The organism is Aeromicrobium sp. (assembly GCF_047607065.1).
Taxonomy (GTDB): Bacteria; Actinomycetota; Actinomycetes; order Propionibacteriales; family Nocardioidaceae; genus Aeromicrobium.
Genome location: NZ_JASGDU010000049.1, coordinates 1 through 56,582 on the forward strand (window position 1 = coordinate 1; position 56,582 = coordinate 56,582).

Annotated in this window: 60 protein-coding genes (1 of these 60 running past the window's edge); 9 read left to right on the forward strand and 51 right to left on the reverse strand. The window is 68.4% G+C overall.

Annotation, left to right across the window (positions count from 1 at the left end):
* On the reverse strand, positions 1 to 471 hold a 471-nt coding region (locus QM597_RS07815; protein ID WP_415004311.1), incomplete at its 3' end, for a DAK2 domain-containing protein.
* Positions 472 to 724: 253 nt separating this feature from the next.
* On the opposite strand from QM597_RS07815, the gene rpmB reads away from it, so the two are divergent.
* The gene (gene rpmB / locus QM597_RS07820) at positions 725 to 910 is read left to right on the forward strand and encodes a 50S ribosomal protein L28 (protein WP_415004383.1); all 186 of its coding nucleotides are present in this window, start codon (positions 725 to 727) and stop codon (positions 908 to 910) included.
* Positions 911 to 932: 22 nt separating this feature from the next.
* Positions 933 to 2,372 (forward strand): amidase, encoded by a 1,440-nt coding sequence (locus QM597_RS07825; protein ID WP_415004312.1) that lies wholly within the window; start codon positions 933 to 935, stop codon positions 2,370 to 2,372.
* Between the two features lie 160 nt (positions 2,373 to 2,532).
* Here QM597_RS07825 and argH read toward each other — a convergent pair whose 3' ends face one another.
* From argH to QM597_RS07900, 15 genes are all read right to left on the reverse strand, one after another.
* Positions 2,533 to 3,975: an argininosuccinate lyase gene (argH, locus tag QM597_RS07830; RefSeq protein ID WP_415004313.1), complete on the reverse strand. Its 1,443-nt coding sequence runs from the start codon at positions 3,973 to 3,975 to the stop codon at positions 2,533 to 2,535.
* Complete coding sequence (locus QM597_RS07835; protein WP_415004314.1) at positions 3,972 to 4,496, reverse strand: arginine repressor; 525 nt, start codon at positions 4,494 to 4,496, stop codon at positions 3,972 to 3,974. Before QM597_RS07835 ends, argH begins: the two co-directional genes overlap by 4 nt.
* Positions 4,497 to 4,524: 28 nt before the next feature.
* Complete coding sequence (gene argF, locus QM597_RS07840; RefSeq protein ID WP_415004315.1) at positions 4,525 to 5,445, reverse strand: ornithine carbamoyltransferase; 921 nt, start codon at positions 5,443 to 5,445, stop codon at positions 4,525 to 4,527.
* Positions 5,446 to 5,566: 121 nt separating this feature from the next.
* A complete protein-coding gene (locus QM597_RS07845) occupies positions 5,567 to 6,781 on the reverse strand; it encodes an acetylornithine transaminase (protein WP_415004316.1) in 1,215 nt (404 codons plus the stop codon).
* On the reverse strand, positions 6,778 to 7,755 hold the full coding sequence (gene argB, locus QM597_RS07850; RefSeq protein WP_415004317.1) for an acetylglutamate kinase: 978 nt from the start codon (positions 7,753 to 7,755) through the stop codon (positions 6,778 to 6,780). Before argB ends, QM597_RS07845 begins: the two co-directional genes overlap by 4 nt.
* Positions 7,752 to 8,903 carry a bifunctional glutamate N-acetyltransferase/amino-acid acetyltransferase ArgJ gene (argJ, locus tag QM597_RS07855; protein ID WP_415004318.1) on the reverse strand — a complete coding sequence of 384 codons (1,152 nt, stop codon included), beginning with the start codon at positions 8,901 to 8,903 and terminating at the stop codon, positions 7,752 to 7,754. The genes argB and argJ overlap by 4 nt, the downstream gene beginning before the upstream one ends.
* Positions 8,900 to 9,943: an N-acetyl-gamma-glutamyl-phosphate reductase gene (gene argC / locus QM597_RS07860; RefSeq protein ID WP_415004319.1), complete on the reverse strand. Its 1,044-nt coding sequence runs from the start codon at positions 9,941 to 9,943 to the stop codon at positions 8,900 to 8,902. The genes argJ and argC overlap by 4 nt, the downstream gene beginning before the upstream one ends.
* Entirely contained in the window at positions 9,943 to 11,373 is a 1,431-nt protein-coding gene (gene argG, locus QM597_RS07865; protein ID WP_415004320.1) for an argininosuccinate synthase, read from the reverse strand. Before argG ends, argC begins: the two co-directional genes overlap by 1 nt.
* Before the next feature lie 45 nt (positions 11,374 to 11,418).
* Entirely contained in the window at positions 11,419 to 12,369 is a 951-nt protein-coding gene (locus QM597_RS07870) for a hypothetical protein (RefSeq protein ID WP_415004321.1), read from the reverse strand.
* Positions 12,366 to 13,340, reverse strand: coding sequence for a hypothetical protein (locus QM597_RS07875; RefSeq protein ID WP_415004322.1), 975 nt, complete (start codon positions 13,338 to 13,340; stop codon positions 12,366 to 12,368). Before QM597_RS07875 ends, QM597_RS07870 begins: the two co-directional genes overlap by 4 nt.
* A 104-nt stretch (positions 13,341 to 13,444) precedes the next feature.
* Positions 13,445 to 14,356 carry a tetratricopeptide repeat protein gene (locus QM597_RS07880; RefSeq protein ID WP_415004323.1) on the reverse strand — a complete coding sequence of 304 codons (912 nt, stop codon included), beginning with the start codon at positions 14,354 to 14,356 and terminating at the stop codon, positions 13,445 to 13,447.
* A 262-nt stretch (positions 14,357 to 14,618) separates the two neighbouring features.
* On the reverse strand, positions 14,619 to 15,155 hold the full coding sequence (locus tag QM597_RS07885; RefSeq protein WP_415004324.1) for a PH domain-containing protein: 537 nt from the start codon (positions 15,153 to 15,155) through the stop codon (positions 14,619 to 14,621).
* A 9-nt stretch (positions 15,156 to 15,164) separates the two neighbouring features.
* On the reverse strand, positions 15,165 to 15,323 hold the full coding sequence (locus QM597_RS07890) for a hypothetical protein (protein WP_415004325.1): 159 nt from the start codon (positions 15,321 to 15,323) through the stop codon (positions 15,165 to 15,167).
* 56 nt (positions 15,324 to 15,379) lie between these two features.
* Positions 15,380 to 16,375 carry a methylmalonyl Co-A mutase-associated GTPase MeaB gene (gene meaB / locus QM597_RS07895; RefSeq protein WP_415004326.1) on the reverse strand — a complete coding sequence of 332 codons (996 nt, stop codon included), beginning with the start codon at positions 16,373 to 16,375 and terminating at the stop codon, positions 15,380 to 15,382.
* 19 nt (positions 16,376 to 16,394) lie between these two features.
* A complete protein-coding gene (locus QM597_RS07900) occupies positions 16,395 to 17,585 on the reverse strand; it encodes an acetyl-CoA C-acetyltransferase (RefSeq protein WP_415004327.1) in 1,191 nt (396 codons plus the stop codon).
* 82 nt (positions 17,586 to 17,667) lie between these two features.
* Here QM597_RS07900 and mce point away from each other — a divergent pair, with 82 nt between their 5' ends.
* The 3 genes from mce (at position 17,668) to QM597_RS07915 (ending at position 20,964) form a co-directional block, all read left to right on the forward strand.
* The gene (mce, locus tag QM597_RS07905) at positions 17,668 to 18,129 is read left to right on the forward strand and encodes a methylmalonyl-CoA epimerase (protein ID WP_415004328.1); all 462 of its coding nucleotides are present in this window, start codon (positions 17,668 to 17,670) and stop codon (positions 18,127 to 18,129) included.
* Positions 18,130 to 18,223: 94 nt separating this feature from the next.
* Positions 18,224 to 19,564, forward strand: coding sequence for a crotonyl-CoA carboxylase/reductase (gene ccrA, locus QM597_RS07910; RefSeq protein ID WP_415004329.1), 1,341 nt, complete (start codon positions 18,224 to 18,226; stop codon positions 19,562 to 19,564).
* A gap of 239 nt (positions 19,565 to 19,803) precedes the next feature.
* Positions 19,804 to 20,964, forward strand: coding sequence for a DivIVA domain-containing protein (locus QM597_RS07915; protein ID WP_415004330.1), 1,161 nt, complete (start codon positions 19,804 to 19,806; stop codon positions 20,962 to 20,964).
* A gap of 220 nt (positions 20,965 to 21,184) precedes the next feature.
* Here QM597_RS07915 and QM597_RS07920 read toward each other — a convergent pair whose 3' ends face one another.
* Both QM597_RS07920 and QM597_RS07925 read right to left on the reverse strand, forming a co-directional pair.
* Positions 21,185 to 21,394: a hypothetical protein gene (locus QM597_RS07920; RefSeq protein ID WP_415004331.1), complete on the reverse strand. Its 210-nt coding sequence runs from the start codon at positions 21,392 to 21,394 to the stop codon at positions 21,185 to 21,187.
* A 227-nt stretch (positions 21,395 to 21,621) separates the two neighbouring features.
* A complete protein-coding gene (locus QM597_RS07925) occupies positions 21,622 to 22,794 on the reverse strand; it encodes a 3-hydroxyacyl-CoA dehydrogenase NAD-binding domain-containing protein (protein ID WP_415004332.1) in 1,173 nt (390 codons plus the stop codon).
* 75 nt (positions 22,795 to 22,869) lie between these two features.
* On the opposite strand from QM597_RS07925, the gene QM597_RS07930 reads away from it, so the two are divergent.
* Together QM597_RS07930 and nucS are read left to right on the forward strand one after the other, a co-directional pair.
* A complete protein-coding gene (locus tag QM597_RS07930; RefSeq protein ID WP_415004333.1) occupies positions 22,870 to 23,265 on the forward strand; it encodes a hypothetical protein in 396 nt (131 codons plus the stop codon).
* On the forward strand, positions 23,265 to 23,942 hold the full coding sequence (gene nucS, locus QM597_RS07935; RefSeq protein WP_415004334.1) for an endonuclease NucS: 678 nt from the start codon (positions 23,265 to 23,267) through the stop codon (positions 23,940 to 23,942). Before QM597_RS07930 ends, nucS begins: the two co-directional genes overlap by 1 nt.
* Before the next feature lie 39 nt (positions 23,943 to 23,981).
* Here the strand turns inward: nucS and QM597_RS07940 are convergent, their stop codons facing one another.
* On the reverse strand, positions 23,982 to 24,506 hold the full coding sequence (locus QM597_RS07940) for a ferritin (protein ID WP_415004335.1): 525 nt from the start codon (positions 24,504 to 24,506) through the stop codon (positions 23,982 to 23,984).
* A gap of 53 nt (positions 24,507 to 24,559) precedes the next feature.
* On the opposite strand from QM597_RS07940, the gene QM597_RS07945 reads away from it, so the two are divergent.
* Complete coding sequence (locus QM597_RS07945) at positions 24,560 to 24,742, forward strand: hypothetical protein (RefSeq protein ID WP_415004336.1); 183 nt, start codon at positions 24,560 to 24,562, stop codon at positions 24,740 to 24,742.
* Between the two features lie 109 nt (positions 24,743 to 24,851).
* Here the strand turns inward: QM597_RS07945 and QM597_RS07950 are convergent, their stop codons facing one another.
* On the reverse strand, positions 24,852 to 26,834 hold the full coding sequence (locus QM597_RS07950; protein ID WP_415004384.1) for a protein meaA: 1,983 nt from the start codon (positions 26,832 to 26,834) through the stop codon (positions 24,852 to 24,854).
* 66 nt (positions 26,835 to 26,900) lie between these two features.
* Here QM597_RS07950 and QM597_RS07955 point away from each other — a divergent pair, with 66 nt between their 5' ends.
* The gene (locus QM597_RS07955) at positions 26,901 to 27,479 is read left to right on the forward strand and encodes a cob(I)yrinic acid a,c-diamide adenosyltransferase (RefSeq protein WP_415004337.1); all 579 of its coding nucleotides are present in this window, start codon (positions 26,901 to 26,903) and stop codon (positions 27,477 to 27,479) included.
* Positions 27,480 to 27,566: 87 nt separating this feature from the next.
* Here the strand turns inward: QM597_RS07955 and QM597_RS07960 are convergent, their stop codons facing one another.
* The 31 genes from QM597_RS07960 to thrB form a co-directional block, all read right to left on the reverse strand.
* Positions 27,567 to 28,013 (reverse strand): DUF2550 domain-containing protein, encoded by a 447-nt coding sequence (locus QM597_RS07960; protein ID WP_415004338.1) that lies wholly within the window; start codon positions 28,011 to 28,013, stop codon positions 27,567 to 27,569.
* A gap of 24 nt (positions 28,014 to 28,037) precedes the next feature.
* Positions 28,038 to 28,412 (reverse strand): F0F1 ATP synthase subunit epsilon, encoded by a 375-nt coding sequence (locus QM597_RS07965; protein WP_415004339.1) that lies wholly within the window; start codon positions 28,410 to 28,412, stop codon positions 28,038 to 28,040.
* On the reverse strand, positions 28,412 to 29,863 hold the full coding sequence (gene atpD, locus QM597_RS07970; RefSeq protein WP_415004340.1) for a F0F1 ATP synthase subunit beta: 1,452 nt from the start codon (positions 29,861 to 29,863) through the stop codon (positions 28,412 to 28,414). Before atpD ends, QM597_RS07965 begins: the two co-directional genes overlap by 1 nt.
* Positions 29,864 to 30,763 carry a F0F1 ATP synthase subunit gamma gene (locus QM597_RS07975; RefSeq protein WP_415004341.1) on the reverse strand — a complete coding sequence of 300 codons (900 nt, stop codon included), beginning with the start codon at positions 30,761 to 30,763 and terminating at the stop codon, positions 29,864 to 29,866.
* A 3-nt stretch (positions 30,764 to 30,766) separates the two neighbouring features.
* Positions 30,767 to 32,407 (reverse strand): F0F1 ATP synthase subunit alpha, encoded by a 1,641-nt coding sequence (gene atpA, locus QM597_RS07980; RefSeq protein WP_415004342.1) that lies wholly within the window; start codon positions 32,405 to 32,407, stop codon positions 30,767 to 30,769.
* A gap of 36 nt (positions 32,408 to 32,443) precedes the next feature.
* Positions 32,444 to 33,271, reverse strand: a complete 828-nt coding sequence (locus tag QM597_RS07985; RefSeq protein ID WP_415004343.1) for a F0F1 ATP synthase subunit delta — start codon at positions 33,269 to 33,271, stop codon at positions 32,444 to 32,446.
* The gene (locus tag QM597_RS07990) at positions 33,271 to 33,816 is read right to left on the reverse strand and encodes a F0F1 ATP synthase subunit B (protein WP_415004344.1); all 546 of its coding nucleotides are present in this window, start codon (positions 33,814 to 33,816) and stop codon (positions 33,271 to 33,273) included. The genes QM597_RS07985 and QM597_RS07990 overlap by 1 nt, the downstream gene beginning before the upstream one ends.
* 39 nt (positions 33,817 to 33,855) lie before the next feature.
* Entirely contained in the window at positions 33,856 to 34,065 is a 210-nt protein-coding gene (locus QM597_RS07995) for a F0F1 ATP synthase subunit C (protein ID WP_415004345.1), read from the reverse strand.
* Between the two features lie 98 nt (positions 34,066 to 34,163).
* A complete protein-coding gene (atpB, locus tag QM597_RS08000; RefSeq protein ID WP_415004346.1) occupies positions 34,164 to 34,850 on the reverse strand; it encodes a F0F1 ATP synthase subunit A in 687 nt (228 codons plus the stop codon).
* A 301-nt stretch (positions 34,851 to 35,151) separates the two neighbouring features.
* Entirely contained in the window at positions 35,152 to 35,544 is a 393-nt protein-coding gene (locus QM597_RS08005; protein ID WP_415004347.1) for a hypothetical protein, read from the reverse strand.
* A gap of 262 nt (positions 35,545 to 35,806) precedes the next feature.
* Positions 35,807 to 36,928, reverse strand: coding sequence for an MraY family glycosyltransferase (locus QM597_RS08010; RefSeq protein WP_415004348.1), 1,122 nt, complete (start codon positions 36,926 to 36,928; stop codon positions 35,807 to 35,809).
* Complete coding sequence (locus QM597_RS08015) at positions 36,921 to 37,571, reverse strand: L-threonylcarbamoyladenylate synthase (RefSeq protein ID WP_415004349.1); 651 nt, start codon at positions 37,569 to 37,571, stop codon at positions 36,921 to 36,923. Before QM597_RS08015 ends, QM597_RS08010 begins: the two co-directional genes overlap by 8 nt.
* A gap of 195 nt (positions 37,572 to 37,766) precedes the next feature.
* Positions 37,767 to 38,249, reverse strand: coding sequence for a hypothetical protein (locus QM597_RS08020; RefSeq protein WP_415004350.1), 483 nt, complete (start codon positions 38,247 to 38,249; stop codon positions 37,767 to 37,769).
* A complete protein-coding gene (locus QM597_RS08025; protein ID WP_415004351.1) occupies positions 38,246 to 38,842 on the reverse strand; it encodes a CDP-alcohol phosphatidyltransferase family protein in 597 nt (198 codons plus the stop codon). The genes QM597_RS08020 and QM597_RS08025 overlap by 4 nt, the downstream gene beginning before the upstream one ends.
* Before the next feature lie 165 nt (positions 38,843 to 39,007).
* Positions 39,008 to 39,496 (reverse strand): hypothetical protein, encoded by a 489-nt coding sequence (locus tag QM597_RS08030; protein WP_415004352.1) that lies wholly within the window; start codon positions 39,494 to 39,496, stop codon positions 39,008 to 39,010.
* Positions 39,497 to 39,529: 33 nt separating this feature from the next.
* Entirely contained in the window at positions 39,530 to 40,075 is a 546-nt protein-coding gene (locus QM597_RS08035) for a hypothetical protein (protein WP_415004353.1), read from the reverse strand.
* The gene (locus QM597_RS08040) at positions 40,072 to 41,196 is read right to left on the reverse strand and encodes an MCE family protein (protein WP_415004354.1); all 1,125 of its coding nucleotides are present in this window, start codon (positions 41,194 to 41,196) and stop codon (positions 40,072 to 40,074) included. The genes QM597_RS08035 and QM597_RS08040 overlap by 4 nt, the downstream gene beginning before the upstream one ends.
* Positions 41,196 to 42,341: an MCE family protein gene (locus tag QM597_RS08045; protein ID WP_415004355.1), complete on the reverse strand. Its 1,146-nt coding sequence runs from the start codon at positions 42,339 to 42,341 to the stop codon at positions 41,196 to 41,198. The genes QM597_RS08040 and QM597_RS08045 overlap by 1 nt, the downstream gene beginning before the upstream one ends.
* Positions 42,338 to 43,390: an MCE family protein gene (locus QM597_RS08050; protein WP_415004385.1), complete on the reverse strand. Its 1,053-nt coding sequence runs from the start codon at positions 43,388 to 43,390 to the stop codon at positions 42,338 to 42,340. The genes QM597_RS08045 and QM597_RS08050 overlap by 4 nt, the downstream gene beginning before the upstream one ends.
* Entirely contained in the window at positions 43,390 to 44,373 is a 984-nt protein-coding gene (locus QM597_RS08055; protein WP_415004356.1) for an MCE family protein, read from the reverse strand. Before QM597_RS08055 ends, QM597_RS08050 begins: the two co-directional genes overlap by 1 nt.
* Positions 44,370 to 45,380, reverse strand: coding sequence for an MCE family protein (locus QM597_RS08060; protein WP_415004357.1), 1,011 nt, complete (start codon positions 45,378 to 45,380; stop codon positions 44,370 to 44,372). The genes QM597_RS08055 and QM597_RS08060 overlap by 4 nt, the downstream gene beginning before the upstream one ends.
* Positions 45,377 to 46,615 carry an MCE family protein gene (locus tag QM597_RS08065; RefSeq protein WP_415004358.1) on the reverse strand — a complete coding sequence of 413 codons (1,239 nt, stop codon included), beginning with the start codon at positions 46,613 to 46,615 and terminating at the stop codon, positions 45,377 to 45,379. Before QM597_RS08065 ends, QM597_RS08060 begins: the two co-directional genes overlap by 4 nt.
* Positions 46,616 to 46,625: 10 nt before the next feature.
* A complete protein-coding gene (locus QM597_RS08070) occupies positions 46,626 to 47,504 on the reverse strand; it encodes an ABC transporter permease (protein WP_415004359.1) in 879 nt (292 codons plus the stop codon).
* Positions 47,501 to 48,352 (reverse strand): MlaE family ABC transporter permease, encoded by an 852-nt coding sequence (locus QM597_RS08075; protein ID WP_415004360.1) that lies wholly within the window; start codon positions 48,350 to 48,352, stop codon positions 47,501 to 47,503. The genes QM597_RS08070 and QM597_RS08075 overlap by 4 nt, the downstream gene beginning before the upstream one ends.
* Positions 48,353 to 48,616: 264 nt before the next feature.
* Entirely contained in the window at positions 48,617 to 49,474 is an 858-nt protein-coding gene (gene prmC, locus QM597_RS08080; protein ID WP_415004361.1) for a peptide chain release factor N(5)-glutamine methyltransferase, read from the reverse strand.
* Complete coding sequence (gene prfA, locus QM597_RS08085; RefSeq protein WP_415004362.1) at positions 49,471 to 50,541, reverse strand: peptide chain release factor 1; 1,071 nt, start codon at positions 50,539 to 50,541, stop codon at positions 49,471 to 49,473. The genes prmC and prfA overlap by 4 nt, the downstream gene beginning before the upstream one ends.
* Positions 50,542 to 50,619: 78 nt before the next feature.
* On the reverse strand, positions 50,620 to 50,829 hold the full coding sequence (gene rpmE / locus QM597_RS08090) for a 50S ribosomal protein L31 (protein ID WP_415004363.1): 210 nt from the start codon (positions 50,827 to 50,829) through the stop codon (positions 50,620 to 50,622).
* A 275-nt stretch (positions 50,830 to 51,104) separates the two neighbouring features.
* Complete coding sequence (locus QM597_RS08095) at positions 51,105 to 52,970, reverse strand: CshA/CshB family fibrillar adhesin-related protein (RefSeq protein WP_415004364.1); 1,866 nt, start codon at positions 52,968 to 52,970, stop codon at positions 51,105 to 51,107.
* 169 nt (positions 52,971 to 53,139) lie between these two features.
* On the reverse strand, positions 53,140 to 53,622 hold the full coding sequence (locus QM597_RS08100; RefSeq protein ID WP_415004365.1) for a glutathione peroxidase: 483 nt from the start codon (positions 53,620 to 53,622) through the stop codon (positions 53,140 to 53,142).
* A gap of 255 nt (positions 53,623 to 53,877) precedes the next feature.
* Complete coding sequence (gene rho / locus QM597_RS08105; RefSeq protein ID WP_415004366.1) at positions 53,878 to 55,578, reverse strand: transcription termination factor Rho; 1,701 nt, start codon at positions 55,576 to 55,578, stop codon at positions 53,878 to 53,880.
* 435 nt (positions 55,579 to 56,013) lie between these two features.
* A protein-coding gene (gene thrB / locus QM597_RS08110) for a homoserine kinase (protein ID WP_415004367.1) crosses the window boundary here: on the reverse strand, positions 56,014 to 56,582 show its 3' portion. 307 nt of this gene lie beyond the right edge of the window; only the last 569 of its 876 coding nucleotides appear in the window; its start codon lies off the right edge, out of view; its stop codon occupies positions 56,014 to 56,016.

Consider the following 56,582-nt stretch of genomic DNA (forward strand, 5'->3'; position numbering starts at 1 on the left):
CTCGCGCGGCGCACGCCCGGCATCGGCCGCCTCACGCGCGCCCCGGCTCGCCGCCGCCGCGACCGATAGGATCGTGCCTTCCTTCGGGTCGCCGACGGCCTCGTAGGCCGCAGCCGTCGCCCGCTCGAAGGCCGCCGCCACCTGCTCGCCCGTGACATCGCCGTCGAGTGGCAGACCGGACAGGCACCCGCGAACCAGTTGCGACATGATGACGCCGGAGTTCCCGCGCGCCCGAGTCAGCAGACCGTCCCGGTAGGCCTTGACCTGCTCGGCCAGCGAGGCATCGGCACCCAGCGAGGCCACCGCCTCGGCTCCTGCGGCGAAGGTCACGAAGGCGTTGGTCCCGGTGTCGGCGTCGGGCACCGGGAAGACGTTGAGGGCGTCGATCTCGGCGCGCGCCGCAGCCAGGGCGTCGGCACACAGCCGGGTCCAGCGGGCGAAGGGCACCGCGTCCAGGCGCAGGCCGCTCACTGCCGCACCTCGATCCCCGCCGGCACCCCGGCAAGATCGGACATGAGGTGACGGTGACTGCTCCGGCCCGGCTGGCGCTCCCTCATGCCGCCGAGGGTATCGGGCCGTCACAGCGACCCGTGCCCGCGGCAGGACCTCTCCCGATTCGCCTCCCGCCCGGCGGGTCGGCTATTCTTGAGCGGTTGCCTGCGCGACTCGGCGTCCGCAGCGCCCCTAACTTCGTCCTTCCCGAGATTCTTCAGAGGTGATTACCGTGGCAGCGGTCTGTGACGTGTGCAGCAAGGGACCCGGCTTCGGTCACAACGTCTCCCACTCGCACCGACGCACCAAGCGTCGTTTCGATCCGAACATCCAGCGCGTGCGCGCGGTCGTCGACGGCACGCCCAAGCGGCTCAACGTCTGCACCTCCTGCCTGAAGGCCGGTAAGGTCTCGCGCTGACCCTGCGCTATAGGGTCTGCGCGTGAGCACCACACAACAGACCCCCCGCGTCCATGCCTTCGGCGACGACGCGCTCGGCGACCTCGACGCTGTCGGGGTCGCCGAAGCCATTTCCCGTGGCGATCTCAGTCCCGCCGAGGCCGTCGAGGCGGCCATCGTCCGGGCCGAAGCCGTCGATCCGGCGTTGAACGCCATCGTGAGCCGCGACTACGAGCGCGCCCGTGTGAACGCCGCAGCCTCGCGCGGCCGGCGCACCGAGGGCGTCTTCGCCGGCGTCCCGACCTTCATCAAGGACAACGTCGACGTCGTCGGGCTGCCGACCGGCCACGGTTCGGCGGCCGTCATCGCCGCCCAGCCGGCGCGCGCGAACGATCCGTTCACCGACCAGTTCCTCGCCACCGGCGCGATTCACCTCGGCAAGAGTTCACTGCCGGAGTTCGGCTTCAACGCGACGACCGAGTTCGAGGACGCCGAACCGACCCGCAACCCGTGGCACACCGGCTACTCCTGCGGAGCGTCCTCGGGCGGCTCGGCCGCGCTCGTCGCGGCCGGCGCGGTGCCCTTCGCCCACGCCAACGACGGCGGCGGCTCGATCCGCATTCCCGCTGCGGCCTGCGGCCTGGTCGGGCTGAAGTTCACCCGCGGGCGCGAGGCCATCGGTGCCCAGGCCAAGGCCATGCCGGTCAACATCATCTCCAACGGGATCGTCAGCCGGTCGGTGCGCGACACTGCGGTCTTCCTCGATGCCGTCGACCGGCATAGCCCCCATCGCTCGCTGCCGCGCACCGGCCTGGTGGCCGGTCCGTCGGATCGGCGTCTGCGCATCGGCTTGATCGTGGACTCCCTCCACGCCACGACCGACGACCAGACGCGCGCCGCCGTGCTGGACCTCGCCGCCCGGCTGGAGAAGGCCGGACACGAGGTCGTCGACGTGCCGCTGCCGGTCGCTTCCTCCTTCGAGGAGGACTTCCTGCACTACTGGGGGCTGCTCGCGTTCTCGATGCACCACTTCGGTGGCCGGCTCCTGCACGCGACCTACGACCGCAGCCGCAACGATGCCCTCGTCAAGGGCCTGGCCCGCGACTTCAAGCGTCGTGCCTGGCGCACGCCGGTGGCCGTCCTCGGCCTCAAGCGCGCCGAGGCGACCTATCGCGCCACCTTCCGCCGCGAGCGCGTCGATACGATCCTCTCCCCCGTGCTCGGGCACACCACCCCGGAGTTGGGCTACCTGTCACCGGCGAACGGCTACGAGACGCTGCTGCCGCGCCTGCTGCAGTACGCGGCCTTCACGCCGGCCAACAATGCCGCAGGCGGCCCGGCGATCAGCCTGCCGCTGGCGCAGACCGACGACGGCCGCCCGCTCGGCGTGCATTTCTCGGCCGACCACGGCAACGAGCGCACGCTCCTGGAGCTGGCCTTCGAGCTGGAGCAGAGCATCGGCTTCCCTCGCATCACCGCATAGGAGATCGCGGGGCGGTGGAATCCGATCCCTGAGGTGCTGCGACGAAGGAGCAGCCTCGAAGGGCGAAGGGGCCTGCATCACAGGCTTCGCCCTTCGAGGCTCGGCCGCAAGCGGCCTCGCACCTCAGGGCACGTTCCTCGCGCATCGGGAGCGGCCGGTCTCAGCGGTGCGGGAGTCGGGCGCGCAGTTCGGCGAGTTGTTCGGCAACGCGGGCCTGAGCGGTGCCGCCCCGTGCATCACGCGAGGCGATGGAGCCGTCGACGGTCAGCACGTCGCGCACGCTGCGCCCCTCCTGCGGGGCCAGATGCGGGGAGATCGCGGCGAAGTCGTCGTCGCTCAGGTCGTCGAGTTCGATCCCTCGCTGCTCGCACACCTGCACGCAGGCACCGGCGAGTTCGTGGGCCACACGGAACGGAACGCCGTTCTTGACCAGCCACTCGGCGATGTCAGTGGCCAGCGCGAATCCCTGCGGCGCCAACTCGGCCATACGGTCGGTGTGGAAGGTCAGGGTGGCGACCATGCCGGTAAACGCGGGCAGCAGCACCTCCACGGTGTCGACCGAATCGAAGACCGGCTCCTTGTCCTCCTGCAGATCGCGGTTGTAGGCCAGCGGCAGGCCCTTGAACGTCGCCAGGAGACCGCTCAGATTGCCGATCAGACGTCCCGACTTGCCGCGCGCGAGCTCGGCGATGTCGGGGTTCTTCTTCTGCGGCATGATGCTCGATCCGGTCGAGTAACCGTCGTGCAGCGTGACGAAGCCGAACTCACGGGTGTTCCAGACGATGATCTCCTCGGCCAGCCGCGATAGGTCGACGCCGATCTGCGCGAGCACGAAAGCGAACTCCGAGACGAAATCACGGGCCGCGGTGCCGTCGATGGAGTTCGGCGAGGACCCCCCGAATCCCAGGTCGGCCGCGACGGCCTCCGGGTCCAGGCCCAGCGACGAGCCGGCGAGTGCGCCCGAGCCGTACGGCGACTCCGCGCCGATCCGGTCCGCACACTGCCGCAACCGGTCCAGATCGCGCACCAGCGGCCAGGCGTGCGCCAGCAGGTGATGCGAGAGCAGCACCGGTTGGGCGTGCTGCAGGTGAGTGCGGCCCGGCATCGGCGCACCCAGATGGGTCTCGGCCTGGTCGGCCAGCGCGATGACGAGGTCGCGCACGAGATCGGTGATCGTCGCGGCATGGTCGATCAGATACATCCGGAACAGCGTCGCCACCTGGTCGTTGCGGGAGCGCCCCGCCCGCAGGCGGCCGCCCAGATCGGCACCGAGACGTTCCAGCAGTCCGCGTTCGAGCGCGGTGTGGACGTCCTCGTCGTCGGGGTCGGCCGCGAAAGCGCCCGCAGCGACGTCGGCGGCGAGCGCGTCGAGTCCGGCCAGCATCGCGGCCAGGTCGTCATCGGTCAGCAGGCCGGCCCGGTGGAGCACGCGGGCGTGGGCGCGGGAACCCTCGATGTCGTAGGGTGCCAGTCGCCAGTCGAAGTGGGTGGACCGCGACAACTCGGTCAGCTCCGGCGACGGGCCGGAGTCGAAACGCCCGCCCCACAGGCGGGTCTTGCCCTGCGGCTCGTCGGTCCCTGGGGCGTCGGCTTGCTCGGTCACGCGGATTCCTCTTCGTCGGGTCGGGCGGCTTTGGCCAAGGCGGTGAAGCGCGCCGCGACCTCGGCACCGCCGTCCGGGTCACGGCAGATCACCATGACAGTGTCGTCACCGGCAATCGTGCCCAATATCTCGGGCATGGCCACGTGGTCGACCGCCGAGGCGAAGTACTGGGCCGCGCCGGGCGGGGTACGCAGCACGACCAGGTTGGCCGAGGCCTCCGCGCCGACGAGGACTTCCCGCGCGATGCGGGCGAGCCGGGTGTGGGCCGCGGCGCTGTCGGTGGCCGGCTGCGGCGTGCGGTCGCCGCCCTCGGCGGGCACGGCGTAGACCAGTCCCCCGTCGGCCTGGCGGACCCGGACGGCGTCCAGGTCGACCAGATCACGCGAGATGGTCGAGGGCGTCGCCTGAACCCCGCGCTCGGTCAGCAGGGCGACCAGATCGCCCTGGGAGCGTACAGCGTGGCGCTGCAGCAGTTCCACGATGAGCTGCTGCCGGGCGGCCTTGGTGTCAGGAACGTTCATGTCACGCCTTGACCCGGACGAGTCTGCCTCACGCCCGCTCCAGCAGCCAGGTGAGCACGGCCTTCTGGGCGTGGAGACGGTTCTCGGCCTCGTCCCACACGACGCTCTGCGGCCCGTCGATGACCTCCGCAGCAATCTCCAGGCCGCGGTAGGCCGGTAGGCAGTGCAGCACGATCGCGTCCGGCTCGGCCAGCGCCACCGCATCGGGGGTCAGGGAGTACGGCCCGAACACCGTCAACCGCTCCTCTTTGGTGTCCTCCATGCCCATCGAGACCCAGGTGTCGGTGATGACGACATCGGCACCGGCGAGGGCCGCAGCCGGATCGTCGGTGACCATGACCGAACCGCCGGTCGCGTCCGCGATGCGCTCGGCGTCGGCCACCACCTGCGGATCGGGCTGGTAACCCTGCGGAGCGCCGATGCGCACGTGCATACCGGCCGTCGCCCCACCAAGCAGGTAGGAATGCCCCATGTTGCAGGCACCGTCGCCGACGAAAGCCGTGGTCAGGCCGGCCAGCGACCCCTTGTGCTCCAGCACGGTGAGCCAGTCCGCGAGGATCTGACACGGGTGGAAGTCGTCGCTGAGCGCATTGATGACCGGCACTCCGGCGTGGGCGGCCATCGTCTCCAGATCGTCCTGCGCGTAGGTGCGCCACACGACCGCGCTGACCATGCGACCGAGCACCCGTGCGGTGTCCGCGACCGGCTCGCCGCGGCCGGCCTGGGTGGCCCCGGCGTCCATGATGAGCGGCGATCCGCCGAGATCGGCGATGCCGACGGCGAACGACACCCGGGTCCGGGTCGAGGACTTGTCGAACAGCACCGCCACGGTCTGCGGGCCGGCCAGCGGCGTGCGCGAGTAGGGCGCGGCCTTCAGCTCAGCAGCCAGCGCCAGCACCTCGGCCTGCTCGGCGGGACTCAGATCGTCGTCGCGCAGGAAGTGCCTCATGCGTCAACCTCCTCTGAAGTCCCTTCGAGGCTCGCAAGCTCGCACCTCAGGGACCGACGCTCCCGGTCCCTGAGGTGCGACGAGGAACGAGGAGCCTCGAAGGGACACAGAATCTCGATCGTCATGCCAGTACCTCGTCCAGGAGCATCGACAGGGTCGAGACGGCGTGCCCCGCCTCGTCCTCGGTCACGATGAGCGGCGGCGCGAGCCGGAGCCGGTCGGGCCGGGGCGCGTTGACGATCAGCCCTGCGTCCAGCGCGGCGCTCTGCACGTCGGCAGCACGCGGCTCGGTCAAGGCGACGCCGCGCAACAAGCCCCGACCGGTGACCTCCGCGACCCGCAGATGACGCCTCAGACCGTCGGCGAGCTGGTCACCACGAGCGGACACATGCGCCAGCAGGCCCTCGGACTCGATGGTGTCGATCACCGCGAGCGCGGCCGCCGTGGCGACCGGATTTCCGCCGAAAGTCGTGCCATGCTGGCCCGGCCCCAGCAACACAGCCGCCTCGCCGAGGGCGATCATCGCTCCGATGGGCAGGCCGCCGCCGAGTCCCTTGGCCAGAGTGACGATGTCGGGGACGACCCCGGACGCGGTGTGCGCGAACCAGTCGCCGGTGCGGCCGATGCCGGTCTGCACCTCGTCCAGCCACAGCAGCGCACCGTGCCGCGAGGTGATCTCCCGCGCGGCGGCCAGGTAGCCCTCCGGCGGATCGACGACCCCCGCCTCACCCTGGATCGGCTCGACGACGAAGGCCGCCACGGTCTCGTCGACGACCGCCTCCAGCGCGGCAGCGTCGCCATAGGGCACGAACACGACCTCGCCCGGCAACGGCTCGAACGGCTCGCGGTACGCCGACTTGGAGGTCAGCGACAGCGCTCCCATCGTCCGGCCGTGAAAACTCCCCTCGGTGGCCACGACCCTCGTGCGGCCGGTGCGGCGGGTCGCCTTGAGCGCGGCCTCGTTGGCCTCCGTGCCGGAGTTGGCGAAGAAGACCCGGCTCTCCGGCGCGCCGAGCAGTCCGATGAGCCGCTCCGCGAGACGCACCTGGGGTTCGGAGATGAAGAAGTTCGAGACATGACCGAGCGTCCGCAACTGGGTCGTGACCGCCTCGGTGATCGCCGGATGGCCGTGACCGAGCGCGTTGACCGCGATCCCGCCGAGAAGGTCGAGGTAGGCGTTGCCGTCGGCGTCCCACACCGTCGATCCCTCACCGCGCACGAGCACCCGCGCGGGCGTACCGAAGGTGTTCATCACGCTCGCGGTGTACCGCTCGGTCCACTCCCGGCCGGTGACCGGCGTGCCCGCCCACCCGGCGGGGCGCTGCGGGGTACTCACGGCCGGCCCTTGTCGACGCTGGTGGCGTACAGGGCGGTGCGCAGCCGGGTCGGCACGCCGGGCACGACCTGCGTGCCCACGCCCTCGTCGGTGAAGATCTCCAGCAGCACCGCGTGCGGTTCGCGCCCGTCGATCACCGTGGCCCGCTTGACGCCGCCCTGCACGGCCTGGAGGCAGGCGGTCATCTTGGGGATCATGCCGCTGGCCAGGCTGGGCAGCATCTCCTCGAGCGATTCGGGGCTGATCTCACCGATGACGTCGGTGGAGTTCGGCCAGTCTGCGTACAGGCCCTCGACATCGGTCAGCACGAGCAGCTTCTCGGCACCGAGCGCGACCGCCAGCGCTGCGGCCGCAGTGTCGGCGTTGACGTTGTGGACCTGGCCGGCGGCATCCGGCGCGACGCTGGAGACGACCGGGATGCGACCGGCCTCGATGAGGTCGTGGACCGCCTCGGGACGCACACCGACGACCTCGCCCACCAGACCGATATCGACCGGCTCACCGTCGACGACCGGCATCGTCTTCTCTGCGGTGAACAGGCCGCCGTCCTCGCCGGACAGGCCGACCGCGAGGTCGCCGTGATGGTTGAGCAGGCCCACGAGTTCGCGGCCTACCTGGCCGGTCAGGACCATGCGGACGACCTCCATGGCCTCCGGCGTGGTGACCCGCAGGCCGCCACGGAACTCGCTCTCGATGCCGAGCCGGTCCAGCATCGCACTGATCTGCGGGCCGCCGCCGTGGACGACGACCGGCTTGAAGCCGGCCAGCCGCAGGAAGACGATGTCCTCGGCGAAGGCGCGCTTGAGCGTCTCGTCGGTCATGGCGTTGCCGCCGTACTTCACGACGAGGATCTTGTCGTGGTACTTCTTCAGCCAAGGCAGGGCATGCGCCAACGTGGCGGCCTTCGTCGTGGCCTTCTCCCAGTCGTCGGGATGCCACTCGTCGGGCGTGGTGGTCGTAGCGTCGTTCGTCATGTCGAGTAGGCGGAGTTCTCGTGGACGTACGCGTGCGTGAGGTCGTTCGTCCAGATCGTCGCCGCCTCCTTTCCGCTCTTGAGGTCGATCGTGACGCTCACCTGGCGAGGGCCGAGGTCGATCAGGGCCGGGTCCTCGGCCGGCGCGCTGGCCCGGCAGACCCACACGCCGTTGAGCGCGACGTCGAGATCGGCCGGGTCGAAGACGGCGTCGGTGGTGCCGACCGAGGCGAGCACGCGACCCCAGTTGGGGTCCTTGCCGAAGATCGCGCATTTGAACAGGTTGCTGCGGGCCACCGACCGGCCGACCGCGAGCGCATCGGCCTCGGTGGCGGCGTTGATCGTCTCGATGGCGATTTCGTGATCGGCGCCCTCGGCGTCGGCGAGCAGTTGCAGCGCGAGGTCGCGGCACACCTCGGTCAGCGCCGCAGTGAACTCGGCCGCACCGGGCCGCACGCCGCTCGCGCCGCTAGCCATGAGGAGGACGGTGTCGTTGGTGGACTGGCAGCCGTCGGAGTCGAGCCGGTCGAAGGACTGCGCGGTGGCGGCGCGCAGAGCCGTGTCGAGGTCGGCCGCGGGCAGGTCGGCGTCGGTGGTGACGACCACGAGCATCGTCGCCAGCGCCGGGGCCAGCATGCCGGCCCCCTTGGCCATGCCGCCGATGGAGTAGCCGGATCCTTCGCGCACGGCCTGCTTGCTGACGGTGTCGGTCGTCATCATCGCCGTCGCCGCGTCGGTTCCGCCCTGATCGCTCAGGGCTGCGGCCGCCGCACGCACGCCGCTCAGGAGGTCGTCGCGATCGTTGAGCAGGCCGATCAGGCCCGTCGAGCAGACCTGGACGTCGATGGCACCGACTTCCAGCAGGCCGGCGGCCAGTTCTGCGGTCGCGTGGACGATCTGGAAACCGTCCGCCCCGGTGTAGCAGTTGGCTCCACCGGAGTTGAGCACCACGGCGCGGGCGCTGCCGGTCTTGATCGCCTCCTCGCTCCACAGGACCGGATTGGCCTTGCAGCGATTGGAGGTGAAGACTGCGGCTGCGGCCGAGGACGGCCCGTCATTGACCACGAGGGCGACGTCGGGGTTGCCGCTGGCCTTGAGTCCTGCGGCGACGCCCGCCGCCCGGAACCCCTTCGGGGCGGTGACGCTCATGGGGCGACTCCTTCGGTGGGCAGGCCCGTAGTCTCGGGCAGGCCGAGCGCGAGGTTCATGGACTGGATCGCGCCGCCGGCCGTGCCCTTGACGAGGTTGTCGAGGGCGGTGACCGTCACGAGCCGGCCCGCCTTCTCGTCGACCGCCACTTGCACGTGGGCGGTGTTAGCACCCAGCGTGGCGGCCGTGGTGGGCCACTGACCCTCGGGCAGCAGACGGACGAACGGCTCGCCCGAGTAGGCCTGCTCGTAGGCGGCCCGGATCGCCGCGGGATCGGCACCGGGGCGCAGCCGCGCAGTGGCGGTGGCGAGGATGCCACGCGACATGGGGACGAGCGTCGGCGTGAAGCTGATCGAGACCTCGCTGGCACCCGCGTGGCGCAGGTTCTGGGCGATCTCGGGAATGTGCCGGTGGGTGCCGCCGACGGCATACGGACTCGCCGCACCCAGGGCCTCGGAGGCGAGCAGGTGCGGCTTGAGCGCCTTGCCCGCGCCGGAGTAGCCGTTGGCGAGCACCGCGACCAGATCGGCCGGCTCGACCAGGCCGGCGTGCACGGCCGGCTGCAGCCCGAGGGTGACCGCCGTGACGTTGCAGCCGGGCACGGCGATGCGCTTGACCCCCGCGAGTGCGGTGCGCTGCAAGCCGTCCGCGGTCAGCAACTCGGGCAGGCCGTACGGCCAGGTGCCGGCGTGGTCACCTCCGTAGTAGGCCTGCCAGTCGGCGGCGTTCTCGAGCCGGTGGTCGGCACCGCAGTCGATGACGAGCGTGTCCGGCCCGAGTTCGGCGGCCACCGCTGCGGACTGCCCGTGCGGCAGCCCGAGGAAGACCACGTCGTGCCCGGCGAGGGTCTGCGGCGTCGTCGGCTCGATGACCCGGTCGTGCAGGGCCGCCAGATGCGGCTGGTGCTCGACCATCGGGCTGCCCGCGCTGGAGGCCGCCGTGAGCGCGCCGATCCGGGCCTCCGGATGCCCGAGCAGCAGCCGCAGCACCTCGCCGCCGGCATACCCGCTGGCCCCCGCCACCGCAATGGAGTACGTCATCAGTCCGCCCCGAACTCCATCGCCGCCGCGTCCACGGCTGCTGTTTCGTCGCCCTCGACCTCCGGGTTGGCCTCGATCCGCAGGGCGCCACCTGCGGGCAGGTCACCGAACAGCGTGCCGTTCTCCACGAGCACTTGCCCCTGGTCGAGCGGCTGCGCGGCGTACATCTCCAGCTTGGCCCGCGAGTCGGCGATGTCGAGGTTGCGCATCGTCAGCTGGCCGATCCGGTCCGTCGGGCCGAAGGCGGCGTTCTCGGTGCGCTCCATCGACAGCTTCTCGGGGTGGTAGGAGAAGGCGGGTCCCTGCGTGTCGAGGATCGTGTAGTCCTCGCCCCGCCGCAGCCGCAGCGTGACGTCACCGGTGACGACCGAGGCGATCCAGCGCTGGACCGACTCGCGCAGCATCATCGCCTGCGGGTCGAGCCAGCGGCCCTCGTACATGAGCCGGCCGAGCCGCCGTCCGTGCTGGTGGTAGTTGGCGATGGTGTCCTCGTTGTGGATGGCGTTGACCAGCCGCTCGTAGGCGGCCCACAGCAGCGCCATGCCGGGTGCCTCGTAGATGCCCCGGCTCTTGGCCTCGATGATGCGGTTCTCGATCTGGTCCGACATGCCCAGGCCGTGCCGGCCGCCGATGGCGTTGGCCTCCTGGACGAGCGCGACCGCATCGTCGACACGAACCCCGTTGATGGCGACCGGCCGGCCGGCCTCGAAGGAGATCGTCACGTCCTCGGCATCGATGTCGACCGACGGGTCCCAGAACTTGACGCCCATGATCGGCTCGACGGCCTCCAGCGAGACGTCGAGGTATTCGAGCGTCTTGGCCTCGTGGGTGGCCCCCCAGATGTTGGCGTCGGTGGAGTACGCCTTCTCCTGGCTGTCGCGGTAGGGGAGGTCGTGCTCGGTGAGCCACTGGCTCATCTCGGCCCGGCCGCCCAGCTCAGCGACGAAATCGGCGTCCAGCCAGGGCTTGTAGATACGCAGATCGGGGTTGGCCAGCAGGCCGTAGCGGTAGAACCGCTCGATGTCGTTGCCCTTGAAGGTCGAGCCGTCGCCCCAGATGTTGACGTCGTCTTCGTGCATCGCGCGCACCAGCAGCGTGCCGGTGACGGCCCGGCCGAGCGGCGTGGTGTTGAAGTAGGCCTTGCCCGCCGAGCGGATGTGGAAGGCACCGCAGGCGAGGGCGGCCAGGCCTTCGTCGACGAGCGGCCGCTTGCAGTCGATGGCCCGCGCGAGTTCGGCACCGTACTCCATGGCCCGGCCGGGGACGCCGGAGATGTCCGGCTCGTCGTACTGGCCGAGGTCGGCGGTGTAGGTGCAGGGGATCGCCCCCTTGTCTCGCATCCAGGCCACCGCCACCGAGGTGTCGAGGCCGCCGGAGAACGCGATGCCGACCCGCTCGCCGACGGGAAGGGAAGTCAAGACCTTGGACATGTCTCATATTCTTGCATACTTGCGCAAGAACTTGCAGTGACCCCTCTACTCGACTGAGATGGCCCCGCCGAACTGGCCGATGACCTCGATGTCGCCCGAACCCGGCGGCACCCGCACGAGGACCTGATGGGCGAACCGGACCGTGCCGGCACCGGTGATGCCATCGGGGGCGAGCACCGCCTGCGCCGTGCCCGCCGGCCAGGTCACCGTGTGCCCCGAGGCGACCTGGAACACGTCGTTGCGATAAAGCGTGGCGAACACCAGAGCACCGCCGTCGGCGTTCCGCAGGACGTACTCGACCGGATCGGCGCTCCAGGTCTGGGAGAACTGCAGATCGGGCAGCATCGTGTTCTGCTGGTACGACTCGCGCATCTGTTGCACGAAGCCGTCGTCCCCGGCGATCTTCGTCTCCGCCGACGCCGCCGGCAGCGCGCCGAGGGCCGCAACATAGGCCGCCACGGCGTCGTCGGCCGACATCACCATGCCCCGGCCGTCGTCTGGCGCGACGGTCACCGCGCTCGCGTCGCGCGGCGTACGCAACTCCGGCAGGCCGACGCCCGAGGCGATCTGGGGACTGGCCACCAGCGTCCAGGTGTCGATGGAACTCGCACGGGCGAACACCTGGACGCGCCGCTCGCTGCTGGACGCATCAGAGGCGACGGCTACGAACCACAGCGGATAGGTCTCAAACCTCGGCACGGCCACCTGGTCGGCGCTCAGGTTCGAGACCTTCACGGTGCCGCCCTCGACACCGAAAGCGACCGTGTCGATGGCCAGGACGGCATCGCTCTCGACCACCGACAGGGGCTGCGCGGTGCCGATGTCGACGGCGGTGTTGTAGACCTCGCGGTAGCGGTCGTAGACGGCGTCGACCTCGGAGTCCTCGATGGCGGCCTTCGAGATCGAGGTGTCATCGCGCTGATGCGGCACGCTGCAGCCGACCAGCGCCAGGCTCACGAGCAGGGCGAGCGCCACCCGCGTCATCGGCCTGCTCATCGCGCCTCCTGCGGGGGTTGCTCGTCGTCGACGATCTCGTAGTCGGCCAGTTCGTCCTCGCCGATCTCGTGCTCCACGCCGTGCTCGTCCACGACGACGTAGACGACACGCTCCTCGACGCGCGGCGTCGCGGGAGCGGCTGGCTCCGGCTCCGGCTCCGGCTCCGGCTCCGGCTCCGGCTCCGGCTCCGGCTCCGGCTCCGGCGAGCCTTCCACGATCTCGAATTCGTCCAGCTCGTCCTCGCCGATCTCGTGCTCGACCCCGTGCTCATCGACCCAGACGAACACCTCGACCTCCTCGGTCTGGCCTGCGGCACCACGGCGCGCGAAAACCCCGTGCAGGCCGCCAGAACGACTGGTCTCGAGCACCGGCGTCAACAGGCGGTCGCGCAGTAGCAGCACCCCGAGCCAGGCCAGGCCGATGCCCAGCAGCACGACTCCGGCCGCCCGTCCGAAACCGCCCTTGATCCCGTAGGCGATGGTGACCTCGACGCCGGTCAGGTTGGTCGAGCCAACAGCCACGACCGCCACCGACACCGGCTCGTCGGGCAGCGTGACGGTGATGTCGGCACCGCCCAGGCCGGCCTGCGAGGCGATCCACCAGTCCAGCGCGGTCGGCGCCGACGGCACGTTCGGCTCGCCCGCAACGTCGCGCATACCGACCTTCCAGGGCGTCTCGAAGGAGGTGATCTCGACCCTACCGGTGTTCTCCAGGTAGTTCTCGACATCGACGGTGTTACCCACGCCGACGAACACCGGCTTCTCGATGGGCACCTCAACCAGCACGTCCAACTGCACGCCGGCGTATTTCACGACGCGAGGGGCGGTCACCACCGCAGCAGCATCGGTGTCGATGGGGTGCGGGCCGGTGGTAATGCGCCCGTCAGGGCCGAGCATCGCCATGACTGCGGCACCGCCGAGCACGGCCAGCGCGCCGACCGCGATCAGCAGCCAGGCCCCCATCTTGCGCATCGATTCCCTCTTCCACCATGGTCACCGGCCGCCGGGGGCCGCGACGACGACCCTACTACCCGAGCGGCGTCACCAGGTGCCGCGACGAGCCGCAAGCGCGTCGCTCAGAACAGCGCGGTCGCCAGGGCGCGGCGGGCCTGCGCCACCCGCAGGTCGTCGCCGCCCACGACGACGAACAACTCCAGCAGGCGCTCGCGCACCCGGTCGCGGTCGTCGCCGCTTGTGCGCCGCACCAGGGAGATCAGCCGGTCGAAGGCGTCGGCGACGTGCCCGCCGCTGATGTCGAGATCGGCGACGAGCAGGTGCGCGTCGAGATCGTCGGGGGCGTCGGCCGCGGCCGCCCGCGCCTGGTTCAGATCGGCACCCTGCGTGCGGGACAGGAGCTTGACGCCCGCGAGACGCTCGGCGACCTCGGCGTCGCCAGGATGCTGGGCGGCGAGCTTCTCGTAGGCGCTGATCGCCCCGGCCAGGTCGCCCACAGCGAAGGCCGCATCAGCCTCGGCGAAGCGCGGGTCGTCGGCCGGTTCCTCGTCCGGGGTGGCCGAGTGACCGACGGCCGGTGCCCGGCCGGTGACCCCGTGCTGGGCACCGAGGCGGATCAACTCCTCGAAGTAGCTGCGGATCTGTTCATCGGGCACGGTGCTCTGGAACAGCGGCACCGGCTGCCCCTTGACCAGCCCGACAACGAGCGGCACCGAACTCGCGCCGATGGCCTGGCCGATGGCCGGATTGGCGTCGACGTCGACCTGCACCAGCAAGATCTGACCGTCGTAGGAGTTCGCGGCGGCAGCGAGCCGGGCGTTGAAGTCGGCGCTCTGGGGGGCGCGCGGCGACCACAGGCTCAGCACGACCAGGTGCTGCAGGGAGGCTTCCAGCGCCACCTGCTGAAAGTCCTGTTCGGTGGCGTCGACCACCCAGGAAGCCCCTGGTGCGTCACCGGCCGCCGGTGAGTTCGGCGCGGACGAAGGACGAGCCAGCGCGGACAGATCAAGTGCTCCCGGACGCGAGAAGTTCATGACCCGATTCTAGGGACCCGCTGATTTATCGGTTGATGCCGCTCATTCTCCCCCGCAAGCGGGAGGTATCCCCCGTGCGCAGCGAGGAACGAGCGAGCCGGGTCCTGAGGTGCGAGGCCGCCTGCGGCCGAGCCTCGAAGGGCGAAGCCTGCCGTGGGAGGGTCATTTCGCCCTTCGAGGGCGCTCGTTCCTCGCGCCACCTCAGGACCCGGTGTGCTGCGCTCGCACTTCAATGACCGGCTCCGTCTATGCGCGCACGTGCTCAGATGGGGGCGCCGCCGCGGGGGCCGCGCAAGCCGGCGCGCTGCACGACCCGCTGGATCGTCAGATCGCGGGCATCGGGATCGCCGATGTAGCGGATGTCGCGCAAGCCCTGCGCCTGCGCCGCCGACTCGAAGACGAAGTGCCCGTACCCCAGCATGCGGCCCACCAGCGGCTTGTCGACGGTGATGTCCAGCAGGCGGGTGATCGGGATGGTCGCGATGCGCACGTTGAACACCCCCGAAGCCCGGAACACCCGCATATTCGTGATGACGAAGACGTCCCGCCGCTCCGAGGCCAATCGGTACCCGGCGTTCGCGCCCAGGCCCATCGAGGCCAGCAAGAAGAGCCAGCCGATCTGGATGGGCACGAACAACGCCAGCACGAACAACGCCAGAGACCCGATCACATACGCAATCGGCCGTATGTAGACCACCCAGTGATGGCGCACCAGGTCGACGATGTACTCGCCTTCATCATCGAGCAGGTGATTGCCGACCTTCTGCTCGGGGATGCGCTCGAACAGTCTGCGCAGCATGGCGAACCGCTAGCGGAAGAGTTCCTGGACGAAGACCCCCACGGCACCGAAGGCCTCCATCACGGCTTCGAACGCACCTTGCACCACGTCGGCTGCCTGAGCCGGCGCGGTGAGCAGGTAGTACAGGGCAAACGCCGCGACGAGCCCCACGATCGCCTTCTTCGCCACGACGTCAGTTGTAGTGCATCATCGCCGGAGAAAACGGCAGGCGCGCCGAGGCGCGATCAGATCTCGTCGGCCTGAGCTGCGGCGGCGATCTCGTCGAGCACCGCCTCGGCGGCCGTGTACGGGTCGGTGCCACCGCCGAGCACGTCGGCAGCGAGCACGTCCAGGCGCGCCCCGTGCGAGGTGACCGCGAAACGGCGGGTCACCTCGCCGAGCACGATGGCCTCGATCTCGCGCCGGGCACGGGCCAGACGCCGCCTACGGCCTTGACCGGACGACTCCAGATACGCCCGGTGCTCGTCGAGCCGCGCGACGACCTCATCGATTCCCGTGCCCGCCGTCGCCACCGTCAGCACGATGGGCGGCTTCCAGGCCCCGTCGGGGCGCTCGGTGAGCGAGAGCATCGCGCGCAGTTCGCGCCGCGTGGTCGCGGCACCGTCGCGGTCGGCCTTGTTGATGCAGAACAGGTCGCCGATCTCCAAGATGCCGGCCTTGGCGGCCTGGATCCCGTCGCCCATGCCCGGCGCGAGCAGCACCAGGCTGGTGTCGGCGAGACCGGCGACCTCGACCTCGGACTGCCCGACGCCGACGGTCTCGACGAGGATCACATCGCAGCCGGCGGCATCGAGCACACGCAGCGCCTGGGGCGCGGCGGCGGCCAAGCCACCGAGATGCCCGCGACTGGCCATCGACCGGATGATGACCCCTGGATCGGTGGCGTGCTCGGACATCCGCACCCGATCGCCGAGCAGGGCACCGCCGCTGAACGGCGAGGACGGGTCCACCGCCAGGACGCCGACCGTCTTGCCCGCCGCGCGCAGTGCGCGCACGAGCGCGGATGTCGAGGTGGACTTGCCGACCCCCGGCGAGCCGGTCAAGCCGACGATGTGAGCGCGGCCGGCGCGGCCCGCCAGCGCGCGGGCGACCTCACGCAGCGCCGGAGAATCGCTCTCCACCAGGGAGATGAGACGGGCGACGGCCCGGACCTTCCTCAGGCCCGGGCCGTCGCCGAGAACCGTCTCGACGAGCGCGTGGACATCGTCGTCTCGGCGCATCGTGTGAGCGAAGGCCTCGTCAGCCCTGCTTCGGCACGCGCACGATCAGCGCGTCGCCCTGGCCGCCGCCGCCGCACAGCGCCGCCGCACCGATGCCGCCGCCGCGGCGCTGCAGCTCCAGCGCCAGGTGCAGCACGACGCGGGTGCCGGACATGCCGACCGGGTGGCCGAGGGCGATGGCACCGCCGTTGACGTTGACCTTCTCCAGGTCGATGCCCAGCTCGGCGGCGGAGGCCATGCCGACGGCGGCGAACGCCTCGTTGAACTCCACCAGGTCCAGGTCGGCGGCGGTGATGCCCTCCTTCTCCAGCGCACGAGCGGTCGAGGCGGCCGGCTGCAACTGCAGCGAGGAGTCCGGGCCGGCGGTCTGGCCGTGGGCACCGATCTCGGCGAGCCAGGTCAGGCCCAACTCCTCGGCCTTGGCCTTGCTCATCACGACGACCGCAGCCGCGCCGTCGGAGATCTGCGAGGCCGAGCCGGCCGTGATCGTGCCCTCCTTGGCGACCGGGCGCAGGCGGCCCAGCGACTCGGCGGTGGTGTCGGCGCGGACGCCCTCGTCGGCCGAGACGATGATCGGGTCACCCTTGCGCTGCGGAATCTCGACCGGGACGATCTCGTCGTCGAACAGGCCGTTCTTCTGCGCGGCGGCAGCGCGCTGATGCGACTCGGCGGCGACCGCGTCCTGCTCCTCGCGCGTGTACTTCTGCGCGGCGGCGTTACAGGCGTCGGTGAGGTTGATCATGGCCTGCTTGGTGAACTGGTCGAACAGCGCGTCGTAGGCCATCGAGTCCACGAGGGTCGTGTCGCCGTACTTGAAGCCGTCGCGCGACTTCGGCAGCAGGTGGGGGGCGTTGGTCATCGACTCCATGCCGCCGGCCACCACGACCTCGAACTCACCGGCGCGGATCAGCTGATCTGCCGTAGCGATGGCGTTGAGGCCTGACAGGCACACCTTGTTGATGGTGATGGTCGGCACCGACATCGGGATGCCCGCGCCGGTGCTGGCCATGCGTGCCGGGTTCTGGCCCGAGCCGGCCTGGATGACCTGGCCCATGACGACGTATTCGACCTGTTCGGGGGCGACACCGGACTTCTCCAGCGCCCCCTTGATCGCGATGGCACCGAGGTCGGCGGCCGAGAACGACTTCAGCCCGCCGAGGAGGCGTCCGATGGGGGTACGCGCTCCGGCGACAATCACGGATGTGGTCATGGGGTCTCTCCTTATGGGTCTGCACGCGAGATGCCCTCACTGTACCGACGGGCCGCCGGGCCGATGGCCTACCCTGTCGTCCATGTCCGACCCGACTGACTCCCCCCTGGTTCCCGAGCACCTTCTGATCGCCATCGACCATGTCGGTATCGCGGTCCCTGATCTCGATGACGCCATCGCCTTCTACTCCTCGACCTTCGGCCTGCACTCGGTCCATGAGGAGACCAATACCGAGCAGGGCGTGCGCGAGGCCATGCTGGCCGTCGGCGACTCCGGCTCGTGCATCCAACTACTCGCCCCGCTGTCGCCCGAGACGACGATCGGCAAGTTCCTGGCCAAGAACGGCCAGGGCATACAGCAGCTCGCCTACCGCGTGCGCGACATCGACGCGGTTTCGCAGGCGCTGCGCGAGCGCGGGATGCGCCTGCTGTACGACGCCCCCAAAAAGGGCACCGGCGGGAGCCGGGTCAACTTCGTGCATCCCAAGGACGCCCGCGGCGTGCTGGTCGAACTCGTCGAGCCGGCCGCCGGCGCCGCCCACTGATTCACCGCCGGGAGACCCGAATCACCCGGTGCCGCGTGGCACCGGAAGTTTCTCGCGGGTAACATCGCCGCAACCCATCGACCCTGGAGGCCCCGTGCAGCACATCCTCGACGCGATCTTGGCCGGCGACACCGCCGCCGAGGACTTCGCCAACATCGACGTCCCCGACCATTACACCGCCGCTACCGTCCACAAGGACGAGGCCGACATGTTCGAGGGCGTCGCCAGCCGCGACAAGGACCCGCGTAAGTCGCTCCACGTCGAGGACGTCGCCTTGCCCGAGCTGGGTCCCGGCGAGGCCCTGGTCGCGGTCATGGCCAGCGCGATCAACTACAACACCGTCTGGACCTCGATCTTCGAGCCGGTCCCGACCTTCGGCTTCCTGGAGCGCTACGGCCGCCTCTCGCCGCTGACCAAGCGCCACGACCTGCCCTACCACGTCGTCGGCTCGGACCTGTCCGGCGTCGTCCTGCGCACCGGCCCCGGCGTCACCAAGTGGAAGCCCGGCCAGGAGGTCGTCGCGCACTGCCTCTCGGTCGAGCTGGAGAGTCCCGACGGCCACAACGACACGATGATGGACCCCGAGCAGCGCATCTGGGGCTTCGAGACCAACTTCGGCGGCCTCGCCCACATCGCCCTGGTCAAGTCCAACCAGCTGCTGCCCAAGCCCGCCCACCTCACCTGGGAGGAGGCCGCCAGCCCGGGCCTGGTCAACGCCACCGCCTACCGCCAGCTGGTCTCCAAGAACGGCGGCAACATGAAGCAGGGCGACAACGTCCTGATCTGGGGCGCCTCCGGCGGCCTCGGCGGCTTCGCCACGCAGTACGCGCTCAACGGCGGTGCCAACCCGATCTGTGTCGTCTCCAACGAGGAGAAAGCCAAGATCGTCCGCTCGATGGGTGCCGAGATGGTCATCAACCGTTCCGAGGAGAACTGGAAGTTCTGGAACGAGGACGGCACGAAGCAGAACCCGAAGGAGTGGCAGCGCCTCGGCAAGAAGATCCGTGAGCTGACCGGCGGCGAGGACATCGACATCGTCTTCGAGCACCCGGGCCGCGAGACCTTCGGCGCCTCGGTCTACGTGACCCGTAAGGGCGGCACGATCACCACCTGCGCGTCGACCACGGGCTACATGCACGAGTACGACAACCGCTACCTGTGGATGAACCTCAAGCGCATCGTGTCGAGCCACTTCGCGAACTACCGCGAGGCGTTCGAGGCGAACCGCCTGATCGACCAGGGCAAGATCCACCCGACCCTCTCGCGCACCTACAAACTCGAGGACGTCGGCCAGGCCGCGCTCGACGTGCACCACAACTTGCACCAGGGCAAGGTCGGCATCCTGGCGCTCGCGCCCGAGGAGGGCCTGGGCGTGCGCGACGAGGAGAAGCGCGCCAAGTACCTCGACAAGATCAACCTCTTCCGAGGCATCTGAGGTACGCCCTTCGAGGCTCGTCGCAAGCTCCTCGCGCCTCAGGGACCGGACCGCTCCCCGAGGTACGAGCGCAGCACACCTCGAAGGGACCCGCCATCGACGGCTTCGAGGTGGGAGTACAGGCCCGGACGGGCGGGCGATCCGAGAACGATGAACGGGGCGCGACCGTGTGGTCGCGCCCCGTTCGTCGTACAGTAGGCGTTGCCCAGTCCTGCGCCTCATCCTTCAAGGAAGCCTGCATGTCCGATCAGTCTGGATTGTCGATCTTCGATGCCAACGGCGCCAACGCCGCAGCATCCTTTCCTCCGGCTCGCCGAGGGGGGTACGACCCCGATGCGGTCGACGCCTGGGTGCGCTCACAGTCGGCTGAACTCGCCAAGGCGGCCAAAGCCGTGCAGGAGGAACGCCGCAAGAACGTCGAGTTGAGCAAGCAGATCGAGCAGCTCAAGGACCGCGTCGAGGCCGTCGAGCACCCCACCTACACAGGCCTCGGCACCCACGCCGCACAACTGCTCGGCCTGGCCGAGCAGGAAGCCGAGGACGTACGTGCCCGCGCCCGCCGCGAGGCCGAAGAGATCGTCACGAAGGCACGTGAGGACGCCACGCTCATGGTGGCGGCGGCGAAGGCCGAGACCGAGGAGTTGCGCTCGCGCACGACCAGTGAGATCGAGGTCAAGCGCAAGGCCCTGCTCGACGAGGCCGAGACCATGAAGGCCGAAGCTCAGGCCTACGCCATCGATCTGCGTGATCAGTCCGAGCGCGAGGCCGAACGGGTCAAGGTAGCCGCCGAGCAGGACGCCCAGTCGATGCGGCTGACCGCCACGCGGGAGGTCGAGAAGGCCCGTGCCGCCGCCGACCGTGAGGTCACCGAGGCACGCCGCGTGCTGGCCGTCGAGAAGGAACGTCTGGCCCGTGAAGCAGCCGAGAACCACGAGGCTGCGGTGGCCAAGACCAGCAAGCTCGTCGCCGATGCCGAGGCCCGCGCTCAAGCCGCCGATGACCGTTCACGCGAGGTGCTGGCCAACGCGACCAAGTCGCGCGACGACGCCGCCCGCGAGTCCGCGCAGCTGATCGAGAACGCCAAGACCGAGGCCGCCAACATCTTGGCCCAGGCCACCGCCGAGGCCGAGAACGTCCGAGTCACGACCACGACCGAGGTCGAGCGCCACACCCGTGCACTGCGCTTGGAGGTCGAGGACCTCGAGCGCAAGCGCAACGGCATCGTGTCGCAGATGGGTCAGTTGCGCGACATCGTCTCGACCTTCGCCCCCACGGCGGCCAAGCCGGAGGCCGAGGAGTCCCCGGCCAAGCCGGCAAAGAAGACCTCCGTGACCCCGGCGGATCCGCCGACCGACACCAGCGCGTCTGCGGCACCAGAGGAGCCGTCGACCGACGCCTGATCGACACCCCGGCCCACGAGGCCCCGCGACCGGTAACCGGTCGCGGGGCCTTGTCGCGTTTGAGCAGCTGGGCAACCCCGGTCATTGAGGTGCCGCGACGAAGGAGCGGCCTCGAAGGGTGAAATGACCCATAGGCAGAACCCGGCCCCTGAGGTGCGTAGGCCGCTCGCGGCCGGAGCCTCGAAGGGACCCTGCTCAGGGGGCCGCAGCCTTTGCCGGCTCAGGGGGCTGCGCAGTAGGAACGCACCCAGCCCTCGCCCGCCGAGGCACCACTGAGGGCCTGGTCGAAGGTCAGGACCCCCACCGAGCCATCGAGCCACTCGAAGACGATGCTCTGCGCCAGTGACGGCGTCGGGGAGCAGGTCAGACCCGCAGCCTCGACATCGGCCACCACCTGCGCGACGAGGTCGGAGCGAGAAGGGGGCACCACGAGCAGATCGTGCTCCGAGGAGCTGTACCGGCCTGCATTGAACAAGACAAGTGTCAACGCGGCCGCAACTCCGGCGATCAGGATCGACCAGGTAGCACACCTGACCCATCGCGCGATCCGCTCTACGGTCATCGCCTGCGCCAACTCCGTTGTCTCATGCAACGATAACGAGGCCGGTCCCCCTCGGGTTACCGGCCTCGTTGTGTGACGTGCGCGTCAGCGGCGACTCAGTAGGTGTGGAAGCCCGCCTTGGTCTTGCGGCCGAGCTTGCCCTCGGCGACCAGCTGTTCCAGGAGCGGTGCCGGCTTCCAGCCCTCGTGGCCGAAGGCACCGACGAGGGTCTGCTCAATGGCCAGCGAGACATCGTTGCCCACGACATCCAGCAACTCGAACGGCCCCATCGGCAGCTTGGCGTTCTCCTTGATGGCGGTGTCGATCTCCTCCAGGGAGCCTCCGCCGGCCTCGTGCAGCTTGATCGCGTCGTTGAGGTAGGGGAACAGCAGCGCGTTGACGATGAAGCCCGCGCGGTCACCGCAGGACACCGGATGCTTGCCGACCTTGAGGCTGATCGCCTTGGCGGTTTCGGCGACCTCGGCGCTGGTGGTCTCGGCCGAGACCACCTCGACGAGTTTCATAATCGGTGCCGGGTTGAAGAAGTGGATGCCCACGACATCGCCCGGTCGGCCGGTCTGCGAGGCCAGGTCGGCGATCGACAGCGAGGAGGTCGTGGTCGCCAGGATCGCGCCCGGCTTGGCGATGCGGTCCAGGTCGCGGTACAGCTCGCGCTTGATCTCCAGATCCTCGGCGATGGCCTCGACGACGAGGTCGACCGAGCCGAGCGCCTCGCGCTCGGTGGCACCGGTGAGCCGGCCCAGGACGGCGGCCTTGCCGTCTTCGTCGAGCTTGCCCTTGGCGACCGCACGGTCGAGGTTCTTGGTGATGTAGGCGACGACGCCGTCGAGCTTGTCCTGCGAGCGGCCGACGAAGGTCACGTCGTAGCCGGCCTGCGCGAAGACCTGGACGATGCCCGAGGCCATGGTGCCGGTGCCGACGACGCCGACCGAGGTCACGTCGTGGCGCAGCTGCGGCGCGGCTTCCTCAGCATCGGCGGCACCGGCCAACTCCGACAGGATCGGCGCGGGCACGTGCAGCGGGTCTCCGGTCTGCGCGTGCAGGGCCTCCAGGCCGTCGATGACCGTCTGGGCACCCAGGCCCTCGATCAGGGCGATGGGGCCGATCGGGTAGCCGCACCCGAAGCGCATGCCGGCGTCGATGTCGGCGCGAGTCGCGTAGCCGCTCTCCAGCATCGTCGCGGCGTGGTTGAGGTAGGGGAAGACGAGGGTCCGGGCGATTTCAGCGTCCCGGCCCTCTGCGGTGAGACGCTGCACGATCTCCTGCATGGATACTCCTGGGTAACGAAAGGGGTCGTGTCAGACTAGCGTGACGTTTCGCGCCTCGACTGACAGGGAGCAGAGTTGCGACATACACATGCCGGGATCGGCGGCCTGCTGCTGACGACTTCGCTCGCTTGGGGATCCTGCGGCAGCGGGGAGTCCGAACCGGCGTCCCCGCCGCCGAGCGAGGCGACGACGGCCCCCACTCCCTCCCCCGAACCGACCGCGGCCGGCATGCCGGCCACCGCCGCCGACCTCGTGGGCACATGGCGCGACGACGACGCCGACTGGACCGTCCACTTCCAAGGCGACGGCACCTTCACCTGGGATTATCAGGGTGTCACCGATTTCCTGAGCGGCACCTACGCGCTGGCCGACGGCGTGGTCACGATGGCCGGACTGGACGGCAACGATCTGGTCGGCCAGGTCACCGAAGCGGGCCTGGTGTTCACCCTCGGCACCCTGACACGCCGCTGATGCGCCTCGTCGTCGCACGCTGCCAGGTCGACTACGCCGGGCGGCTCACCGCACACCTGCCGATGGCCACGCGCGTCATCATGGTCAAGGCCGACGGTTCGGTGCTGATCCACTCCGACGGCGGCTCCTACAAGCCGCTCAACTGGATGAGTCCGCCGTGCCGCCTCACCGAGGGGCAGGCCGAGGACGGCGTGACCGAATGGACCGTCTCGGCGACGAAGTCCGACGACACACTGCGCATTCGCATCGAGGAGATCGTGCACGACAGCGCCCACGACCTCGGCGTCGATCCCGGGCTGCGCAAGGACGGCGTCGAGAAGCACCTGCAGGAGCTGCTGGCCGAGCACACCGCCGCGCTCGGCGACGGCATGAGCCTGGTGCGCCGCGAGTACATGACCGCCATCGGCCCCGTCGACCTGCTGTGCCGCGACGCGGCCGGGGCCGCAGTGGCCGTCGAAATCAAGCGTCGCGGCGAGATCGACGGGGTCGAGCAGCTGACCCGCTACCTGGAGCTGATGAACCGCGATCCGCAACTGCGTCCCGTGCGCGGCGTCTTCGCCGCGCAGGAGATCAAGCCGCAGGCGCGCACCCTGGCCACCGACCGGGGGATCGAATGCGTCGTCGTCGACTATGACGCCCTCCGCGGCATCGACGACGCCGAGTTCCGGTTGTTCTGACTCCGAAAACCTTGTTTTCCGGGTCAGAGCGGTGCCCGGTCAGGCACCGGCGATGGGTGGGGCGGTCGGGTCACTGCCCTCGCCCTTCTCCTCGCGGGCGACCCAGTCCTCGATGCGGTCGACGTTGTCCTTGGCGCGGGTCACGACGGCCAGCAGGTCGCTCATCTTGGCGACCTCCTCGACCTGCTCCTTGATGAACCACTGCATGAACTGCTCGGAGGCGAAATCGTTGGCATCGCGTGCCAGGCGGGTCAGCTCGTTGATCTGCGCGGTGACGCGCTTCTCCTGATCGAGCGCCAACTGCACCGGCTCGACCACGTTGGCGAAGTCCATGACCGGCGCTTCGAGCGCGGGGATCTTGATGTCGGCGTCGGCATCGAGCAGGTATTGAATCATCATCATCGCGTGGTCGCGCTCTTCGACCGCCTGGCCGTAGAACAGCGCCGCCATCTGCGGCATCGTCAGGCCGTCGAAGTAGGTGGCGATGGCAACGTACTGCTGGTGCGCGCCGAACTCGTATCCCAACTGCTCGTTGAGCTTCTCGACGAAAGCGGGTGCGGCCATGATGTGTCTCCTTGTCATAGAGGTCAGGCTAACCTCTCCGGTACCCTCGTGAGGTGCCGAAGAAGCCGAAGAAGAAGTGCTGCAGCAGCAAGCCGCGTTGCAAGCGCTGTCCCATCGCCATGTTGGCCAAGGGCACTCTTCCCGCCGGCTACACCGTCAAGAAGCGCAAACTCGTCAAGGTCAAGAGGGCCAAGAAGAACAAGGCCGGCTCGTCCAAGGCGAAGGCTGCTGCGTAGCATCTCCCTCCTCTCCACCTCGACAGTAGGCGCTCGGAGGCCGGGATTCCAGCAAGGAATGGCTGTACTCAGCAAGGCTCGGCTTGCCTGCGCCGAGTCCGAGGGCGGCTCAGTCGAGCTTGTTCGCCTTGCGGATCTCGTCGACGACGCGGTCCATGATGTCGGTGATGCCGAAGTCCTTCGGGGTAAACACCGCAGCGATGCCGGACTCCTCCAGCTTGCGGCCGTCCGAGTCGGGAATGATGCCTCCGACGATCACCGGCACGTTGTCCATGCCCGCCTCCAACATGAGCCGCTGCACCTCGGGCACCAGCTCCATGTGCGAGCCGGACAGGATCGACAGGCCCACGACATCGACGTCCTCGGCGACGGCAGCCGAGACGATCTGGCTCGGCGTCAGGCGGATGCCCTGGTAGATGACCTCAAAACCCGCATCACGCGCCCGAACGGCGACCTGCTCGGCACCGTTGGAGTGCCCGTCCAGGCCCGGCTTACCGACGAGGAAGCGCAGACGACCACCCAGGTCCTCTCCGGTCTTCGCGACTTTCTCGCGCACCGCCGTCAGTTCCGCGCCCGCCTCGGTCACGCCGACGACACCGGAGACGCCGGTAGGTGCCCGGTACTCGCCGAAGACTCCGCGGAGCGTGTGCGCCCACTCCCCCACCGTCGCGCCCGCACGCACCGCAGCGAGTGTGGCCTCCATGAGGTTCGTGCTGGTCTTGGCCTCGGCGGCGACCCGCTCCAGCGCAGCCTCGACGGCGGCGCGGTCCTGCTCGCTGCGCCACTGCCGGACGTCGGCGATGGCGTTGGCCTCCGCCTGGGGATCGGCGACCATGATCGCACCGTCGAGGTCGGCGGTCAGCGGCGACTGCTCGGTCTCGGTGTAGGAGTTGACGCCGACGACCTTGAGGTCACCGGCTTCGATCTTCGCCCGGCGCTCGGCATGCGAGGACACGAGCGCCTGCTTCATGTAGCCCGATTCGACTGCGGCAATCGCGCCGCCCATCGCCTGCACCCGGTCGATCTCGGCCTTGGCACCCTCGATCAACTCGGCGACCTTGGCCTCGATGACGTGGCTGCCGTCGAAAATGTCCTCGTACTCCAGCAGATCGGACTCGAAGGCCAGCACCTGCTGCAGGCGCAGCGACCACTGCTGATCCCAAGGGCGAGGCAGACCCAGCGCCTCGTTCCACGCCGGCAACTGCACGGCGCGGGCGCGGGCCTTCTTGCTCAGCGTGACGCCGAGCATCTCCAGCACGATGCGCTGGACGTTGTTCTCCGGCTGCGCCTCGGTCAGGCCGAGGGAGTTGACCTGCACGCCGTAGCGGAAACGGCGCATCTTCGGGTCGGTCACGCCGTACCGCTCGCGGGTGGTCTCCTCCCACAACTCACCGAAGGCGCGCATCTTGCACATCTCCTCGACGAAGCGCACACCGGCGTTGACGAAGAACGAGATACGCCCGACGACCTTCTCGAAGTCCGCCTCGGCGACCTGGCCGGAGTCCTTGACCGCGTCGAGCACGGCAATCGCGGTACACATCGCGAAGGCCAGCTCCTGCACGGGCGTGGCACCGGCCTCCTGCAGGTGGTAGCTGCAGATGTTGAGCGGATTCCACTTCGGGATGTTGTTGACCGTGTAGGCGATCATATCGGTGGTCAGCCGCAGCGAGGCCTCCGGCGGGAAGACGTACGTCCCGCGCGACAGGTACTCCTTGATGATGTCGTTCTGCGTAGTGCCGGCCAGGCTCGCGGGCGCGGCACCCTGCTCCTCGGCGGCCACCTGGTACATGGCGAGCAGCCACATGGCGGTGGCGTTGATCGTCATCGAGGTGTTCATCTCTTCCAGGGGGATGTCCTGGAAGAGGCGGCGCATGGCACCCACGTGCGGGATCGGCACGCCGACCTTGCCGACCTCACCACGGCTCAACTCGTGGTCGGGGTCGTAGCCCGTCTGGGTGGGCAGATCGAAGGCGACCGACAGACCAGTCTGTCCCTTCGCGAGGTTCTTGCGGTACAGCGCGTTCGACTCGGCGGCGGAGGAGTGTCCGGCGTAGGTGCGCATCACCCAGGGCTTGTCAGGCATAACGGTCAGATTACCGCGCGGCTGCCTCGGGGCGCACGCAGAGTGCCGGTACGGGCCATGACTACAGTCACCTTCATGGTCAACTTGACTCGCATCTACACGCGCACCGGTGACGACGGCACGACGGCGCTGGTCGACATGAGCCGCACCTCCAAGAACGACCTGCGGCTCGTGGCGTACGCCGACGTCGACGAGGCGAACAGCCACCTGGGAGTCGCGCTGGCACTGGGCGAACTCGGCGACGACATCGCTGCGGTGCTGACGCACGTGCAGAACGACCTGTTCGACGTGGGTGCCGACCTCGGTGCGCCGGTCGTGGACAACCCCGAGTACCCGCAGCTACGGGTCGAACCGGACTACATCGACCGGCTGGAAGGGTGGTGCGACGAATACAACGACCGGGTCGAGAAGCTGCGCTCCTTCATCCTCCCCGGCGGTACCTGCGCCGCCGCCCAGCTGCACGTGGCGCGGACCGTGACCCGTCGCGCCGAGCGCTCGGCCTGGGCGGCCATCGAGGAGCACGGCGAGTCCATGAACGTGCTGACCGCGAAATACCTGAACCGGCTCAGCGACCTGCTGTTCATCCTCGCGCGCGCGGCCAACGCTGCGGCCGGCGGCGGAGATGTCCTGTGGGTGCCCGGCGGCAACCGCTGAGCGCTTGTGAGGACTCACCCCCTGAAACTCGGCCGGCCCTTGACCTCTCCCCAGGCGGCGGTCCCGCTTCTCAGAGCACCGTATTTTTCACAGCACGGTCTTCATGCCCCGGCCCGGAGGTGACGATTCCAGCCACGCCAGCAGACCGGTCAGCGCCGGCGGCGTCAGCGCCAGACGCAGGTAATGCTCCTGCGGACCCACACAGTCGACCACGATCGACCCTGGTGCTAGTAGGTCGGCCTCGGCCCGGCTCGGTGCGCGCCGGCCAGTGACCTCCACCCCGCGGCGCGGCAGCACGAACGACGCCCGCCACGACAGCGAAAACGTTCGGAACCATTCCAGATGGTCATCGTGATAGACACCCGTGCCCAAGGTCCAGCCGGCCGCACCCTGCTCACGCCGGTTGACCGTCAACTCGAAGGCCCCCGTGCGCCGGCCGATGGCACGCCGCCGCACGACGATCAGTGCCAGCAGCACGATGACGAGCGCCACCATGCCCAGGAGGGAGTCGACGAACCACAGCCACAACGGCACGAGTCGCGCCTCCCTTCGTCCGGATCAGGCCTGGTTCAGAACACGCAGTTTCGCCTCGACGCGCCGCACCGCCGCGTCGTCCCCGTCAGCGACCGCTCGGTCTAACTCGGCCTTCAGCGTCGCCTCGTCCAACTCGTCGGCCAGATGGGTGTCCTCGCTGAGCACCGAGACCCGGTTGTCGGCCACCGACAGGAAGCCGTCACCGACCGCCGCCCGCAAACGCTCGCCACCGGTCGTCTCGATCTCCACGACGCCCGGTACCAGCACCGACAGCAGCGGCGCGTGGTTCGCGAGCACGCCGAGGTCACCCGAGGCTGTGCGGGCCAACACCCGCTCGGCCTCACCGGACCACACGACGCGGTCGGCCGCAACGAGCTCGACCTGCAGCGCGCCGGCCATCAGAGGTTCTTCTGGATCTCGGCCCACTTCGCGTCGACGTCGTCCAGACCGCCGCACATGAAGAAGGCCTGCTCGGCCACGTGGTCGTACTCGCCGTCGCAGATCTTGGTGAAGGCGTCGATCGTCTCGTCGAGCGGGACCGTCGAGCCCTCGATGCCGGTGAACTGCTTGGCGACGTAGGTGTTCTGGCTCAGAAAGCGCTGGATGCGACGGGCGCGCGAGACGATCGTCTTGTCCTCTTCGCTGAGCTCGTCGACACCGAGGATCGCGATGATGTCCTGCAGCTCCTTGTTGCGCTGCAAAATGCCCTTGACGCGGTTCGCCGTGGCGTAGTGGTCATCGGCGATGTAACGCGGGTCGAGGATGCGCGACGTCGAGGTCAGCGGGTCGACGGCCGGGTAGATGCCCATCGAGGCGATCTCACGGTTCAGCTCGGTCGTGGCGTCCAGGTGCGCGAACGTCGTGGCCGGGGCCGGGTCAGTGTAGTCGTCGGCGGGCACATAGATCGCCTGCATCGAGGTGATCGAGTGGCCGCGCGTCGAGGTGATGCGCTCCTGGAGCACGCCCATCTCATCGGCCAGCGTCGGCTGGTATCCGACGGCCGAGGGCACGCGACCGAGCAGCGTCGAGACCTCCGAACCCGCCTGCGTGAAGCGGAAGATGTTGTCGATGAACAGCAGCACGTCCTGCTTCTGCACGTCGCGGAAGTACTCGGCCATCGTCAGGGCCGACAGGGCCACACGCAGACGCGCTCCCGGCGGCTCGTCCATCTGGCCGAAGACCAGGGCGACCTTGTCGAGGACGCCGGCCTCCTCCATCTCGACGATGAGGTCGTTGCCCTCACGGGTGCGCTCTCCGACGCCGGCGAACACCGAAACGCCGTCGTGGTCCTTGGCGACACGGGCGATCATCTCCTGGATGAGCACCGTCTTGCCGACGCCGGCACCGCCGAACAGGCCGATCTTGCCGCCCTGCACGTACGGCGTCAGCAGGTCGATGACTTTGATGCCGGTCTGGAACATCTGCGTCTTGGACTCGAGCTGGTCGAAGGCCGGTGCCTTGCGGTGGATGCCCCAGGTCTCGCCGACCTCGAGCGTCTCGCCCTCGGCCAGGTTCATCACCTGACCGGTGGTGTTGAACACCTTGCCCAGCGTGGCGTCGCCGACGGGCACCGAAATCGGTCCGCCGGTGTCGGTGACGGTCGAGCCGCGCACGACGCCGTCAGTCGGGCGCAGGCTGATCGCACGGACCAGGCCGTCGCCGATGTGCTGGGCGACCTCGAGGGTCAGCGTCTCGGAGACACCCGCGACCTCGGTGTCGACCAAGAGCGCGTTGTAGATCTCCGGCATGGCATCGGACGGGAACTCGATGTCGAGAACCGGGCCGATGACCCGCGCGACACGACCCGTGGTGGTGGTCTTCTCTTCGGCAGTGGCAGTCATTTCTCTCACTCACTCCTGACCAGCGGCGGCGTCGGCGAGCGCGTTAGCGCCGCCCACGATCTCGCTGATCTCCTGGGTAATGCCGGCCTGGCGGGCCTGGTTGGCGATGCGGGTGTACTTCTGGATGAGGTCCTCGGCGTTGTCCGTCGCGGACTTCATGGCCTTCTGGCGGGCGGCGAGCTCGGAGGCGGCCGCCTGCAACAGGCAGTAGTAGATGCGGCTGTTGACGTACTTCGGCAGCAGCGCGTCGAGCACCTCGGCGGCCGACGGCTCGAACTCGTACAGCGGCAGCAGGGACTCACTTTTCTCGACGATCTCCAGGGGAAGCAGCCGGATGACCTCCGGCTCCTGGGTCAGCATCGACCTGAACTGCGTGAACACGACATACAGTTCGTCAACGGAACCCTCGGCACCCTCCTCGGCCGTGAAGGCGCTCACCAAGGTTTCGCCGATGGTGCGGGCGTCCTCATACTGCGGCTTGTCGGAGTACCCGGTCCACGAGGTGACGAACGCGCGCTGCCGGAAGTTGAAGTAGCCCTCAGCCTTACGGCCCGACAGGTAGAAGTCGATCTCCTTGCCCTCGCTGCGCAACTTCTCGGTGAGTCGCTCCGCCTCCTTGAGCACACTGGAGGCGTAGGAGCCGGCCAGACCACGGTCGCTCGTGATGACGAGCACCGCCGCGCGGGTCGGGTTCTCCTTCTCGGTCGTCAACGGATGGTCGACGTTCGAGAACGTCGCCACCGCCGAGACAGCACGGGTCAACTCGCGCGCATACGGTGCTGCCGCCGCCGCGTGCTGCTGCGCCTTGATGATGCGCGAGGCGGCAATGAGTTCCATCGCGCGCGTGATCTTCTTGGTCGCCTGAGTCGACCTGATCTTCGCGCGAAGTTCTCGTACCGACGCTGCCATAGGTCAGCCCCGCTTCTGCTTGACGATCTGCTCCTGCTCGACGTCCTCGTCGGCCAGAGCCTCGAACTCCTCGTGCCCGGCCTTGATCGAACGACCGTCACTGGTCTCGAACTGATCGAGGAAGACGTCATAGGCCGACTCGAGCGCCTGGGCGCTGTCGTCGTCGAACTTGCCGGACTCGCGGATCGCGTCGAGCACACCGGCGTGCGAGCGCTTGACGTAGTCGAGGAACTCCGACTCGAAGCGGCCGATGTCCTCCACCGGCACGGCGTCGAGCTTGCCGGCCTGAGCGGCCCACAAGCTCACGACCTGCTGCTCGACCGGGAACGGCTGGTACTGACCCTGCTTGAACAACTCCATGATCCGCTGACCGCGGGCCAGCTGCGCCTTGGAGGCCGCGTCGAGATCGGAGGCGAACATCGCGAAGGCCTCCATCGCGCGGTACTGCGCGAGTTCGACCTTGAGCGAGCCGGTGACGGCCTTCATCGACTTGGTCATCGCCGCGCCGCCGACGCGCGAGACCGAGATGCCGACGTCGACTGCGGGACGCTGGTTGGCGTTGAACAGGTCCGACTGCAAGAAGATCTGGCCGTCGGTGATCGAGATGACGTTGGTCGGGATGTACGCCGAGACGTCGTTGGCCTTGGTCTCGATGATCGGCAGGCCCGTCATCGAACCGGCACCGAGGTCGTCGCTCAGCTTGGCGCAGCGCTCCAGCAGCCGACTGTGCAGGTAGAACACGTCGCCGGGGTACGCCTCGCGGCCCGGCGGGCGGCGCAGCAGCAAGGAGACGGCGCGGTAGGCCTCGGCCTGCTTGGACAGGTCATCGAAGATGATGAGGACGTGCTTGCCCTGGTACATCCAGTGCTGGCCGATGGCCGAGCCGGTGTACGGGGCGAGGTACTTGAAGCCGGCCGAGTCCGACGCGGGTGCGGCGACGATGGTCGTGTACTCCAGCGCGCCGGCCTCTTCGAGGGCACCGCGCACCGAGGCGATGGTCGACCCCTTCTGACCAATGCCGACGTAGATGCAGCGGACCTGCTTGGCCGGATCGCCGCTCTCCCAGAAGGCCTTCTGGTTGATGATCGTGTCGATGGCGATGGCGGTCTTGCCGGTCTGCCGGTCGCCGATGATGAGCTGGCGCTGGCCGCGGCCGATGGGCGTCAGCGAGTCGATCGACTTGATGCCGGTCAGCAGCGGCTCGTGGACGCTCTTGCGCTGCACGACGGTCGGCGCCTGCAGTTCCAGGGCGCGGCGGCCGTCCGTGGCGATCTCGCCGAGACCGTCGATGGGGTTGCCGAGCGGGTCGACGACCCGGCCGAGGTAGCCCTCGCCGACGGGCACCGAGAGCACCTCACCGGTGCGGCGGACCTTCTGGCCCTCCTCGATGCCGGCGAAGTCGCCGAGGATGACGACGCCGATCTCGCGGACGTCGAGGTTGAGCGCGAGGCCGAGCGTGCCGTCCTCGAACTCCAGCAGTTCGTTGGCCATCGCCGAGGGCAGGCCCTCGACGTGCGCGATGCCGTCACCGGCGTCGGCGACGATGCCGACCTCCTCGGTGCTGGCCGCGCTGGGGGTGTAGTCGGCCACGAACTTCTGCAATGCGTCCCGAATCTCCTCGGGACGAATCGAGAGCTCCGTCATGGTGTGCCTGCCTTACTCTGCGGTGGAAATGCTGGTTCAGCCTGCGAGGCGCCGGCGGGCGGCCTCGAGGCGAGAGGACATGGTGCCGTCGATGACGTCGTCGGCCACGCTGACCGACAGGCCACCGATGACGGACGAATCGATGACGACGTTGAGCTGGACCGGACGGCCGTACCGCGCGGTGAGCGCGGCGGCGAGCCGGTCGTGATCGGCCTTCGCCAGGGGGTTCGCAGTCCGGACCTGCGCGAGCAGGCGTCCCCGGCGCGCGGCCACCAGATCGGCGAAGCCCTCCAGCGTGCGTTCGAAGGAGGCGCGCCGGGCGCGAGCCGCCTGACGGACGATGGCTGCGGTGACCGGCTGGGCTTTGCCGTCCAGGAGCGAGCCGATGAGGTCGGCCTTGGCTGCGGCCGGAGCCGCCGAATCGCTGAGGGCGCTGCGCAGTTGCGGCGTCTCGGCGACGACGCGGGCGACCTCGAACAGTTCGCCCTCGACAGCATCGAGCACACCGGCGGCGTCGGCCGCAGCGACCTGAGCCACGACTCCGGCGACCTCCAGGCCGTCGGCGAGGTCGCGGCCGGCACTCCACCGGCCAGCGACCGCCGCATCGACAACCGCGAGGGTCGCTGCCGAGAGCACCTGACCGAAGATCGACGACGCGAGGGAGGCCTTGGCGGCGGACTCGGTCGACGGATCGGTCAGGACCCGGCGCAGCGCCGGAGTGGCGTCGAGCGTGCCGACGACCCCGAACAACTGCTCACCGATCTCGGCGGCCGCGTCGGTGCTGCTCGCGTCGACGGCCGCCAGGACGGCCTCCAGCGAGGCAGCCGAGGCACCGCGAAGATGCCCAGTGACTGAAGCGGTCATCAGTTGGCCGACTCGCTCTCCAACTCGGCGATGAACCGCTCGACGGTCCGCTGGCTGCGCGCGTCATCGGTGAGCGACTCCCCGACGATGCGGCCGGCCAGCTCGGTCGCCAAAGAGCCGACCTCACCCTTGAGCTGGGCGACGACCTGCGCACGCTCGGCCTCGACCTGCGCGTGAGCCGCAGCCCGGATGCGCTCGGCATCCGCCTGGGCTTCGGCGCGCAGCTCCGCGCCGATCTGGGCGGCCTGCTCCTTGGCCTCCTCGCGGATCCGGGCCGCCTCGTGGCGGGCCTCTGCGAGCTGCGCCGTGTACTGCTCCAGCGCGGCCTGCGCCTCCTTCTGCGCCGACTCCGCCTTCTCGATTCCGCCTTCGATGGCGGCCGTACGCTCGGCGTAGGCCTTCTCGAAGCCCGGAACGACGAACTTCTTGACGAGGACGAGAATCAGCAGGAAGACGACAAGGCTGAGGACGATCTCCGCAGTGTGCGGGATCAGAGGGTTGAGATCCTCTCCCTCAGCTGAGGCGACGAGACGTGTCGAGATCATGCGTGTGCCTTCTGTTGTCGTGGACTACTGGTACCGGGTTCAGGCTTTGAGGACGAACGCCAACGCCAGCGCGATGATGAAGAACTGCTCGGCGAGAACGAAGCCGAGGATCGCGATCTGACGGAGCTTGCTGTCGGCCTCGGGCTGACGGGCCACACCGGTCACGTACGCGGCGAAGATCAAGCCGACGCCGATGGCCGGGCCGATCGCGGCAAGGCCGAGACCGATCATGTTTGCGGTGCCTCCCACGGCATTTCCTTTCGTTGGCGACACGGAGTGTGTCGTATTGGGGTGTGATGTGAAGTTGTGGAGCCGGTGCGCCCGACGCCGTCGAGCGATCCGGTGGATCAGTGCTCGTCGGCGAGGGCCTCACCGATGTACATGGCAGCCAGCAGGGTGAAGACGTACGCCTGGAGGAACATGATGAGGACTTCCAGGAAGCTGATGCCGATGAACAGGATCACCGAGGCGATGCCGGCGGGAATGGCCAGCGTGTTCTCGGAGTGCAGCAGCAGGTACTCCCCGCCGAGGGAGAACAGCGTCAGCAGCAGGTGGCCGGCGAACATCGTGGCGAACAGACGCAGGGTTAGCGTGATCGGCCGCAGCAAGATGTTGGACAAGAACTCCAGCGGCACCAGCAGCAGCAGGATCGGACCGGTCATGCCGGCCGGCACGGTCTCGTGCTTGAGGTAGCCGAAGAAGCCCTTCTTGGCGATGCCGGCACCGTTGTAGACCAGCCAGGTGATGACGGCGATGGCCAGCGGGAAACCGATGTGGCTCATCGTCGGGAACTGCAGGAACGGGATGAGGCCGTAGTAGTTGTTCACGAAGACGAACACGAAGATCGAGAACAGGAACGGCACGAATCGGCTGTAGTCCTTCGAGCCGAGGTTGTCGCGGGCGATGCCGTTGCGGACGAAGCCGTAGACCAGTTCGCCGGCGAACTGCAGGCGGCCGGGGACCACGGCGGCCGGGCGGGCCGCAGCGGCGAAGAGCACCACGACGATGAGCAGCGAGAAGACTGCCAGCAGCATCGGCTTATTGAGAAACAGACCGTCCGAGAGGCCGAAGTCCGAACCCCAACCGCGAACCGGCTCATCCCACGGGAGGATGGACGGCAGATTGAAGTCGTGCGGGCCGGGACTCGGAGGACTCGGGTGGTCGCCTGAGGCGGCAAGCGTGGAGGCGAGCGTCACTCGCATTCCCCTTCGTAATCATGGCGCGGTCGCGCGACCTAATGTCGCGATCCGGGCGTACGGCCAGCGTCATTGAGCGGTGTGATGGAGGTAACCATCACGGCGCTGCCCGAAGGTTATCAGGCCGCGCCGCGAACCCCTACCCCAGGTCGTATATCGGGGTTCGCACTCGGCGCAACGCCCGGAAATGCAGGGTGACCCAGGTCAGCGCGGTGATGATCATCGCCGCCGCGACGGCCCTCGAGGACAGCTGCGGACCCCGGCCGTCGTCGCCGAGCAGGAGCATCAGAACCGCCACCGCAGCGACGGCCTTGACCGTAAAGAAGCCGAGCGCCACCGGAAGCGAGGCAACGGGGCTGGCTTTAGCCACGGGGTCGAGCAGGCCGGGACTGGCACCGAGGAAGGCCAGCGTGAGACCTCCCCCCACAGCGGCACCGCCGAACGCCTCCCGGCCGCCGGCGATCCCGGAGCCGACGATCACCGCCACCACCACGACCAGAGTGGGCACGAACACCCGCCGCACGATCCGCATGACCCGAATCCTGTCACCCCGTCCCGCGCTCCTCTCAGGGACCGAGGCGGGAACTTCCGCAGTTTGAGGTCGCGCCCTTCGAGGCTCGGTCGCAGGCGGCCTCGCACCTCAGGGACCGCGAGGCACGAGTGAACCGAGTCCTGAGGTGCGACGAGGAACGAGGAGCCTCGAAGGGCGAAGCCTGCCGCGGGCGGGTTATTTCGAGGCTCCGGCCGCAGGCGGCCTACGCACCTCAATGACCGGATTCCACCTACCCGGCCCCTCACGAGCCGACGCGGGAGACGAACTTGGGTGCGAAGACGACGGCTGCTGCAGCGCCGGCGATCAGCAGCGCGACGGCGACGATGGACTCCCAGCCGCTCAACAGGCTCATCACCACGCTACCGAAGGCCACCAAGCCGGCAACGGCGTACATCGTCAGGACCGCCTGGGGGTGGGAGTGCCCCAACTCCAGCAGGCGGTGGTGTAGGTGCTCCTTGTCGGCGCTGAACGGCGAGCGTCCCTCGCGGGTCCGGCGGAACACCGCCAGGATCATGTCGACGAACGGGACCGCCAGCACCGTGAACGGCAAGATCAGCGGCAGCAGCGCCGGCAGGAAACTCGCGTCCGCGTCGCCGACGCCCTGCGCCAGGCTGCTCGGCGGGAACTGGCCGGTGAGGCTGATCGACGAGCACGCCATGACGAAGCCGATGAGCATCGATCCGGAGTCGCCGATGAACATCTTGGCGGGGAAGAAGTTGTGCGGCAGGATGCCGATGCACACCCCGGCCAGGGCCACCGTCAGCATGGCGGCGGCCATCGCGCGGGTCTCGCCGTTCTCGACGGCCAAGATGAAGGCGTACACGAAGAAGGCGACCGCGCCGATGGCGACAATGCCCGCAGCCAGCCCGTCGAGACCGTCGACGAAGTTGACCGCATTGGCGGTGCCGACGATCAGCACGATGGTCAGCAACATGGCCTGCGCCTGGTCCAGGCCGATGAACGTGCCCGGCAGCGGCAGGTAGACGAACTGCACCCCCATCGACACCACGACGACCCCGGCGAGCACCTGGCCGGCGAACTTCGTCAGGGCATCCAACTCGATGAGGTCGTCGATGATGCCGACGACGCAGATCAGCGCACCGCCGGCGACGATGGCACGGATGTCGTGCATGGCCGTCGGATCGGCCGTGCCGAGGAAGGGCATGCGGTCGGCCACGAGGGTCGCGGCGAGAAGGCCGCCGAGCATGGCCGGTCCGCCGAAGTAGGGCGTCGGCACGGCGTGGACATCGCGCTCGCGCACCCGCGCTTGAGCACCGAAACGCACCGCCACCAAGCGCGCGATGGACGCCAGGAGGTAGGTCACGCCGACCGCGATACCGAAGACCGCCAGATATTCACGCACGCGGCGACTCCGGCTCGATGGTGTTGTTGAACTCATGCAGCACGGCCAGGTCGATGGCACCCTGACGCAGGATGCGCGGGGTCGGGCCGGTGGCGTCGAGCATGGTCGACGCCACCGTGCCGCGCGACGGCCCGCCGTCGAGGTAGACCGCGACCGACTCCCCCAACTGTTCGCGGGCGTGCTCGACGGTGGTCGCTGCGGGCTGCCCGCTGAGGTTGGCGCTGCTGACCGCGAGCGGGCCGGTACGCCCGAGCAGGTCGCGGGCAATCTGGTCGTCGGGCACGCGGACCGCGACGGTGCTACGGGTGTCGCCGAGATCCCAGTCCAGGGAAGCCTGCTGGTGGCACACCACGGTCAGCGCGCCCGGCCACAGGGCGTCGGTCATCGCCTTGAGCCAGGCCGGCACCGCCGCCACCAGCGAGGGCAGCACCTCCGGCGCGCCGATGAGCACCGGCGGCGGCATCGAGCGGTCGCGCCCCTTCGCCGTGAGCAAACGTCGGACGGCGGCGGGGTTGAAGGCGTCGGCGGCGACCCCGTAGACCGTGTCGGTGGGGATCACCGCGAGTTCGCCCGCCCGCAGTGCCGTCTGGGCGGCGTTCAGGCCCTGGTCACGTTGCTCCGGTTCACGGCAGTCGAAGATCACGCCGTCATCGTAGGCGAGATCGACGACGTGAGTCCGTAGGTAGGTGAACTCGGCCACTGTCCCCCGCACGCGGGAGGTGCCCCCAGCGCGAGCGCGGCACACCTCGAAATGACCCCGACAACGGCCCGCTGTCTGGGTCATTTCGAGGCTCGTCGCAAGCTCCTCGCACCTCAATGACCGGGAACTGCGGGAGTCCTACGCGAGTCCGTAGGCGGCTCCAGCGATGACCGCGAAGCGGGCCGCCCGGCCCACGAAGACCGCGAGCGCGAAGACCCGCGTGCGCATCGCCGAAGCACCGGCGACCACCGCGACGGCCAACAGCGGCGGAATGCCCACGAAGGCCGACACCAATACCGTGAGCACCGCTCGCACCGGATCGTCGAGCCAGTCGATCAGCACCTCGCCGGCCTTGCGCACCGCCCGGCCGAACCGGCTCTTCGGCTCCTTCGCGGTCCGCGACGAGGACGCGGCCAGCTCACGGCCGGCGCGCGCCGCGCGGAACAGCACCACCTTGCCGACCACCGTCCCGATGGTGACCGCGACCACCATGAGCGCCGTGTCGCCGCGCCCCATCAGCACGGCCGCCCCTGCCACGTAGGCCTCGGCGTTGACCACCGGGATCAGCGCCGCGGCCACCCCATAGCCCAGCGCGGTGAGCACGAAGAAGTCGCCGATCACGGCTGCGTCTCGTGCTCGCGGATCCGTCGCAGCGTGCGGCGGGCGCTGGCCATCTTGACCCCCAACTGCACGAGCACGATGACGAGCGCCAGCGGCAGCGAGCCGACGAGCACCGCCACGACGATCCCGATGTTGTTGAGCGCCTTGGCCGGGTGCGACCAGTTGTACCGGTAGACCACGGGATCGACGACGAAGAAGTAGTTCGGGCTGACGATCGGCCACAGCAGGAACGACAGCGACAGCAGGCAATCGACCACCATGAAGTTCAGCAGGAAGACCGCAATGGGCACCGCGAGATCCGGCTGCAGGAGCATCAGGTTGGCCGCGCACAGCGCCGTGCAGAGCCGATCGCTCAAGATGTCGTGGACGGCCCCGGCACGGGTCTCCTGGCCCAGCAGGCGTGCGGCCAGGCCGTCGGCACTGTCGCCCAGGTAGTAGACGAGATACGCGGCCACAATCCACGGCAGCGGCTCGTCGGCCTGCAAGGCGATGACCGACAGGGCAACGCTGGCCACCGTCCGCACCACAGTGATCGCATTGGGAACGGTCCGGATCGGGCCGATGCCGGCTGCCGTCACGACGGGTCGTGTCACACATGCACAGTAGGCCCTGCCGCCCAAGGCCCGCCCCCGGTCCCACCGCCAGGTCCCTGAGGTGCGAGGAGCCGGTCCCCGAGGCGCGCCCTTCGAGGCTCGCTCGTTCCTCGCTCGCACCTCAGCCAGCGGACCTCTCAGCGGAATCCCTATGCCAGCCCCTCGTCAGGAGACGGCGGAGTGCAGGAGGAAGGCGATGGCGAGGTACTGCGCCGTGCGCCCGATGAAGACCATGAGCGAGAACAGCCACATCGGCTGGCGTGACGCCCCGGCGAGGATCGTGACGATGGCCAGCGGCGGCACCATGAAGGCCGACGATACGAACACCGTCGTCGCCCCCAGATACGGCCGGTCCAACAGCCCCAGCATCCCGTCACTGAACTCGCGGAGCTTCGCGGCGAACGCATTGCGCGGGGGTTTGCGCTCGCGCTGGCCGAGTTTCTGCCGCCCCTTGCGGGCCAGGTCGAAGACGAAGATCTTGCCGACCACCGTCCCGATGCTGAGCGACATGATGAGCCAGAACAGGAAGACCGGGCTGCTGGTCAGCGTGCCGAGGGCGATGACGTACGCCTCGGCGTTGAGAAACATCGGCAACACCGACGAGCCGACGCCGAAAGCGCAGGCCGTAGCGACCAGTGCGAGGTCCCCTCCCATGCGCCGAAGACTAATCCGCGCGACGGGCGGCACTCAGCACGGCACGGTGACGGGGGCACCGGGTGCCTCCAACGGGGCATCGACCAGCCAGTCCCCGTCTTCGTGGACCATCGTCAGCACGATGGACGACAAGACGCAGGTCGGCTGGATCGAGCCGCCCTGTCCAACCGTCTGCAGCGCGTAGAGCGTGACCGCGACCTTGTCCGACGAGGAAGCCTGCGGCGAGGAGGCCAGCACCGTGCCGCTGGAGGACGCCGACAGGGCCGCGTAGGTCTCCCGCGTGTTGTTGATGTACTCGTCATAGTCGGACTGAAACTTCTCGGTCGCGCCGTCCTTCGCCCATGCGGCGTCGTCATCGAGCGTTGCCGAGGTCCAGGTGAGCATCTGCACGGTGCGCTCCTCAGCGACCTTGCGGGCGTCCTTTTCGGCGTGGTACCGCGCCGAGGCAGCGTGCCACTTCCAGGAGACCACCAGCAGCGCGATGAGCGCCACCGCCAGCGCCACGGCCAGGGCCGTGACGAGCGGTGAACGCTCCTGCGCCTTGAGGCGGCGAGCAATGTCACTAGCGGTCGCGCTCACTGGAGAGCCACCTCGAGCGGCACCGGCCCCGGCGCATGCGCCGATCCGCGCTGCTGAATAGACGAGGACTCACTACTGCACGTCCGCGAAGTGTCAATGAGCGGATCGGAGTCACTGGCCACCTGGTGAGCATCCGGGCTGGTGTCGGCGACATACGCACACACTTCCGCATCGAAGTTCGGCTCCACGAACATGACCGCGTTGAGGTAACCGCCGTTGATCGTTCCGGCGAACTGTGAGAAGCCTCCCGGAACCTTGTCGAGGAACTCCCACAGGTGCGGGCGGTACGGCAACGTCATGTCGGTGAACTGACCCATCGAATTGAGCATGTCGGGCAACTTCAGCCCGACCTTCGACGTGAAGGTGCGCAACTCCTCGACCTGGGCCGGCGTCTGCGCCAGCAGTTCACGCGCCCGCGGGTCGTAGGCGACCAGCCACTCGGTCAGGCTCTTGGCCGCCGGCGCGAGCGTCTGCAACTGCGGCCCCAGGTCGACGCCCATCTGCAGCACGGTCTGCGAGTTGGTGATGACGCGCTCGGTCTGCGGCCAGTTCGCGTCGAGCGTATCGAGGATCTGCTGGCCCGAGTCGACGATGTTCGACAGGTCGTCAGGATCGGCGAAAGCCGTGCTCAACTCGTCGAGCGTGACCCTCAGATCCTCCGGTTCGACCTGTGCCATCAGAGTGTCGATAGCGCGCAGCGACTCGGCCACCGTGGTCGGCGTCGTGGTGTCGGCAAGTTTGATCTTGTCGCCGTCCTTGAACGACGGGCCACTGGAGTCCTTGGGCTGCAGGTCGATGAACTGCTCGCCGGCCGGCGACAGGTTACGGACCACGGCCTTCGACGAGGCCGGAACCTCAACCCCCGGGTCCAGAGCAAGGACCGCCTCGACGCCGTCCTCGGTGGTTCGGATCTCGGTAACCGAGCCGACCTTGACTCCCCGGTAGGTCACCGAGGAGCGCTCGAACAGACCACCGGTCTCGCTCAGTTCGGCCGTGACCTCTGTCGGGCGCTTGGCGATGGAACCGCCCAGGAAGCCCTGGTAGACGTAGACGCTGGTGATGACGAACACCGCAACGAGAGCGAGCGCCGCGACCACGAGCCGCAGAGGAAGCTTCTTCATCAGTTACCTCCACCGGTCAAACCACTGAGCAAAGGGGTAAGCGCCGTGTCGCTGCTAGAACTGCTGCCTTGTCCGGTCAGTGCGCTAATGAGGGGCACCTGAGTCAGGTCCGCCACCGCGTTGGAATCCTGCGACGTATCGGCAGTCGTGCTGGTGATCCCCAGAACCGAGGTATCACCCAGGCCGGTGTTCAGCGGACGGAACTTCAGGTGCGTGTTCAGGTAGACACCCGGAACCGCACTGTTGAGCGCCTCGACGAAAGTCATCACCTGAGCAACCCCGTCCGCGAGGCGCGGCTCGACCGCAGCCACCTCGGCGAAGACCGGGCCGGCCTGCGCGGCCATCTGCGAGATGTCGTCGCGGGTCTGCGCGATAGTCGGCACCACGACGTCGCCGAAGGTGTCGATAGAACTCAACAGGTCAACCAGGGCCGCAGTGTTTTGATTGAGCACCTCCGCAGCCGGGCCGATCTCGGTGAGCGCCCGGTCGATGGTGTCCTGGCGCGACGAGAGCACCTCCGAGGCGTTCGACAGCGCGGTGAGCGCCGAATCGATGTCACTGCTCATGGCGTTGACCGCCGTCGCAGTGCTGTTGACCCTCTGCAGCACGTCACGCAGCGTGTCTTCACGTCCGCCGACCGCAGCGTTCGTCTCGTTGACGATGGTCTGGATTTGGCCGAGGCCGCCACCGTTGATGAACAGCGAAGCAGCCGTCAGCGTGTCCTCCACCGTGGGGGCCGAGGAGGTCAGTTCCGCGCTGACCTTGGAGCCGTCCGTCAACTTCGCCTGACCAGCCGGATCGTCGACGACATCGACGAACAACTCGCCGAGGGCCGTGGTGGCACGCAGCCGGAAGTCCGATGTCGTGGCCAGCTTCGTGTCGGTGCTGATATCCATCGTGACGACGGCTTTGAGATCCTTCACAGTGATCTCGTCGACGCGCCCGATCGCGACGCCGTCCAGTTTGACCGGCGCGCCCGAGGCGAGATTCAGGGCGTCATCGAAGGTCGCGGTGATCTCGTAGGTGTCACCCGGCATCGACGTACCCGGAAGCGGCAGGTCGCTCGCGGTCGTGCCGCAGGCACCGAGGGTTCCGGCAGCGACAACGGTCGTAGCGGCGATGGCAGCCGCACGGAAGAGGTTCATCCTTGGATCCCTTGCAGAGCGGACAGGAGGTTCGTCAGCGGTTCCAGACCCTCGACCGGCACCAACTCGCACAGAGCAGGAGCAGCGACACACAACTCGTTGGTCGGGTTGACCAGGCTCAGCGGACGTGTGCGGAAGAGCAGCCGGCCCTCGTCATCGATGGCGTTCGGCAGGTTCTGCATGAGCAAGGGCGCGTTCTGCAGCAACTGGGTGATCTCCTGCTCGTGGGCCTGCAACTCGTTCGCCAGAGCCACGAAGTCGTCGATCTGACCGGAGATCTGGTCCGAGTGGGCCGCCGAGAAGTCGGCCACGCCCTGCAGCATGGCCGCGATGGAGTCGAAGGTGACCTGGATCTGGCCCGTCTGCTGGTCGAGCATGACCGCTGCGGAGGTGATCTGGGTCGTGAAGTCCTTCACCAGGGCCTCGTTGCTGGCCAGTGTCTGTGTCAGCGTGTCGAGGTTCGTCAGGTTCTCCTCGACCGCAGGCATCGTGCCGGTCAGCGCAGTGAGCACCTGCGATAGGTCGGACAATCCGTTGGCGATGGTCTGCCCTTGTCCGTCGAGGGCCATCGCCGAGGAGGCCAGGATGTCGTGCAGCGGACCGTCGGAGCCGTCCTCGGCACCGAGCGCGTTGGAGATGTCCTGCAACGAGCCGAGGAGTTCCTCGAACTCCACCGGCGTCTTGGTCTTATCAGCCGCGATGACCGCACCGTCTTCGATGACCGGCCCGGAGGTGTAGGCCGGCGTCAATTCGATGTAGCGGTCCGTGGCCACCGAGCGCGACACGATCACCGCGCCGACGTCCTTGGGCAATTTGATGTCGCCGTCGACCTCGATCTCGACGTTGACGTGGCTGCCGGACGGCTCAATGGAGATCACCTCGCCCACGGGCACACCACGGATGCCGACATCATTGCCGCGGAACAGGCCCGTGGCATCGGTGAACTGAACCGTCAGGTGCTTCTTGCCCGAACCCAGGACCCCGCAGCCTGCCACCAACGGCAGCGCGACGAGAAGGACCACCATGCCCTTGATCCACCAGTGCTTCATCACGGCAAGGCCTCCCCGGTCGGAAGAATCCCCGCAAGGTTGTCGGGGTTGATCGACGGCACGTTCAAGTCGACCCACGGGCCGTTGCCGGTCGCGTTGGCGAGATAGACCGTCATGGTCGACAAACTGGTCACGGTCTCCATGATCGAGTCGCGCACCTGATAGAGATGGTCGAGTGACTGCGACAGGTTCGCCATGAGCGGGTCCAGGTCGTCGGCGGTGTCGGCGAGGATCCCGTTGACCGCGTCGGCGAGCGCCTGGGCGTCGACCAGCAGCGAGTCGATGGCCTGCTGACGAGCGTTCAGTTCCTGCAGCACGACGCTCGACTGCTGCAGCAGCGTCATAATGTCGGCCGACTGCGAGTTCAGCAGGCCCGTGAAGGTCGCCGAGGCGTTCAACAGGGACTGCAACTGATCGGTGCGCTGCACGGCGACCGAGGACAGATTCGCCACCCCTTCGATCGCCGCGCGGGCTTCCTCGGGAGTCTGGCCGAGCACGTCGGAGACGACCGTCATGGCGTCGGCCACGGCCTTCTCGTCGATCTCGGTCAGTGCCGTATCGGCACCGTCGATGACGTCCTGCAGGTTGTACGGAACACTCGTGTTCTTGATCGGGATGGTGTCGTTCTTCAACGACCCTGTACCCGAGGGTGTGACCTCGAGGTAGTGAGTACCGAGCAGCGTCGCCACCTTGACCGCAGCCGTCGTGGTGGACCCGAGATCGATGTCGGAGTCGATGGTGAAGTCGACCTCGACGGCCTTGTCGGTCAGGCGGATCGCGGTGACCTCGCCGACGCCGACGCCGGCGACCTGCACCTCCTCCCCGACGCGCAGGCCCGCCGTGTGCTCTAGCACTGCGGTGACCCGCTGCTTGCCGAACTGCGCGGTACTCAAGCCGAACACCAGCAGCGCGAAGAGCAGGAGTCCGATGACGCCGAGCAGACCCACGAAGCGAGGTTCTTTCAGCCGTGCGGTGACGCTCATGAGCACACCTCCGAGAAGGGACCGTCCGCGCTGCCGACCGGGATCTCCGCCCCGGTGCTGAGTTCCAAGGAGATCGCGCAGATGTACATATTGAGGAAGGTTCCGGTGTTGGTCGGACGGGTGAAGGAGTCGAAGCCCGTCGGCGCGCTGGCAAACAGACTGTCGAGGGCGTCCTGATGACCGACCAGCGTCTCGACCGCGCCGCGCAGCGATGAGACCGCTGTGTCGACATCGGGCCGCAACTGCTGGGTCAGCGAGGCCGTGGCCTGCGCCAATTCCGACATGCCGTCGAGGGACCCGAAGATCGTGTCCTTCTCGGCGGCCAATCCGTTCATCAGGGCAGTCAACTGATCGACCGTGGTGGAAAACTCCGCACCCTTGGCCGAGAAGTCCTCCAGGACCGGGGTCAGGTTGGTCAGCACCTCGCCGATCACGGCATCCTTGGAGGCCAGGTCGTTGGTGAGGATCGCCGTCTGGTTGAGCAGCGATTCGACCGTGCCGCCCTCGCCCTGGAGCACCGCGACGAGGGAGGTAGCCAGCTGGTTGACCGCAGCCGGCTCCAAGGTGTCGAACAGCGGCTCGAAGCCGTTGAGCAGCGCGGTGAGGTCGAAGCCTTCCTTGGTCTGATCGTTGCTGATCTTCTTGTCGGCGTTGATCGCCTTACCGGCTGTCTCCCCAGGTGCCAGCGACAGATACCGCTGACCCAGCAGGTTCTGGTACTTGATGGTGATCGTCGTGGTGTCGGTGATCTTCTGCCCGGCTCCGAGGGTGAACTCCACCAGGGCAGTGTTGTCGTCGCTGAGTTCGATCTTCTCGACACGACCGACCCGCACGCCTGCGGCGCGCACGTCGTCGCCGGGACGCAGACCCGTGACCGAGTCGAACTCGGCCTGATAGTTCTGCGACTCGCCCGAGACCCGGTTGACCATCGTGTTGTAGATGATGACCATCAAGATCACCGCGATGATCGAGAACAGGATGAACTTGACGCGGACTCCGTAGTTCACTGTCCGTCACCTCCGACGAAGCCGCGAGTCAACAGGTCACCCATGCCGTTGGGGTCTGCTGCCGAGACCGATTCGAGTTGAGCCAGCAGGCTCTGGATCTGAGCCACGAGCGCGGCGTCGTCGGAGGATGTCGACGACGCCTCTGCGCCCGTTCCGCAGTTGTCGGCGACCGCCTGGTACTCGGCCGGACCGAACGTGGCGCAGTCCGCTCCCGTATAGGCCGTCCTCTCGCCGTCGTTGGCCACGATGTCGACGTTGGTCTCCAGGAAGCCGCCCGGCTGGTTCGGGTCCGGGTTGGTGACGGCCGCCGACCCCTGCGTGGCCAACTCCACGAGCGAGTCGAAGGTCTGCGAGAAGCCCGCGCGCTTGTCGTACATCGTCTCCACGATGGGTGCCGACTGCGTGATCGCCTTGATGAAACTCTGCTGGCTGTTGCTGAACAGGCTGTTGGCCTCGTCCACCAGGGCGTCACCGCCGGAGAGCACCGCCGCGAGATCGGACTTGCGCTCCACGATGGTCTGCGTCGTGACGAAGGAGTTCTCCAGTGCGTCGAGGAGGTCTGGTGCCACCTGCGAGACCGTGTTGAGGTTCGTGGTGAGCAAGCGCAGATCCTGCTGCACCTGCGGCAACTGCGGCTCCAAACGAGTCAGATAACTGTCGAGGGTGACCAGCGATTGGCCGAGGGAGTTGCCGCGGCCGTCGAGCGCTTCAGCGAAGGCACCGAGCGTAGCCGACAGACGCGACGGCTCGACCGCCGTGAGGATCTCGTAACTCGCATCCAGCGCGTCTTGCAACTCGCGGGTCTCGGTGGTCTCGTCCTGCGCGATCACCGCTCCCGCCTTGAACTTACCGTGCGGGTTCTCCGGCGGGACCAGGTCGACGAACGAGGTGCCGAAAACCGTGGCCGGGAGCACGCGCGCGGTGACACCGGCCGGCAGCCGGTCCGCCTCGTCCGGGTCGAGCGTCAGCCCGAGCCGCACGCCGCCGTCCTTGGCCTCGATCGAGGTGACCTTGCCGATGATCGCGCCGCGCATCTTGACGTCGTTGCCGGCAACGAGCGCGCCGCCGATGTCGTCGAGCTGGGCGTCGATCTCGACCTGCTTGCTGAACAGGCCGCCGCGCACCGCGAAGAAGGCCACCGCGAGCAACGCGAGGATGACGACGGCGGCGATGCCGCGCTGAATGAGTGTTCCGCGCTGGGTCTCCAGGTCGCGGGAGATGAATCCTGCAGTCATAGTGTCCTCGTCACCCCGAGATCCTGACACCGGGGTCGTTGCCCCAGAAGACCAAGGTCAGCGCCATGTTGAGCACGACCACCGTCACGATGCTGGCGCGGATCGCCTTACCGGTCGCCTCACCGACGCCCTCCGCGCCGCCGGTGGCCATGAAGCCGTACCAGCAGTGAATGATCGTTACCGCGAAGGCGAAGATGAGGATCTTGATGACCGCGAAGATGACATCGGAGACCGCGATGAAGGTGCCGAAGTAGTGCTCGTAGGTGCCCGGCGGCTGGCCGAACATCATCGTCACCGCCATCTGCGAGGCCAGGTAGGAACCGGCCAGGCCGATCATGAACAGCGGCAGGATCGCCATCATCGTGGCGATGACACGGGTCGTGACCAGGTAGGGGATCGACGGGACCGCCATGACGCTCAGCGCGTCGATCTCCTCGCTGGTGCGCATGGAGCCGAGCTGCGCGGTGTAGCGGCAGCCGACCTGCGCGGCCAGGGCCAGCGCTGCCACGAGAGGTGCCAGCTCGCGGGTGTTGACGACCGCCGAGACGAAGCCGGTCAGCGGCGACAGGCCGATGGTCTCCAGGCCGTTGAAGCCCTCGATACCCAGCGACGTACCCGCCGACAGGGCCAGCAGGACCATGACGCCGATGGTGCCGCCGCCGACGAGGATGGCACCGGTGCCCCAGCTGATGTCGAGCAGGATCCGGAAGGTCTCGGCGCGGTAGTTGCGCAGGGTGCCCGGAATCGCAGCGACCGTACGCAGCAGGAACGTGGCGAACGTGCCGGCCGAGACGAGCTTGTCACCACCGGACTTGACGGCCGATTGGGCACCGGACTGCAACCGGGTGCCGATGCCTGGGCGCGCTTCGCGCTCCACATCCGTACTCATGCGATCCTCTGCGGTACGAGCATGACGTAGCCCTGCGTGATCGCGACGTTGACGAGCGCGAGCACGATGACGGCGATGACGACACACTGGTTGACGGCGTCTGCGACGCCCTTCGGTCCGCCCTTGGCGTTGAGGCCCTTGTGGGCGGCGATGATCGTGGCGAGGAAGCCGAAGATGACGGCTTTGCCCTCGGCGAGCAGCAGGTCGGTCGGCTGCGCGAAGGACACGAACGAGGCGATGTAGGCACCCGAACTGACGTGGCCGCCGCCGACGTTGATGAAGTAGCCGGTCATCATCGCGGTCACCGCGACGACAATGTTGAGCACGAAGCCCACCGCCATGGCGGCCGCGACGCGCGGGGTGACGATGCGCTGCACGGGGTTGAGGCCCATGACCTTCATCGCGTCGACCTCTTCACGGACCGTCTGGGCGCCGAGCTGGGCGCAGATGGCCGAGCCGACCGCACCGGCCATGAGCAGCGAGGTGACCAGCGGCGCGGCCTGACGCAGGATGCCGATGCCGTTGACCGCGCCGGTGAAACTCACCGCGCCGATCTGCTGGGCGACCGAGCCGACCTGGATGGCGATGATGATGCCGAACGGGATGGCGACCAGCACCGTCGGCATGAAGGCGACGCGGATCATAAACCAGGCCTGGTCGAAGAACTCCCGCCAGGAGAACTTCCGGCCGATGATGTCGGTGGCCAGATAACGCAGCGACCCGAAGGCCAGAATCGTCATCGCACCGAAAGTGTCGACACCGTCGAAGAACTTGCCGCGCAGCGATGAGACTGCCGACCCTGCGCGCGCGGCCACACTCCGCGAGGGGGTGCCCTCCTTTACCGTCATGCGTCCCTTTCACCATCGCCTTGAAACCGTCCCGTATCCGAGGACGACAGTCACCGTAACGCTCCGTGACACCCGTCACAACGACCGGGGTCGTATTCCGTCACGCCTCATGTGTCGTCGGACACGAAAACTTCGCCGCCGCAGTCCCTGAGGTGCGCAGGCCGGCCTCGGAGGGAGAGCCGGCGGTAGGTCCCTTCGCCCTTCGAGGCCGCTCGTTCCTCGCGGCACCTCAGGACCCGGCTTCGCTCGCAAGTTCCTCGCGCCTCAGGGACCGAGGCGGCAGGCGGTGACGAAGCGGGGGCGGCCGGCGAGGTCGGGGTGGTCGCGTACCTGCGTCCACGCCGGCGGCTCGCCGCAGAACACCGCCGGGGCGCTCTGGCCCTGCGCGTCGGCGTGCTCGGCAGCCACGACGCCCCCCGGACGCAGCAGCCGGCGGGCCACGCGCTCGACCACACGCATCGCGTCGAGGCCGTCGCTGCCCGACCACAGCGCGAGGGCCGGGTCGTGGTCACGGGCCTCCGGTGCCACCGACTCCCAGGCGTCGATGGGGATGTAGGGCGGGTTGGCCACCACCGCGTCGACCGTGCCGTCGAGATCGGCGAAGGCCTCGGCCATGTCGCCCAGGCGCAGGTCGACGCCCGTCCCGGCCAGATTGCGCAGCGCCCACGAGTGCGCACCCTCGTCGAGTTCGACCGCGTGGACCCGTGCGCGAGGCACCTCGTGGACGAGGCTGAGGCTGATCGCACCGGACCCCGCGCACAGTTCCACGACGACCGGCTCGGGCAGGCCGGCGATCTGATCGATGATCCAGCCGGTCATCACCTCGGTCTCGGGACGCGGCACGAACACGCCCGGCCCGACCTCGACGTCGACGTAGCGGAACGCCGTGGTCCCGGTGAGATGCTGCAGCGGCACCCGGCGGGCGCGGGCGGCGATCATGTCGAGGAAGGTGCGCCGCTGCGGCTCTTGCACCGGGGCGCGGCGCACGAGGGCGCGCGGGGAGCCGGTGACATGGCTCAGCAGCGTCTCGGCGTCGAATCGCGGCGAGGGCACGCCGGCCTGTTCCAGCGCGGCCTCGGCCTGCTCCAGCAGCCGCTCGGCCTGCGGACGGACGCCGCTCACCGGTCCTGCCCTGCGGCCAGCGCATCGAGGCGCTCGGCGAGGTCGGCCTCGACCAGCGAAGCGATCACGTCACTCAGGGCACCGTCCATGACCGCGTCGAGGTTGTAGGCCTTGAACCCGGTGCGGTGGTCCGAGATGCGGTTCTCGGGGAAGTTATAAGTACGTACTCGCTCGGAACGGTCAACCGTGCGCACCTGGGAGCGGCGCGCCTGCGAGGCCTCGGCGTCGGCTGCGGCCTGGGCCGCCTCCAGCAACCGCGAGCGCAGGATGCGCATGGCCTGGTCCTTGTTCTGCAACTGGCTCTTCTCGTTCTGGCAGCTCACGACGATGCCGCTCGGCAGGTGAGTGATGCGCACCGCCGAATCGGTCGTGTTGACGCTCTGGCCGCCCGGGCCGGAGGACCGGAAAACGTCGATGCGCAGGTCGGCGTCATTCACGTGGACGTCGACCTCCTCGGCCTCGGGCAGCACCAGCACGCCGGCCGCCGAGGTGTGGATGCGGCCCTGCGACTCAGTGACGGGTACCCGCTGCACGCGGTGGACGCCGCCCTCGAACTTCAGCAGCGCGTACGGTGCTTCCCCAGGGTCGACCGCACGGGTGGCCTTCACCGCTGCGGTGACCGACTTGTAACCGCCGAGGGCCGTCTCGGTGGCGTCGAGGATCTCGACCTTCCAGCCGCGGGCCTCGGCGAAGCGCGTGTACATGCGCAGTAGGTCGCCGGCAAACAGGGCCGACTCCTCGCCGCCCTCACCGCCCTTGATTTCGACGATGACGTCTTTGCCGTCGGCCGGGTCGCGGGGCACGAGGAGGCGCTGCAGGCGCTCGGCGAGGTCGGCGATGCGCGGTTCCAGTTCAGCGGCCTCGTCGGCCAGGTCCAGCTCGCGCGCCGCGTCCAGGTCGCCGGCGGCCTGTTCCCACTCCCGATAGGTGCGCACGATGCCGCCGAGTTCGGCGTAGCGCTGGCCGACGCGCTTGGCGAGCGCAGGGGCGGCGTGTACCGCCGGATCGGCGAGCCGCCGCTCGAGGTCGGCGTACTCGGCCAGCAGCCCGGTCACGACCTCGAACACGGCATCTCCTCTGGGTCGGCGGATAAAGACGACAGCGCCGGCCAACTCCCTGAGGAGATGGCCGGCGCCGCAGGGCAGCTACTTCTTCTTGCCGTAGCGCTTCTCGAACTTGGCGACGCGCCCGCCGGTGTCGAGGATCTTCTGCTTGCCCGTGTAGAACGGGTGGCAGGCCGAGCACACGTCGGCGCGGATGACGCCGTCGCCGGCGGTGCTGCGCGTCGTGAACGTGTTGCCGCAGGTGCAGGTGACCTGGGTTTCGACGTAGGTGGGGTGGATATCGCTCTTCATGGTGTCCTCTCGTGGTCGCTGGGTCGCCGACCGGTGTCGCGCGTGAACCAGAACCGGCGCACCAGTCTGCCAGCCCCGGCAAGCGAACCCAAATCCGGTGCCGGTCAGGTCCCGTGGCGGCAGGTCCCTTCGAGGCTCGTCGCAAGCTCCTCGCACCTCAGGGACCGGAGGTGCGAAGCCGTCTGCGGCCGAGCCTCGAAGGGACCCCCGCCGGTCAACGACTGCGGGCCTTCGTCACCCGAAGGTGACGAAGGCCCGCAGCGTTCAGACCGGGATCAGGCCACGGATGCCCGGCGGCGCGTCAGACGCAGCGCCAAAGTGCCCATGACACCGGCGAGCAGGCCCGACAGCAGCAGGGCCTGCGACGTGCTCAGGCCCGTCGTCGGCAACGCTGCCGGAACGGTCGTCACCGTCGAAACCGTAGCCTCGGCACTGGTGACCGCATCGCCGTCGAGCGTGGTGCCCGTGGCAACCGCCACATTGGTCACCGCGCCCGCAGCCACATCCGCAGCCGTCACCGTGTACGGATCCGCCGTGAACTCCACCGGGCCGGCCACCGACTCGCTCGGCGGCTCCGGATCGCCCTCGGCCGACAACAACGCCACCGACTCCGGCGTCAAACCTGACACCTTCGCGTCAACCACCGTGACGTCCTGCAGCGTCAGATTGCCCGTGTTGCGCACCGTGAACGAGTACACGATCGTCTCACCCTCATCCGCAGTGCCGTTGCCGTTGGCATCGTTCAACTGCGCGCTCTTGACGATCTCCAACTGCGGATCCGGGTCGACGCCCAACTCAACCGCGTAATCCTCCACCTCGCCCGAGGTCGAAATGCCCGTCGGCGAGGAGACCGCGTCCTCATCGGCACCGATGCGCACCCGCAGGTAGCTGTCGGCGATGGCGTCGTCGAACAACTGCACGGCGTCATCCGGGATCGTCCACGTCAAGTCGACCGAAGAGGCATCCGCGCAGGAGACCGTTCCCGAACCTTCACCAGCGTCGAACGCCCCGCTGAGGTTCCAGTCGATCCAGCCTTGGACCACGCCGCCCGTGCAGGAGACGTCCGACAGCGTGTAGGAACCACCGCGAGCCGTGGGGATCGGGTCGGCGTCTAGCGTCACGCCGTCGTCACCGGCGGTGTCACCGTCTGCCGCAGCATTGCCCACGTACGAACTGTCGCCGGTGATCTCGTCACCGAGACGCACGTCAACAACCGGATCGGCGTAGTCCACGGCGTAATCACCATCGACGGTCGCCGGCATCAACTGCTGCGTGACGCCGTCGGTCAGCTCCGTGCCGCCCGAGAAGGTCGGCGAGAACACGGCACCGGCCACGTCATAGGACGTCGGCGCGTCCCCGAAGTCCACCGGCAGCACCACGCCCAGCGTGATCGCCGTCCGGCCATCGACACCATCGGGGTTGATGGTGAAGTCGAGCGAGGAAGCACCCTGCGCATACGCCACCAACGCCGGACCCGAGCCGCAGCGACCATCCGGCGCGATCACGCGAAGCGTGTCGTCCGTACGAGTCACGTCAAGCGGCTGGTCGTTGCAGTTCGCGTAGCCGTCGATCAGGCTCCACTCATACGAACCGCTACCCGTAGGGGTGACTTCGTAACCCTCGCCGGAGTTCGACGCCTCGCCCTCGCTCACCACCAGGCCCGTGATCGGGACCTGAACACGGTTCGAGGACGTGCTTCCCTCATCTGTCGGGAAGAGGTAAGACTCGCAGTCGAGCGACGCCGAGATAGCCCCCCCGTCGTCAACGTTGGACAGACCGGAAATCAACTCATTGTCTGTACCAGTGCCACCGATGTTGTACATATCGTCGAACCCGTCGCCGCCGTACTGGCCGGGAGCATAGGAGAGGAGATGATTGTCGGTGTTGTCCGTGGAGATATCACTGACCGTGCAGTAAGTGCCGAGCGTCTGGGTGCCGAGTTCCCGCTCACTGACTCCGACATAGCCCTCGTCCACCTGGACCGGGGTGGTGGTCTCGCCCCATTCGATCCAGTCGATCTCCCCCTTGTACTGACCCGCACCGCCATCGGCATAACGCGCCTCGGCGGGTGCCACTGCGGTCACCGCTAAGCCGACACCGACCAGAGCGGTCACGGCGGCCGTAGCAAGAGCCTTTTTCATGAATCCCTCATCCCTCCATGCTGATCCCCAGTGAGGACTCAGCGGCATCTCAGAAAAGTCGATAGAACCTATCACAGAGTCGAGGAACCTCCGCTCGAACCCACAGATCCTGAGGCGCGAGCGAGGACGAACGACACCTCGAAGACCGGCCCCGGCCCCCGGCTTCCGCTCAGGCAGCGAGCGCCTTCTCGATGTCGGCGGCGATGGCCTCGGGCTTCACGTTGGAGCCGTAGCGCTTCACCACCTGGCCGTCACGGCCGATGAGGAACTTGGTGAAGTTCCACTTGACCGTCCCGCCGAGCACGCCCTTCTTCTCCGACTTGAGCCACTGGTACAGCGGGTGTGCGCCGGAGCCGTTGACCTCGACGGTGCCGAACATCGGGAAGGTCACCCCGTAGTTGCGCTCGCAGAAGGCCGCAGTCTCCGCGTCGTCGCCCGGGTTCTGGTGCAGGAACTGGTCGCACGGGAAGCCCAGCACGACGAGGCCCTGGTCGGCGTACGTCGCGTACAACTCCTCCAGGCCCGCGAGCTGGGGGGTGAAGCCGCACTTGGTGGCGGTGTTGACGACGAGCAGCACCTGGCCGCGGTAATCGGCCAGGTGCCGCTCGGCCCCGTCGATAGCGGTGGCCGTGAAGTCGTAAGCAGTGGTCATGCCGTCAGACTAAGGGCGTGCGCGCGTAGGCGCACCTCGGTCCCTGAGGCGCGAGCTTGCGAGCCTCGAAGGGCGAAGGGACCCCACCTCCGCTGGCTTCGAGGCTCCTCGTTCCTCGTCGCGCCTCAGCCAGCGGGTGCGCGCCGGTCCCTGAGGCGCGAGGAGCTTGCGACGAGCCTCGAAGGGACCCGCCATTGCAGGCTTCGAGGCTCGCTCGTTCCTCGCTCGCACCTCAGCCAGCGGGCACGCACACGATCAGGCGGTGATGCCGGCGAGGATCGTCGCCTCGTCCTCGGCGCTCTCGGCGTCGGCGACGGCCCGGCGCACCTGGGTGGCACGGGCGATCTCGTCGGCGGACTGCAACAGGTCGTCGCGACGGGTGCCCGAATCGGAGACGTCGACGGCCGGGAAGGCACGGCGCGCGGCCAGCGCACGGTCCAGGCGCACCTGCGTCGTCGCGGTCGGGGCGATCTCGGAATAGATCGACTCGTCAACGCCGGACCACGTCTCGACCTGAGCCGTGGCAAGGATCGTCAGCGAACCGCCGTCCTCGATGTTGCGCGCGGCACCGAAGATCCGCTTCGGACCCGACAGCGCTGAGGCGTCGGCACCGTCGACCAGCACACGGTTCTGGCCCGCAGCGACCTGGTGGTAGGCCCGGCCCAGGCGCGTCAGACCGTCGAAGAGCACGACGACGTCATGGCCCAGCTCGACCAGGCGCTTGGCCCGCTCGACGGCTAACTCGGCGACCGTCGTGTGGTCGCCGGGTGCCCGGTCGAAAGCCGAGGCGATGACCTCGCCGCGCACCGACCGCTGGAACTCGGTGATCTCCTCGGGACGCTCGTCGACGAGCACGACCATGAGGTGACATTCGCTGTGGTTGGTCGTGACGGCCTCGGCGAACTCGCGCAGCGCCGTCGTGGCACCGGAGGCCGGCGGCGCGACGAGCAGGCCGCGCTGGCCCTTGCCGACGGGCGCGACCAGGTCGACCACGGTGCCGGTGCCGGCCGCGCCGCCGGCCGCCAGTCGCAGCCGCTCGGTCGGGAACACCGGGGTCAGCGCGGCGAACTCGGCACGCTGCTTGGCCTCCTCCAGACTCATGCCATTCACCGAGTCGACCCGCACCATCGGGTTGAACTTCTCCTTGCGCTCCCCCTCACGCGGCTGGCGCACCTGGCCGACAACAGCGTCCCCACGGCGCAGGCCCCACTTGCGGACCATCGACAGCGACACGTAGACGTCGTTCTCGCTCGGCAGGTAGCCGGTCGTACGGACGAAGGCGTAATTGTCGAGGATGTCGACAATGCCGGCGGCGGGCACGAGCACGTCGTCCTCGGCCACCTGGACCTCGCCATCGGCAGTCCGGCCTCCCCGGCCACGGCCCCGGCGGTTACGGCGGCGGCCCTGCGGGTCGTCGTCATTACCGTTCTGGTTGCCGTTCTGGTCGGCGTCGGCGTTGCCCTTGGCTTCGCCGTTCTTGGCCTCCCCGGCTTCCTCGCCGGGTTTCTTGGCAGCCTTGCCCTGGTTCTCGCCGGTCTTCGCCTCACCGACGGCCTTGTTGGCCTTCGGCTTGTCGCCCTTATTCTGTTCCTTGCCCTGGGTCTTATTCTGCTCCGAGGGCTGCTGTCCGCCCTCGTCCTGACCCCTCGTGGGCTGGTTCTTCTTCGGCGCGTCGGGGCTGTTCTTCTCGGGTGCCGCCTGCGGCTCGGCAGTAGGGGCCTCGGCCTGCTTCGGAGCTGTGGGGGCGTCGCCGCGGGCGGCCTTGATGGCCTCGATCAGCGCGCCCTTGCGCATCGAGGTCGCCCCCTCGATGCCCAGCTCGGCGGCGATCTCCTGCAGCTCGGCGATGACCTTCCCGCCGAGACCGCCACCGCGACGAGTGGTGCGGCGGACGGCGGGAGCAGGGGTCTCGGTGGTCGACTCCTCGGTGGAGGGAGCCTGGGTCGTATCGGTCACAGATGAACATCCTCAATAGGTCGTCTCGCCACATCCCGCGCGACGGCGGCAGAAAGGAACGGTCCGATGGAAGACAGTCCGTGGCGGGCCGGGGAGTGGTCTCGACTCCGGCGCGGTCAGCCTAACACCTGCCCCGGCGCACGGATCAGAGGTCCCTTCGCCCTTCGAGGCTCGTCACACCTCGGGGACCGGAGTCCCGCTGGCTGAGGTGCGAAGGCCGCCCGCGGCCGAAGCCTCGAAGCCAACCACGTACACCGGCAGGTCCCTTCGAGGCTCGCAAGCTCGCACCTCAGGGACCGGGTGGCGAGCGGGTCCTGCGGTGGTGAGGTCCCTTCGCCCTTCGAGGCTCGTCGCACCTCGGGGACCGGAGTCCCGCTGGCTGAGGTGCGAAGGCCGCCCGCGGCCGAAGCCTCGAAGCCTGTCGTGGTGGGGCCGTCAGGGGTGGACGGTCGCGCCACGGGCGTCGACGTCGAGATGGTGCAGCGCCCAGCCGTCCGGAAGGGCCGCATCGATGCCACGGGCGAAAGCGAGCACCGTCGGCCCCGCCCCGGAGATCACTGCGGGAACACCGTCGACCCGCAGCGCGCGCACCAGCCGGTACGACTCGGGCATCGCCGTGCTGCGGTAGCCCTGATGCAACCGGTCCTCGGTCGCCGAGATGAGCCGTTCGGGTGCCTGGGTCAGCGCCGCCACCAGCAGCGCCGCGCGCCCGGCGTTGAACACCGCGTCCCCATGCGGCACCGAGTCGGGCAGCAGGCCGCGCGCCTCCTGCGTCGAGACGGGCGTCGGCGGCACGAACACGGTCACCGGCACCTGCACGTCGAGACGCTGCACGGCCGCAGCGGCCCCGTCGACCCACGAGATCGTCAAGCCGCCGAACAGCGCGGGTGCCACGTTGTCGGGATGCCCCTCGATGTCGGTAGCCAACTGGAACAGCGCCGCGTCATCGAGCCGGTCCTCGCCGCGTGCCAGCGCCCGCGCGGCAACGATGCCCGAGACGATGG

Excerpts from the sequence above, each read along its gene's own strand:
- QM597_RS07870 (WP_415004321.1), bottom strand. The coding sequence starts at position 12,369 with ATGAGCAGGCCGATGACGCGGGTGGCGCTCGCCCTGCTCGTGAGCCTG.
- QM597_RS07915 (WP_415004330.1), top strand. The coding sequence starts at position 19,804 with ATGTCCGATCAGTCTGGATTGTCGATCTTCGATGCCAACGGCGCCAAC.
- QM597_RS08045 (WP_415004355.1), bottom strand. The coding sequence starts at position 42,341 with ATGAACCTCTTCCGTGCGGCTGCCATCGCCGCTACGACCGTTGTCGCT.
- QM597_RS07925 (WP_415004332.1), bottom strand. The coding sequence starts at position 22,794 with ATGCAGGAGATCGTGCAGCGTCTCACCGCAGAGGGCCGGGACGCTGAA.
- QM597_RS08075 (WP_415004360.1), bottom strand. The coding sequence starts at position 48,352 with ATGACGGTAAAGGAGGGCACCCCCTCGCGGAGTGTGGCCGCGCGCGCA.
- nucS (WP_415004334.1), top strand. The coding sequence starts at position 23,265 with ATGCGCCTCGTCGTCGCACGCTGCCAGGTCGACTACGCCGGGCGGCTC.
- QM597_RS08055 (WP_415004356.1), bottom strand. The coding sequence starts at position 44,373 with ATGAGCGTCACCGCACGGCTGAAAGAACCTCGCTTCGTGGGTCTGCTC.
- QM597_RS07875 (WP_415004322.1), bottom strand. The coding sequence starts at position 13,340 with ATGCGCAAGATGGGGGCCTGGCTGCTGATCGCGGTCGGCGCGCTGGCC.
- QM597_RS07985 (WP_415004343.1), bottom strand. The coding sequence starts at position 33,271 with ATGACCGCTTCAGTCACTGGGCATCTTCGCGGTGCCTCGGCTGCCTCG.
- meaB (WP_415004326.1), bottom strand. The coding sequence starts at position 16,375 with ATGCGCCGAGACGACGATGTCCACGCGCTCGTCGAGACGGTTCTCGGC.
- atpB (WP_415004346.1), bottom strand. The coding sequence starts at position 34,850 with ATGCTGCTGGCAGTCTTCTCGCTGCTCATCGTCGTGGTGCTCTTCGCC.
- QM597_RS07885 (WP_415004324.1), bottom strand. The coding sequence starts at position 15,155 with ATGCTGCGCAGACTGTTCGAGCGCATCCCCGAGCAGAAGGTCGGCAAT.
- QM597_RS07900 (WP_415004327.1), bottom strand. The coding sequence starts at position 17,585 with ATGACCACATCCGTGATTGTCGCCGGAGCGCGTACCCCCATCGGACGC.
- QM597_RS07835 (WP_415004314.1), bottom strand. The coding sequence starts at position 4,496 with ATGAACGTTCCTGACACCAAGGCCGCCCGGCAGCAGCTCATCGTGGAA.
- QM597_RS08030 (WP_415004352.1), bottom strand. The coding sequence starts at position 39,496 with ATGGGAGGGGACCTCGCACTGGTCGCTACGGCCTGCGCTTTCGGCGTC.
- atpA (WP_415004342.1), bottom strand. The coding sequence starts at position 32,407 with ATGACGGAGCTCTCGATTCGTCCCGAGGAGATTCGGGACGCATTGCAG.
- argF (WP_415004315.1), bottom strand. The coding sequence starts at position 5,445 with ATGAGGCACTTCCTGCGCGACGACGATCTGAGTCCCGCCGAGCAGGCC.
- QM597_RS08095 (WP_415004364.1), bottom strand. The coding sequence starts at position 52,970 with ATGAAAAAGGCTCTTGCTACGGCCGCCGTGACCGCTCTGGTCGGTGTC.
- mce (WP_415004328.1), top strand. The coding sequence starts at position 17,668 with ATGTCCGACCCGACTGACTCCCCCCTGGTTCCCGAGCACCTTCTGATC.
- QM597_RS07955 (WP_415004337.1), top strand. The coding sequence starts at position 26,901 with ATGGTCAACTTGACTCGCATCTACACGCGCACCGGTGACGACGGCACG.
- QM597_RS07990 (WP_415004344.1), bottom strand. The coding sequence starts at position 33,816 with ATGATCTCGACACGTCTCGTCGCCTCAGCTGAGGGAGAGGATCTCAAC.
- QM597_RS07880 (WP_415004323.1), bottom strand. The coding sequence starts at position 14,356 with ATGAACTTCTCGCGTCCGGGAGCACTTGATCTGTCCGCGCTGGCTCGT.
- QM597_RS08070 (WP_415004359.1), bottom strand. The coding sequence starts at position 47,504 with ATGAGTACGGATGTGGAGCGCGAAGCGCGCCCAGGCATCGGCACCCGG.
- argG (WP_415004320.1), bottom strand. The coding sequence starts at position 11,373 with ATGTCCAAGGTCTTGACTTCCCTTCCCGTCGGCGAGCGGGTCGGCATC.
- QM597_RS07940 (WP_415004335.1), bottom strand. The coding sequence starts at position 24,506 with ATGGCCGCACCCGCTTTCGTCGAGAAGCTCAACGAGCAGTTGGGATAC.
- QM597_RS07975 (WP_415004341.1), bottom strand. The coding sequence starts at position 30,763 with ATGGCAGCGTCGGTACGAGAACTTCGCGCGAAGATCAGGTCGACTCAG.
- argB (WP_415004317.1), bottom strand. The coding sequence starts at position 7,755 with ATGACGAACGACGCTACGACCACCACGCCCGACGAGTGGCATCCCGAC.
- QM597_RS08050 (WP_415004385.1), bottom strand. The coding sequence starts at position 43,390 with ATGAAGCACTGGTGGATCAAGGGCATGGTGGTCCTTCTCGTCGCGCTG.
- QM597_RS07965 (WP_415004339.1), bottom strand. The coding sequence starts at position 28,412 with ATGGCCGGCGCGCTGCAGGTCGAGCTCGTTGCGGCCGACCGCGTCGTG.
- QM597_RS08065 (WP_415004358.1), bottom strand. The coding sequence starts at position 46,615 with ATGACTGCAGGATTCATCTCCCGCGACCTGGAGACCCAGCGCGGAACA.
- argJ (WP_415004318.1), bottom strand. The coding sequence starts at position 8,903 with ATGAGCGTCACCGCCCCGAAGGGGTTCCGGGCGGCGGGCGTCGCCGCA.
- rpmE (WP_415004363.1), bottom strand. The coding sequence starts at position 50,829 with ATGAAGAGCGATATCCACCCCACCTACGTCGAAACCCAGGTCACCTGC.
- QM597_RS08040 (WP_415004354.1), bottom strand. The coding sequence starts at position 41,196 with ATGAAGAAGCTTCCTCTGCGGCTCGTGGTCGCGGCGCTCGCTCTCGTT.
- QM597_RS08100 (WP_415004365.1), bottom strand. The coding sequence starts at position 53,622 with ATGACCACTGCTTACGACTTCACGGCCACCGCTATCGACGGGGCCGAG.
- argC (WP_415004319.1), bottom strand. The coding sequence starts at position 9,943 with ATGACGTACTCCATTGCGGTGGCGGGGGCCAGCGGGTATGCCGGCGGC.
- QM597_RS08005 (WP_415004347.1), bottom strand. The coding sequence starts at position 35,544 with ATGCGGATCGTGCGGCGGGTGTTCGTGCCCACTCTGGTCGTGGTGGTG.